The organism is Paenibacillus tundrae (assembly GCF_030812775.1).
Taxonomy (GTDB): domain Bacteria; phylum Bacillota; class Bacilli; order Paenibacillales; family Paenibacillaceae; genus Paenibacillus; species Paenibacillus tundrae_A.
The window spans coordinates 115,344-173,014 of record NZ_JAUSTI010000010.1; the positions used below are offsets into that span (position 1 = coordinate 115,344).

At 46.5% G+C, this 57,671-nt stretch carries 50 protein-coding genes and 2 riboswitches (2 of these 52 cut by a window edge); of the genes, 41 read left to right on the plus strand and 9 right to left on the minus strand.

Features of this window, described 5'->3' with window-relative positions; genetic code table 11:
* The 22 genes from pxpB to sdaAA form a co-directional block, all read left to right on the plus strand.
* Positions 1-295, plus strand: partial view of a 5-oxoprolinase subunit PxpB gene (pxpB, locus tag J2T19_RS18565; RefSeq protein WP_442418857.1) — the 3' end only. 512 nt of this gene lie to the left of the window's left edge; only the last 295 of its 807 coding nucleotides appear in the window; the start codon falls outside the window, past its left edge; its stop codon occupies positions 293-295.
* Entirely contained in the window at positions 292-1,326 is a 1,035-nt protein-coding gene (locus J2T19_RS18570) for a 5-oxoprolinase subunit C family protein (RefSeq protein WP_307218295.1), read from the plus strand. The genes pxpB and J2T19_RS18570 overlap by 4 nt, the downstream gene beginning before the upstream one ends.
* Positions 1,323-2,090, plus strand: a complete 768-nt coding sequence (locus J2T19_RS18575) for a LamB/YcsF family protein (protein ID WP_307218296.1) — start codon at positions 1,323-1,325, stop codon at positions 2,088-2,090. Before J2T19_RS18570 ends, J2T19_RS18575 begins: the two co-directional genes overlap by 4 nt.
* A 15-nt stretch (positions 2,091-2,105) precedes the next feature.
* A complete protein-coding gene (locus J2T19_RS18580) occupies positions 2,106-2,567 on the plus strand; it encodes an NUDIX domain-containing protein (protein ID WP_307218298.1) in 462 nt (153 codons plus the stop codon).
* A gap of 493 nt (positions 2,568-3,060) precedes the next feature.
* Positions 3,061-3,477 (plus strand): pyridoxamine 5'-phosphate oxidase family protein, encoded by a 417-nt coding sequence (locus J2T19_RS18585; protein ID WP_145050166.1) that lies wholly within the window; start codon positions 3,061-3,063, stop codon positions 3,475-3,477.
* A gap of 475 nt (positions 3,478-3,952) precedes the next feature.
* Entirely contained in the window at positions 3,953-6,211 is a 2,259-nt protein-coding gene (locus J2T19_RS18590; protein ID WP_307218300.1) for a bifunctional 2',3'-cyclic-nucleotide 2'-phosphodiesterase/3'-nucleotidase, read from the plus strand.
* A 180-nt stretch (positions 6,212-6,391) separates the two neighbouring features.
* The gene (locus J2T19_RS18595) at positions 6,392-7,420 is read left to right on the plus strand and encodes an EAL domain-containing protein (RefSeq protein ID WP_307218302.1); all 1,029 of its coding nucleotides are present in this window, start codon (positions 6,392-6,394) and stop codon (positions 7,418-7,420) included.
* A 198-nt stretch (positions 7,421-7,618) separates the two neighbouring features.
* Entirely contained in the window at positions 7,619-9,697 is a 2,079-nt protein-coding gene (locus J2T19_RS18600) for a methyl-accepting chemotaxis protein (RefSeq protein WP_307218304.1), read from the plus strand.
* A 151-nt stretch (positions 9,698-9,848) separates the two neighbouring features.
* Positions 9,849-11,141, plus strand: coding sequence for an arsenic transporter (locus J2T19_RS18605; RefSeq protein ID WP_307218306.1), 1,293 nt, complete (start codon positions 9,849-9,851; stop codon positions 11,139-11,141).
* A 724-nt stretch (positions 11,142-11,865) separates the two neighbouring features.
* Entirely contained in the window at positions 11,866-12,801 is a 936-nt protein-coding gene (locus tag J2T19_RS18610; protein ID WP_307218308.1) for a phosphate ABC transporter substrate-binding protein PstS family protein, read from the plus strand.
* Between the two features lie 138 nt (positions 12,802-12,939).
* Complete coding sequence (gene pstC / locus J2T19_RS18615; RefSeq protein ID WP_307218310.1) at positions 12,940-13,848, plus strand: phosphate ABC transporter permease subunit PstC; 909 nt, start codon at positions 12,940-12,942, stop codon at positions 13,846-13,848.
* Between the two features lie 2 nt (positions 13,849-13,850).
* A complete protein-coding gene (gene pstA, locus J2T19_RS18620) occupies positions 13,851-14,738 on the plus strand; it encodes a phosphate ABC transporter permease PstA (protein WP_128104270.1) in 888 nt (295 codons plus the stop codon).
* 13 nt (positions 14,739-14,751) lie between these two features.
* Complete coding sequence (pstB, locus tag J2T19_RS18625; protein WP_056703901.1) at positions 14,752-15,507, plus strand: phosphate ABC transporter ATP-binding protein PstB; 756 nt, start codon at positions 14,752-14,754, stop codon at positions 15,505-15,507.
* Between the two features lie 479 nt (positions 15,508-15,986).
* Complete coding sequence (locus J2T19_RS18630) at positions 15,987-16,697, plus strand: response regulator transcription factor (RefSeq protein WP_239292994.1); 711 nt, start codon at positions 15,987-15,989, stop codon at positions 16,695-16,697.
* Positions 16,694-18,160 (plus strand): sensor histidine kinase, encoded by a 1,467-nt coding sequence (locus tag J2T19_RS18635; protein ID WP_307218314.1) that lies wholly within the window; start codon positions 16,694-16,696, stop codon positions 18,158-18,160. The genes J2T19_RS18630 and J2T19_RS18635 overlap by 4 nt, the downstream gene beginning before the upstream one ends.
* A gap of 34 nt (positions 18,161-18,194) precedes the next feature.
* Positions 18,195-19,280, plus strand: coding sequence for a LolA family protein (locus J2T19_RS18640; protein WP_307218316.1), 1,086 nt, complete (start codon positions 18,195-18,197; stop codon positions 19,278-19,280).
* 24 nt (positions 19,281-19,304) lie between these two features.
* Positions 19,305-19,811 (plus strand): PH domain-containing protein, encoded by a 507-nt coding sequence (locus J2T19_RS18645; protein ID WP_307218318.1) that lies wholly within the window; start codon positions 19,305-19,307, stop codon positions 19,809-19,811.
* Positions 19,804-21,429, plus strand: a complete 1,626-nt coding sequence (locus J2T19_RS18650) for a PH domain-containing protein (RefSeq protein ID WP_307218320.1) — start codon at positions 19,804-19,806, stop codon at positions 21,427-21,429. The genes J2T19_RS18645 and J2T19_RS18650 overlap by 8 nt, the downstream gene beginning before the upstream one ends.
* Positions 21,430-21,436: 7 nt before the next feature.
* The gene (locus tag J2T19_RS18655) at positions 21,437-21,595 is read left to right on the plus strand and encodes a hypothetical protein (protein ID WP_307218322.1); all 159 of its coding nucleotides are present in this window, start codon (positions 21,437-21,439) and stop codon (positions 21,593-21,595) included.
* 34 nt (positions 21,596-21,629) lie between these two features.
* Entirely contained in the window at positions 21,630-22,832 is a 1,203-nt protein-coding gene (locus tag J2T19_RS18660) for an MFS transporter (protein WP_307218324.1), read from the plus strand.
* 357 nt (positions 22,833-23,189) lie between these two features.
* Positions 23,190-23,315, plus strand: a riboswitch (glycine riboswitch).
* Positions 23,316-23,319: 4 nt separating this feature from the next.
* A riboswitch (glycine riboswitch) is annotated at positions 23,320-23,455 on the plus strand.
* Between the two features lie 111 nt (positions 23,456-23,566).
* Positions 23,567-24,256, plus strand: a complete 690-nt coding sequence (gene sdaAB, locus J2T19_RS18665; RefSeq protein WP_307218326.1) for an L-serine ammonia-lyase, iron-sulfur-dependent subunit beta — start codon at positions 23,567-23,569, stop codon at positions 24,254-24,256.
* Positions 24,246-25,184 (plus strand): L-serine ammonia-lyase, iron-sulfur-dependent, subunit alpha, encoded by a 939-nt coding sequence (gene sdaAA / locus J2T19_RS18670; RefSeq protein ID WP_307218328.1) that lies wholly within the window; start codon positions 24,246-24,248, stop codon positions 25,182-25,184. The genes sdaAB and sdaAA overlap by 11 nt, the downstream gene beginning before the upstream one ends.
* 200 nt (positions 25,185-25,384) lie before the next feature.
* On the opposite strand, the gene J2T19_RS18675 is transcribed toward sdaAA, so the two are convergent.
* The gene (locus J2T19_RS18675) at positions 25,385-27,139 is read right to left on the minus strand and encodes an alpha-glycosidase (protein ID WP_307218330.1); all 1,755 of its coding nucleotides are present in this window, start codon (positions 27,137-27,139) and stop codon (positions 25,385-25,387) included.
* Between the two features lie 319 nt (positions 27,140-27,458).
* On the opposite strand from J2T19_RS18675, the gene J2T19_RS18680 reads away from it, so the two are divergent.
* The 5 genes from J2T19_RS18680 to J2T19_RS18700 all read left to right on the plus strand — a co-directional run bounded on the left by J2T19_RS18680 (position 27,459) and on the right by J2T19_RS18700 (position 32,109).
* Positions 27,459-28,142, plus strand: coding sequence for a response regulator transcription factor (locus J2T19_RS18680; RefSeq protein ID WP_307218332.1), 684 nt, complete (start codon positions 27,459-27,461; stop codon positions 28,140-28,142).
* On the plus strand, positions 28,139-29,680 hold the full coding sequence (locus tag J2T19_RS18685) for a HAMP domain-containing sensor histidine kinase (RefSeq protein ID WP_307218334.1): 1,542 nt from the start codon (positions 28,139-28,141) through the stop codon (positions 29,678-29,680). The genes J2T19_RS18680 and J2T19_RS18685 overlap by 4 nt, the downstream gene beginning before the upstream one ends.
* 72 nt (positions 29,681-29,752) lie before the next feature.
* On the plus strand, positions 29,753-30,667 hold the full coding sequence (locus tag J2T19_RS18690) for an ABC transporter ATP-binding protein (RefSeq protein ID WP_307218336.1): 915 nt from the start codon (positions 29,753-29,755) through the stop codon (positions 30,665-30,667).
* Positions 30,664-31,374 carry an ABC transporter permease gene (locus J2T19_RS18695; protein ID WP_307218338.1) on the plus strand — a complete coding sequence of 237 codons (711 nt, stop codon included), beginning with the start codon at positions 30,664-30,666 and terminating at the stop codon, positions 31,372-31,374. The genes J2T19_RS18690 and J2T19_RS18695 overlap by 4 nt, the downstream gene beginning before the upstream one ends.
* Positions 31,375-32,109 (plus strand): ABC transporter permease, encoded by a 735-nt coding sequence (locus tag J2T19_RS18700; RefSeq protein WP_307218340.1) that lies wholly within the window; start codon positions 31,375-31,377, stop codon positions 32,107-32,109. It abuts the gene before it with no gap.
* A 147-nt stretch (positions 32,110-32,256) separates the two neighbouring features.
* On the opposite strand, the gene J2T19_RS18705 is transcribed toward J2T19_RS18700, so the two are convergent.
* Together J2T19_RS18705 and J2T19_RS18710 are read right to left on the minus strand one after the other, a co-directional pair.
* The gene (locus tag J2T19_RS18705) at positions 32,257-32,820 is read right to left on the minus strand and encodes an acyltransferase (protein ID WP_307218342.1); all 564 of its coding nucleotides are present in this window, start codon (positions 32,818-32,820) and stop codon (positions 32,257-32,259) included.
* A gap of 99 nt (positions 32,821-32,919) precedes the next feature.
* Entirely contained in the window at positions 32,920-33,534 is a 615-nt protein-coding gene (locus J2T19_RS18710) for a hypothetical protein (protein ID WP_307218345.1), read from the minus strand.
* A gap of 384 nt (positions 33,535-33,918) precedes the next feature.
* Here J2T19_RS18710 and J2T19_RS18715 point away from each other — a divergent pair, with 384 nt between their 5' ends.
* Complete coding sequence (locus J2T19_RS18715) at positions 33,919-36,621, plus strand: PAS domain S-box protein (protein ID WP_307218347.1); 2,703 nt, start codon at positions 33,919-33,921, stop codon at positions 36,619-36,621.
* A 93-nt stretch (positions 36,622-36,714) separates the two neighbouring features.
* Here the strand turns inward: J2T19_RS18715 and J2T19_RS18720 are convergent, their stop codons facing one another.
* Entirely contained in the window at positions 36,715-37,668 is a 954-nt protein-coding gene (locus J2T19_RS18720) for an L-lactate dehydrogenase (protein ID WP_307218348.1), read from the minus strand.
* 524 nt (positions 37,669-38,192) lie between these two features.
* Between J2T19_RS18720 and J2T19_RS18725 the strand changes: the two genes are divergently transcribed.
* From J2T19_RS18725 to J2T19_RS18740, 4 genes are all read left to right on the plus strand, one after another.
* Positions 38,193-38,846 (plus strand): MerR family transcriptional regulator, encoded by a 654-nt coding sequence (locus J2T19_RS18725; protein ID WP_307218350.1) that lies wholly within the window; start codon positions 38,193-38,195, stop codon positions 38,844-38,846.
* Between the two features lie 168 nt (positions 38,847-39,014).
* Positions 39,015-39,836, plus strand: a complete 822-nt coding sequence (locus tag J2T19_RS18730) for a serine/threonine protein kinase (RefSeq protein ID WP_307218352.1) — start codon at positions 39,015-39,017, stop codon at positions 39,834-39,836.
* 691 nt (positions 39,837-40,527) lie between these two features.
* Positions 40,528-41,274, plus strand: coding sequence for a type I methionyl aminopeptidase (gene map / locus J2T19_RS18735; protein WP_307218354.1), 747 nt, complete (start codon positions 40,528-40,530; stop codon positions 41,272-41,274).
* Between the two features lie 235 nt (positions 41,275-41,509).
* Positions 41,510-42,523 carry an NADP-dependent oxidoreductase gene (locus tag J2T19_RS18740; RefSeq protein WP_307218357.1) on the plus strand — a complete coding sequence of 338 codons (1,014 nt, stop codon included), beginning with the start codon at positions 41,510-41,512 and terminating at the stop codon, positions 42,521-42,523.
* 177 nt (positions 42,524-42,700) lie between these two features.
* On the opposite strand, the gene J2T19_RS18745 is transcribed toward J2T19_RS18740, so the two are convergent.
* Positions 42,701-43,189, minus strand: a complete 489-nt coding sequence (locus J2T19_RS18745) for a CcdC family protein (protein WP_307218359.1) — start codon at positions 43,187-43,189, stop codon at positions 42,701-42,703.
* Between the two features lie 262 nt (positions 43,190-43,451).
* Between J2T19_RS18745 and J2T19_RS18750 the strand changes: the two genes are divergently transcribed.
* Together J2T19_RS18750 and J2T19_RS18755 are read left to right on the plus strand one after the other, a co-directional pair.
* Complete coding sequence (locus J2T19_RS18750; RefSeq protein WP_307218361.1) at positions 43,452-44,606, plus strand: HEAT repeat domain-containing protein; 1,155 nt, start codon at positions 43,452-43,454, stop codon at positions 44,604-44,606.
* Entirely contained in the window at positions 44,587-46,089 is a 1,503-nt protein-coding gene (locus tag J2T19_RS18755; protein ID WP_307218363.1) for a glycosyltransferase family 2 protein, read from the plus strand. The genes J2T19_RS18750 and J2T19_RS18755 overlap by 20 nt, the downstream gene beginning before the upstream one ends.
* Before the next feature lie 133 nt (positions 46,090-46,222).
* Here J2T19_RS18755 and J2T19_RS18760 read toward each other — a convergent pair whose 3' ends face one another.
* Positions 46,223-46,798, minus strand: a complete 576-nt coding sequence (locus J2T19_RS18760) for a TetR/AcrR family transcriptional regulator (RefSeq protein ID WP_307218365.1) — start codon at positions 46,796-46,798, stop codon at positions 46,223-46,225.
* Complete coding sequence (locus J2T19_RS18765; RefSeq protein WP_307218367.1) at positions 46,795-47,520, minus strand: MBL fold metallo-hydrolase; 726 nt, start codon at positions 47,518-47,520, stop codon at positions 46,795-46,797. The genes J2T19_RS18760 and J2T19_RS18765 overlap by 4 nt, the downstream gene beginning before the upstream one ends.
* A gap of 419 nt (positions 47,521-47,939) precedes the next feature.
* Here J2T19_RS18765 and J2T19_RS18770 point away from each other — a divergent pair, with 419 nt between their 5' ends.
* The 4 genes from J2T19_RS18770 to J2T19_RS18785 all read left to right on the plus strand — a co-directional run bounded on the left by J2T19_RS18770 (position 47,940) and on the right by J2T19_RS18785 (position 51,059).
* Positions 47,940-48,404, plus strand: a complete 465-nt coding sequence (locus tag J2T19_RS18770) for an RrF2 family transcriptional regulator (RefSeq protein ID WP_307218370.1) — start codon at positions 47,940-47,942, stop codon at positions 48,402-48,404.
* Positions 48,405-48,671: 267 nt separating this feature from the next.
* Complete coding sequence (locus J2T19_RS18775; protein ID WP_370874900.1) at positions 48,672-49,289, plus strand: nitroreductase family protein; 618 nt, start codon at positions 48,672-48,674, stop codon at positions 49,287-49,289.
* A 227-nt stretch (positions 49,290-49,516) separates the two neighbouring features.
* Positions 49,517-50,227 (plus strand): hypothetical protein, encoded by a 711-nt coding sequence (locus J2T19_RS18780; protein ID WP_307218374.1) that lies wholly within the window; start codon positions 49,517-49,519, stop codon positions 50,225-50,227.
* 73 nt (positions 50,228-50,300) lie between these two features.
* A complete protein-coding gene (locus J2T19_RS18785; RefSeq protein ID WP_307218376.1) occupies positions 50,301-51,059 on the plus strand; it encodes a hypothetical protein in 759 nt (252 codons plus the stop codon).
* Between the two features lie 228 nt (positions 51,060-51,287).
* Here J2T19_RS18785 and J2T19_RS18790 read toward each other — a convergent pair whose 3' ends face one another.
* Positions 51,288-51,971 carry an S-layer homology domain-containing protein gene (locus J2T19_RS18790; protein WP_307218378.1) on the minus strand — a complete coding sequence of 228 codons (684 nt, stop codon included), beginning with the start codon at positions 51,969-51,971 and terminating at the stop codon, positions 51,288-51,290.
* Positions 51,972-52,097: 126 nt separating this feature from the next.
* Positions 52,098-53,000 (minus strand): AraC family transcriptional regulator, encoded by a 903-nt coding sequence (locus J2T19_RS18795; RefSeq protein WP_307218380.1) that lies wholly within the window; start codon positions 52,998-53,000, stop codon positions 52,098-52,100.
* 246 nt (positions 53,001-53,246) lie between these two features.
* Between J2T19_RS18795 and J2T19_RS18800 the strand changes: the two genes are divergently transcribed.
* From J2T19_RS18800 to J2T19_RS18810, 3 genes are all read left to right on the plus strand, one after another.
* Positions 53,247-54,302 (plus strand): lactonase family protein, encoded by a 1,056-nt coding sequence (locus tag J2T19_RS18800; protein WP_307218382.1) that lies wholly within the window; start codon positions 53,247-53,249, stop codon positions 54,300-54,302.
* 296 nt (positions 54,303-54,598) lie between these two features.
* A complete protein-coding gene (locus J2T19_RS18805) occupies positions 54,599-56,473 on the plus strand; it encodes a rhamnogalacturonan lyase (RefSeq protein WP_307218384.1) in 1,875 nt (624 codons plus the stop codon).
* A gap of 498 nt (positions 56,474-56,971) precedes the next feature.
* On the plus strand, positions 56,972-57,671 hold the 5' portion of the coding sequence (locus tag J2T19_RS18810; RefSeq protein WP_239293025.1) for a sulfate ABC transporter substrate-binding protein. The gene runs 380 nt beyond the window's last position; the window shows 700 of its 1,080 coding nt (coding positions 1-700); its start codon is at positions 56,972-56,974; its stop codon lies beyond the right edge, outside the window.

Here is a 57,671-nt window from a genome sequence, read left to right on the forward strand (position 1 = left end):
GCTTGGGTTTGCCCCGGGGTTTCCTTATCTGGGTGGATTATCTGCACGTATTGCCACACCAAGACGGGCAACGCCAAGACTTCGCGTGGAAGCTGGCACAGTTGGAATCGGCGGTGAGCAAACGGGCATATATCCGCTCGCGACTCCTGGGGGCTGGCAGTGTATTGGGCGAACCCCAATCGCATTGTTTCGTCCGAATGACAATCCACCTAGTTTATTGACTGCGGGGGATCGGGTTCGCTTCACACCTATATCCATTCAAGAGTATTTCGAACATCAGGGGGCTAAGTCATGAGCATAGAAGTGGTCCGCTCAGGTCTGTTGTCCACCATTCAGGATGAAGGTAGATTTGGACAGCGCCGATACGGGATTCATCCCGGAGGAGCGATGGATACCTTTGCTGCGAGGATGTCTAACATGTTAGTGGGAAATACTCGGAATGCAGCCGTAATAGAGATGACGATGACGGGGTCAGAGCTTCGGTTTGAGGAAGACCAGTTAATATCCCTATGCGGAGCCGATCTGTCAGCAATGGTAGATGATATGGATATTCCGATGTGGCGCCCCATTGTAATTCCTGCCGGAGCGGTCTTACGATTCGGAAGATGTCGTTCAGGGCTGCGAACATATATGGCGGTTGCAGGTGGCATCGATGTACCTGTGATCATGGGAAGCCGGAGTACAGATCTGAAGACCGGAATTGGTGGTATCGATGGACGCGCATTGCGCGATGGTGACAAGCTGAGTATCGGGAAGCCTTCTACAGAAGCGAGCATGATCTTGGACTTCTGGGGGACGAAACGGAGGAAGTCTGGTGTTCATCGTGTAAAAGCAACGGCATGGTATTTCTCCAGCAATGAGTGGCCTGGCTACCACGCGGAGCCTGTTATCCGCATTGTACCGGGCATAGAGGATCGTGGATTTACGGAAGAAAGCTTACGGAAATTTTACGAAGAGTCTTACCTTGTATCCCCTCAATCGGATCGAATGGGTTATCGTATGCAAGGTGCTGTACTCGAACGGAAGCACGACCAGAATCGATTATCTGAAGCGGTCACCTATGGAACAGTGCAGATTCCTGCGGACGGTCAGCCGATCATTTTGATGGCAGATCATCAGACGATAGGCGGCTATCCTGTACTTGGTCAGGTTGCCAAGGTTGATCTACCTATTTTGGCGCAGGCTAGACCTGGAACAAGGGTTACTTTTAAACGGATTACATCTAGGGAAGCAGAGATATTATGGCTTGAACAGGAGAAGCATCTACGATTGGCTGAGAATTTCATTCGCAGTAGGATGGCAGCGGGAATGGAGGAACTTCGGTGAAACAAGTGGATATGAACTGTGATCTAGGTGAAAGTTACGGAATCTATCAAATGGAATCGGACGAAGGGATACTGCCTTTGATCACTTCTGCCAATATTGCCTGTGGATTTCATGCCGGCGATCCGGGGACGATGAGACGTACTGTAGAGCTTGCCATGGAACATCATGTCGCTATTGGTGCCCATCCGGGTCTACCTGATCTGCAAGGGTTTGGCAGAAGACGTATGGAGATCACGCCACGAGAAGCCTATGATATGGTGGTTTATCAACTGGGTGCTTTGGATGCATTTGTCCGTGCCCATGGGGGGAAGATGCATCATGTGAAGCCGCATGGAGCTCTGTACAATATGGCAGCCGTGGATGCTAGCTTGGCAGAGGCGATTGCCGAGGCTATCTATCAGGTTCAGCCTGAACTGTATCTATACGGTTTGGCAGGCAGCGCTATGATTGAAGCAGCAGATCACATTGGTTTGCGTAGCGTGAGCGAGGTATTTGCAGATCGAACCTATGGAGCAGATGGTATGTTAACCCCGCGTAGTCAGGATGGGGCGCTTATCCAGCATACAGAACAATCACTCGCGCAGGTACTTCGTATGGTGAAGGAAGGACTTGTTGATACTACCGCAGGAACGAGCGTACCTATTAGAGCGGAGACGATATGTATACATGGTGACGGGGCACATGCCCTTACGTTTGCACGCCAGATTCGTGCTATGCTAGAGGCCGAGGGAGTTACCCTGTCTGCGATAGGAACAATTGGATGAGTAGGAGAGATAAACATGACTAAACCGATACGTAATTCAGCGAAAGCTGTGATTGTACAAGATGGACGATTGCTTGTGATTCGTGTGGAGGATCAGTATGGTACAGCGTATATTTTCCCTGGTGGGGGACAAGAGAAATATGAAGAGTTGAAGGACACTGTACTGCGGGAATGTCTCGAAGAGATTGGACAGGCAGTTACGGTCGGGGACTTGATGCACATTCGGGAGTATATCGGTAAAAACCACGAGTTCGCCGAGTGGGATGCGGATTACCACCAGGTCGAATTTTATTTTGCATGCAGTTTAATCGATCCGGCAGCTACGAACTATGAGGGTTCTAATCCGGACAACCATCAGGTTGGTGTGGAGTGGATTGCACTTGAGGACTTGTCTAAAGTCCGTTTATATCCGAAAAAAATCGGAGAGATGCTGCTCGCACAGGACTCCTCCAACATCTATCTTGGAGATCTGAACTAACAGCAGCGAATCGAATAGATGCGCTTACCTTGATATGTAAACATTTTTACAAATAAAATTTCCAGTATTGTCACGTATGCAATCCGGTTCATGGATTCACCAATGATGAGGTGGGTACACTATAAGTACAGGCTTATACAACAATATCGTTATAAGCGGTGATTCAAATGAGGAGAAGATAGAGAATCGAGATGGATACAATCCTTTTTTATTATATGGATGTTGTTCACTTGAACTTTATACTCTAATCCCCAGTTGAAGAACTCTGAAAGTAGTGAAGGGAACGGAATCGATTCTGAAGAAGCGAAGCTAAAAGCTTTCTGTAAGAAAGCTACTTCGGAAGCATAATCTCGCCTTTGTTTCTGAATTTTATACCGTTAGAAATTTAAATGAGAAAATTCAGAAACAACAGCGATCGAAAGAACGATCCGTAACCGTAACGTCACACACAGCTTCTGTCAAAATACCCCCAAACCCGAAAGGAGCAATTCCCATGAACCGGACTGAATTGGAACAGAACATTGTAAAGGCATTAGAGAACAATCCGTTTTGCAGCTTCTCAACAGTGGAAAATGGCAAACCCAAATCTCGTTACATGGCTCTGTTTAACGATGGAATGAACATTCATCTCGCAACGAATCGTCGTACGCATAAGGTAGAGGAACTGGAGAACAATCCGAATGTAAGCCTTCTGCTTGGTTATGAGTCGGGTGGCTCCAAAGAAGTTGTTGAGGTTGAAGGAACGTGTGAAATTACGAAGAATGAAGCTTTGCGTGAGCAGGTGTGGAATGATGAATTGAAGGCATGGTTTGACGGTCCTCAGGATCCGAATTATGTCATTCTGGACATTACACCAACGCGGATTGAATATACAGGGAAAGATCATGAACATCAAGTGTGGGAACAATAAGATTCGTACGTATGAATCACCTTTTGCGAACGATGCGTGAATGCACTGTTTCGGCAGAGGTTTCAACCGCGAGGCCATGTGGCTTCGCGGTTTTTTTGAGGTCAGACATAATCGTTCTAAAATGGATATACATGTAAGCTAGGTGTAATATACGTATTTGGCACGGGAAGTAAACTGTTTTTACATAAAAGCGCGAGAAATTTGTCGAAATTACGCATGATTATGTAAAGTGATGCGGGTATGTGCGGATAACGTAAAAAATAAAGCTTTTCAATGACTTCACATTGCGGTATTATTTGGAATGTAAACGACACGCACAGATATGAATAGATGTTCATGTGAGATAAACTAACCTGAGGTTTTGATGGGTTCATCAGAAGCTCAGCACGCACAACCCATGGAATCTATCTTGGTCTGCGCTTGTTCGTTTGCGTACTAATGCATGATTCAATGTACATAACCGGGAGGGGTTATTTTGAAAAAAAGTAAGAAAGTATTATCAAGCCTGACTGCCGCTTTGATTGCATTTAACGTGCTTGCGGTATTTCCAGTACCTGTATCGGCTGCAGACGCTGCCAAAGTTAAATTGCGGATTATGGAAACGACAGATATTCACGTCAATCTGCACAACTACGACTATTATTCTGACAAAGAAACCGATCAGTATGGACTGGCTAAGACAGCAACCCTGATCAAAAAGGCTCGTGACGAAGCGAAAAACAGCCTGTTATTTGACAATGGTGACTTGATTCAAGGGAACCCACTAGGGGATTATGTTGCCAAGATTGATCCGCTGAAAAAGGGTGAAACTCACCCTGTATATAAAGCAATGAACCTGCTTGATTATGATGCAGGGAACATTGGTAACCACGAGTTTAATTATGGGCTAGATTTCTTGGATATGACGCTGGAAGGCGCTAATTTCCCTTATATCAATGCCAATGTATACATCGATGACGGTGATGATGATGAGACAAATGACAAGAACTACTTCACACCATATGAAATTTTGGACAAAAAAGTAACGGACGAAGATGGCAAAGAGCACACGATCAAAGTGGGTGTAATTGGCTTCGTTCCACCGCAGATTATGCAATGGGATAGCGCTAATCTTGAGGGCAAAGTCATTGCCAAAGATATTATCGCTACTGCGAAAAAATTCGTTCCACAAATGAAAGCTGAGGGTGCCGACATTATTGTGGCTATTCCTCACTCCGGTTTCGAGGATATCCCTCAAACAGATCTGATGGAGAATTCCGTATTATATCTGAGCCAAGTTGAAGGCATTAATGCAATCTTGTTCGGACATGCCCACAAAATTTTCCCGAGTGCTGATTTTGCAGGCAAAAAAGGTGTAGACCTTGAAAAAGGTACAATTAACGGCGTTCCATCTGTTGAGCCAGGTTTCTGGGGAGATCATCTTGGCATTATCGATCTGGATCTGGAGCAAGTAGACGGTAAGTGGAAAGTAGTGGATTCTTCTACAGAAGCACGCCCAATCTATGACACAGTGAACAAAAAACCGTTGGTGGATGCTGACCAAGAGATCATTGATGCTGTTCACGAGGAGCACGAAGGTACGCTTGAGTATGTTCGTGGTCCGGTTGGTGAGACAACTGCACCAATTAACAGCTACTTCGCACTGGTTCAGGACGATCCATCCATTCAGATCGTAACGAATGCACAGAAATGGTATGTTGAGAAACATCTGCAAGGAACAGAGTATGAAAATATTCCTGTATTGTCTGCTGGAGCGCCATTCAAAGCAGGCGGACGTTCAGGTGCTTCGTATTACACGAACATTCCTGCAGGAACGATTGCAATCAAGAACGTAGCGGATCTGTACGTATATCCAAATACAGTACATGCCGTTGAGATCAACGGTGCTGAACTCAAAGAATGGCTCGAATGGTCTGCGGGACAATTCAATCAGATCGACCCTGCCAAAGGTGGACAACAACAATTGATCAATATGGATTTCCCAACATATAACTTTGACGTTATTGATGGGGTGACGTATCAGATCGATGTAACGCAACCGGCGAAATACGATGCCAAAGCAACGGTTGTTAACGCATCCGCAAGTCGAATTAAAGACTTGAGCTTTGAAGGCAAACCGGTTGATCCAGAGCAAAAGTTCATTGTAGCTACCAATAACTATCGTGCTTCTTCATCTAAACTAGCAAATCCAGATGGTAAACGCATCGTTCTGGCTGCACCGGATGAGAACCGTCAAGTGATTATTGATTATATCCGTGAGAACAAAACGATCAACCCAACAGCTGATGGGAACTGGTCATTGGCTCCAATTAAACCGTCAGCAGGTGTAACTGCTGCAGCATTGAATGACCTTGAAGTGGTGTTTGCTTCTTCTCCAGATGCGAAGGCTCTGGTTGAAGCTAATCCAGCGATGTCCTTCATCGGTACGAACGAGGATGGTTTTGCTGAGTATGGTTTGAAATTGACAGGCGACGCTGCAACGACTCCTGGAACAGGAGTTGAGCCTGCTCCAACGCCATCACCGGCACCAACGCCTACTCCGGCTCCAACACCTAAGCCACAACCTGAAAAACCTGCTAAGGACAACGTTGTATATGTGGTAAAAAAAGGAGATAACCTGTACCGTATCGGTTTGAAATATGGTGTGGACTGGCGCAAACTTGTAACGGCAAATGCAATTAAAGATGTGCACAATTTGAAAGTTGGACAGAAAATCATAATTCCTGCTTCCTAAATATGCAGCATTACAACCGACAGTCTTGAGACTGTCGGTCTTTTTGATTACTCGAAAGTTCAATTCCCGTCATAGAGGAAGTCACCAAAACAGTAGAGATTAATTTCGACACCCGTGCTATAATATTTACAAACTTTGGGTATATACTAATAACATTAATGAATGGCAAGGGGGTTCTACATGAATTGCAGTGGCTGCAGTCCAATTTATCCGATTGAGGATCAAGGTACTCTGTATCTGCGTCCGTTTTCCCCCATGTTGCTGGAAGCGCTGCAAACGCAGGGGATGAGTGTCGAGCATTCAGATCACTATATCTGGGTGCATTTTGACAATCTTGACATGCTGCAGAGTGAGCTGGAGAAGATCGGGAGGCTGGATCCATCCGTATTGGAGGCTATCTCGTTTCAAGTGAGAGCGATGCGAGAGCAGGCAGACCAGGAAGACTGGATTAGTCTGGTACTGCTGGAGAATCGGTTCAAGCATGCAGATATGGTTTCCGTTATTTTAGAGAAAAAATTCAGTAGCCATATGCAGCCCATTGTGGATGCTTCACAGCAAATTATTGGATATGAATTTCTCCTTCGTCCTGCTGAGAATGGAAGATCATTTAATGCTTATGAATTGTTTGAGATTGCTCGGGATACGGGCTTGCACTCCTTTCTAGACCGCACAGCACGGATCTCCGCCATCGAGACGAGTTCCGTTTTTTTGCCACAAGGAATTAAGCGCTTTGTTAACTTCTTGCCTTCCTCTATATACAACCCCGAATACTGCTTAACACATACATTTGAAGTGATTGAACGATTAGGACTTGACCCTAAGGACTTTGTCTTTGAAGTTGTCGAAACCGAGCCGATTAAGCATATGGATGCCTTACAACATATTTTTCAGGTATATCGGAATCATGGGATGTCTGTAGCGCTGGATGATGTGGGAGCCGGATTTTCGACGATCGAACTGATGAATCGATTGGAACCGGATTTTGTCAAAATTGATCGGAGTCTCATTGATCATTGTGACGCTGATCCTGTGAAACAGCAGAAGATCATACATATTGTCGAGATGTCTCGTCGATTTGGCGGCCAAGTGCTTGCTGAAGGCGTGGAACGTATCGAAGAGTTTGATTTTTGTCGTTCTGCCGGCATAGAGCTGGCACAGGGATATTATTTTGGGAAACCTTCAGCACAGCCCCCAACCTATTCGAATTGAAAATATGATCAATATCCAGTATGCTCTTAAACCTCGAACGAGTCACTTCGTCTAGAAGCTGGCTTGTTTGGCATGCAACGTCCATTTTTATATCAAATAATTACCCCCATCTAGCCGATATATAATATAGGCCTTTAAGAGTAGTCCATACATAAAAGAGAATGAGGACAATTCAGATATTTGAGGGGGAGAAACGTGATGAGTCAGGATCAAAAGCAAACCAAAGCAGCTAAACCGGTCAAACCAAAAAATAATAAAAAGAAAACTAAAAAGAAAGGCTTTGTCTGGAACATAAGGAACAAACTATTGGTTTCGTTCTTGGCGGTTCTAATTCTGCCTAGTATAGCGATCGGCTTCGTGACGTTACTTATTGCTGAGAACAGCGTGCAAGAACAAATGATGGATAGTGCCGTGCAAAGTGTGAGTACAGCGAATGCCATCGTGGAGAGCCAAGTCAGTTATAAAATCAACGACATTAATTATTTTGCCGATTCTCTTGATTCAAACCTAATTAAGGGAGAAAACGATAGCACTGAGCTTCAGGCGAAGCTGGAGCAGTATCTGGGTTTGCATCCGGATGCAAATAATATTTTTGTAGGTACGACAGAGGGAGTCATGGTTCGGGGAAAACCGACGGAAAGTAGCTTGCGGGGCGATGCCTACGATCCAAGGGAACGGGAATGGTACAAGCTTGCGATGGCGAAGCCAGGCACTGCCGCTGTATCAAATGTATCCCTTAATACGGATGGAAAAGCCGTTGTATTTATTTCCAAAACGTTGAGCGATCAATCCGCTGTAATTGGTCTCTCTATGGATCTGACGGATCTGCGTGAGCAGGCATCCATCAGGGTAGGCAAAGAAGGCTACGTCATTATTATGGATGCCAACAAAAATTATGTCGTTTCTCCAGTAGTGGAAGCTGGAACGCAGGAGAAAAGCGACACCTTAAATGAAATGTTTGAGAAGCAAGAAGGTCAGTTCGATTACGTTTACAATGATCAACCGAAAATGATGATATTCTCAACTAATGAAGAAACAGGCTGGAAAATTGCCGGCACGATGTTTAAAAGTGAAGTAACCGAAGCAAGTAAAGATATTCGCATGGCAACATTTATTGTCATTCTGGCAGCTACCTTCCTTACGCTCATCTTTATTATTTGGTTTACGCGCTCCATGCTGCGTCCAATCAAACGACTGCAAGAATCAGCTAGAGCTGTAAGTAAAGGGGATCTGACTGTCAAAATGGAAACAGGTCGCAAAGATGAAGTGGGTGACTTGGCGAAATACTTTGAACGAATGGTTGATAACCTGCGCATGATGATTCTGGGTGTGCAAGAAACGACAGAGCAAGTATCGGCTTCTTCGCAGGAATTGTCGGCTAGTGCAGAACAAACGACCAAAGCGATTGAGCACTCTACGCTGGCAGTACAGGAGCTTGCCGAAGGGGCAGAACAGCAAGTGAAGAGTGTCAAAGAAGGTTCGAGCCAAATGAGCCGTATGGCGGAAGACGTACGTCTTATGTCTGAACGTGTGCAATCTATTACTACGAATATGCGTCATACTTCGGGTGCGGCTCATTCAGGTAATGAGGCAGCAAGCGAAGCGATGGAGCAGATGAATAGCATTCAGGAAACGGTAGAACAACTGGCGACGGTGGTGCAGTCCTTGAATGCACGTTCCGTAGAGATCGGTAGCATGGTTGATGTCATTGCTTCCATCTCCAAACAAACTAACCTGCTCGCACTCAATGCATCCATTGAAGCGGCAAGAGCGGGTGATGCTGGTCGAGGTTTCGCCGTTGTAGCTGGAGAAGTGCGCAAGCTTGCTGAGGAATCCGGAAGCTCTGCGGCACAGATCGGGGATTTGGTTCATAATATCCGAACGGATATGGATGCAGCCCTTCATGCGATGAATGCAGCCCAGAATCGTGTAGGCGATGGTATTCAAGCGGTGAATACATCGGGGCAATCATTTGCTCAGATTCGCACTGCCGTAGAGGACGTTGTTCATACACTTGATGATCTGTCCGAAACAACAAAACAGATGGAACATGGTGCATCTCAAGTAGCGCAAGCGATGAATGATATTTCCATCGTAACGCAAGAATCGGCGGCGAACACCGAATCCGTCTCGGCTTCGTCTCAAGAACAATTAGCATCTGTTGAAGAGATTGCTTCATCTTCTGCACATTTGAACAGCATGGCTGAACAGCTCCAAGGACTTTTGGGCATGTTCAAAATGGTAGAAGATACGCCGAAGAAGAGCGATAAATCCTAAGTGATAACGGATTAACGATCTAAACCATTTACGGCAAGAAAATAAAGATAGACAATCCTCCTGTTGCCCTGTATAACTAGATCGTCTGGTTATTCCGTACCGGTTGCGGTGTAATCGTATAATAGAAGAATTTAGGGGCGCAGGAGGATTCATGACATATATAGCCATCTTAATATTTATCTTAACCATTACACTGGTCATCTGGCAGCCGCGAGGGCTGGGGATTGGTTGGTCTGCTATGGGTGGAGCGATTCTAGCACTGCTCTGCGGTGTTGTTAGTTTTAACGATGCATCTGATGTCGCTTCCATTGTATGGAATGCAACGCTAGCCTTTGTCGGTATTATCATGATCTCATTAATTCTTGATGAGACGGGGTTCTTCGAGTGGGCAGCGTTACATATGGCTAGACTTGCTGGAGGCGATGGACGCAGGTTATTCATATACGCAATCTTGCTTGGCGCGGCTGTGTCTGCACTCTTTGCCAATGATGGCGCAGCACTTATTTTGACACCAATCGTCTTGGCTATGGTAAGAGCGCTTAAGTTCGATGAATGCATGGTGTTAGCTTTTGTCATGGCTAGTGGCTTTATTGCGGATACAACATCATTGCCTCTCGTCGTAAGTAACTTAGTTAACATCGTATCTGCTGATTATTTTGGCATTACGTTTCTAGAATATGCGGTGAAGATGATTGTGCCCAATATATTTTCCATTGTCGCGAGCACAGTAATGTTATTTTTGTTTTATCGTAAAAGCATACCGCTTCGTTATGATATCACCGCTGCGCGTGATCCGAAGGAAGCTATTCGTGACCCGCGTATGTTCCGCATTGCATGGTTCATGTTAGTGCTACTGCTGGTTGCGTATGCGCTAAGTGAGTTTCTCCCGATTCCAGTTTCAGTTATCGTAGGTGCTGTAGCACTGCTATTTGCCTGGCTTGCGCGTAAGAGCGAAGCCGTTAATTTGAAACGGGTAGTGATGGAAGCACCGTGGTCAATCGTTGTATTTTCCGTTGGGATGTATATCGTCGTATACGGGCTGCGTAACGCAGGCTTGACCGACCACCTGAGTGGCTGGCTTGATGCGATCGCAGAACATGGGGTGCTGGCAGCATCTGTTGGTATGGGTGTCATTGCTGCAGTGTTATCCTCGGTGATGAACAATCTGCCTACCGTGCTGATTAACGCCTTAGCGATCCATAGTTCGAATGCGGAAGGCATTGTGCGTGAAGCGTTAATTTACGGTAATGTAATCGGTTCGGATCTTGGCCCCAAAATGACACCGATCGGTTCACTTGCAACGCTGTTATGGCTGCATGTGTTATCACGTAAAGGTGCAAAAATTACATGGGGATATTATTTCAAGGTTGGCGTGATCTTAACCATACCGACATTGCTAATTACGCTTGCGGGTCTGGCGTTATGGTTGTGGATTCTAGGTTAGTAAACTAAAATAGGTACACTTTCTACTACGATGACAGAATAACTTTTCGATCGCTCCACTTCTCCATGTTATTTCTGTCCTCTCCGTTCTCGTGTAAATGTTTAGGTTATAAAAACAATTTAGTATAAAACTGCTTACAGTTGGTGCTGATGCACTCACTGTGAGCAGTTTTTTTGTGTTGCCGATTGGTTTCTGGGATAGCGCTAATTTTTGTGCGATTTCTCATGTGTTTCTTTTTGCCTTTCTTATATAGAAGAAACAACTCTTACTCCAGCCTCTCCTGAATTCCATCGCTAATTGTTAAACACCGTTAACAATTGGCTGTGGAATAATTCTTTTGTCGGTCTGCTCTTTTCTGCCCTCCTCCTAGGCTGTAGATTGAAAGGTTTTGGGAGTCCTGATGAGCGCTGACATAGCGCAGGGAACGGAACGATTGTGGAAAAGCGGAGCGTTCGCCTTTATCCCTGGATGTTTTCCTTGGAAAAATTAAATCATATATATCCGGGGATAACAGCGATTGAAGCAACGTCCGTTCCCGGAGCGTCCTACTTAGCGCACAATAGAATCCCAAATAATTTCCAATGAACAGCCTATATTTTTAACATTGCGTTTACAAAACAATGATTTTGAGATGACATACCGAAACTACAATGATTAAAGAGTTGATGGTGAACACACAAATTCACAAAACGCCGTCACTAAATTGGGGGAGGAAAACAAAACTATGTTTAAAAAGTTGCCGTTTATTTTGATGACCTTGTCGTTCGTACTCGTGCTTGCAGCATGTGGATCGAACAATAACGCTGGAACAGAGGGTTCTGCAAGTAATGGTTCAGGTACAGCAACAGAAGGAGCTGCTGAGCTTAGCGGTAACATTCTGGCTGTTGGATCTACAGCATTACAACCTTTGGTTGAGCAAGCTGGACAGAAATTTATGGCAGTTGATGAATATAAGAACGTAACAGTACAAGTGCAAGGCGGCGGTAGCGGTACTGGTCTGACACAAGTGTCTGACGGACAAGCTACAATCGGTAACTCTGACGTATTTGCTGAAGAGAAGTTGGAAGACGAAGCAAAAGCAAAAGAATTGGTTGACCACCAAGTAGCAGTTGTCGCTATTGCTCCAGTTAGCAACAAAGATGCAGGTGTTGAAGACCTGACGAAGCAACAATTGATCGACATCTTCTCCGGGAAAATCACGAACTGGAAAGACGTTGGTGGTGCGGATCAAGCAATCGTTATCGTTAACCGTCCTGGTAGTTCCGGAACTCGTGCAACATTCGAGAAATTCGCACTGGGTACAAAAGTAGAAGATATCCAAGGATCTATTCAAGAAGATTCCTCAGGTACAGTTAAGAAGCTGGTTTCCGAAACGCCAGGCGCTATTGGATACCTTGCACTTTCTTACCTGGATGACAGCTTGACAGTTCTGAAATACGAAGGCGTAGAAGCATCCGTTGAGAATGTTGAAGCTGGAACATATCCAGTATGGGCTTACCAACACATGTATACAAAAGGCGAGCCGGATGCAGCTACCAAAGCATTCCTCGATTACATGCTGAGTGACGAAATTCAACTGACAGACGTTAAGGAACTGGGCTACATTCCAGTATCCGGTATGAAAGTTAAACGCGATGCAACTGGCGCAGTGACTCAATAATCTTTGAACTTGCTCATACAGCGAGAGAGGCGGACCTAGGTCCAGCCTCTTTGCGCGGTTTATGAAATAATCCCATATTTTACATTAATTCTACGATGAAGGATGGTTGTTATGGAACAGACCGAAGGGGGAACGGTAATGAACAGCAACATGAAACCTCGCCGGCCCTTGAGAGAGAAACATTACTGGGAAGATTGGACAGGTCGTATTTATACGTCGATTTGTGTCGTTTTTCTGATCGTTGTTATGTTTTCCATTGTGTATTTTGTGGCGTCCAAGGGTCTGACGACCTTTTTCCGGGATGGCGTGAGTTTACGTGAATTCATATTTGGAAGAACGTGGAACCCATCTGCGGAACCATCAGCCTATGGAGCATTACCGTTCATCACGGGTTCCTTTACAACCACCTTGCTGGCGGCTTTGATTGCAAGTCCACTCAGCCTATGTGCAGCACTCTTTATGACGGAGATTGTACCGGGCAAAGGGAAAAAGATCTTACAACCTGCGATTGAGCTGTTGTCTGGGATCCCGTCCGTTGTTTATGGATTTATCGGTCTGAGTGTAATTGTACCTTTGATGCGTACTCTTTTCGGTGGAGCTGGCGTCGGGATTGCAGCTGGATGTTTGGTTTTAGCTGTTATGATCTTACCTACAGTAACGAGTATTATGGCAGATGCTCTCTCCGCTCTTCCTAAAGGGCTTCGTGAGTCTTCTTATGCTCTAGGTGCTACACGTTGGCAAACGATCTATCGTGTCATCATCCCAACGGTTCTACCTGCCTTGTTGACAGGGGTTGTATTGGGTATGGCTCGTGCCTTTGGTGAAGCTCTGGCTGTGCAGATGGTTATCGGTAACGCACCACATGTACCGACTTCCCTGCTTGAATCGGCTTCAACGTTAACAAGTGTTATCACCTTAAGTATGGGTAATACGACAATGGGTTCGGTTCATAATAATGCGCTCTGGAGTATGGCACTGGTATTGCTCGTAATGACCTTTGTATTCGTTATTCTGGTTCGCTTGCTTGAAAGGAGAAACCGGGTATGAGAATGAAGGCCAAAACAGTAGATAAAATTGCTACCTACGTCATCGTTGTGCTCGCACTGTTCATCGTTGCATTGTTGCTTGGGTTACTTGGTTTCATCTTGGCACGAGGAATTGGTCATATTGACTGGAACTTCCTGACCAGTGCACCGCAGATGCTCAAAGGTGGAGGCGGTATTGGACCGCAGCTCTTCAACTCGATCTTCTTGCTCGTATTAACACTCATTATTACGATTCCGCTCGGATGGGGCGGAGGAATTTATATGGCGGAGTATGCCAAGCCAGGACGCATTACAAGCTTCATTCGCTTGGTCGTTGAGGTATTGTCATCCTTCCCGTCAATCGTTATCGGTTTGTTCGGACTCTTACTCATTGTAAATACATTTGGCCTGGGCTTCTCCCTAATCTCAGGTGCGATGGCGCTTGCGATCTTCAACTTGCCACTGATGGTACGGACGACTGAGCAGGCATTCCGTGCAGTTCCTAAAGAGCAGAAGGAAGCTGGATTGGCACTTGGCTTGTCCAAGTGGAAGATCATCACATCCATCTTGCTGCCTGTAGCTCTACCGAGCTTGATTACGGGTACGATTCTGGCTTCTGGTCGGATCTTTGGTGAGGCGGCTGCCCTCATGTTTACAGCAGGGATGAGTAGCCCGCCGCTGGATTTCACAGATTGGAATCCAACGAGCCCTAGATCACCGCTCAATCCATTCCGTCCAGCAGAGACGCTGGCCGTTCATATCTGGAAAGTTAACAGTGAAGGCATTGGCCCAGATTCCAAGGAAGTTGCAGCAGGTGCGTCCGCAGTCCTTGTCATTCTCGTGCTGGCTTTCAATCTAAGTGCACGCTGGATCGGTCGGGTTGTATACCGTCGCATGACAGCTTCGAAATAAGGAGGAATCCCACATGGCCATACCTTTTGGTACGGAACAGTTAAGCATATATTATGGGCATTTCCAGGCGGTTAAACAGATTAGTCTGGCATTCCCTGAAGCGAGCGTGACGGCGCTTATTGGCCCGTCAGGTTGCGGTAAATCGACGTTCCTTCGTTCGTTGAATCGAATGAATGATGAGATCGCCGGATCTCGTACAGAAGGTCATATCTGGATGGACGGTAATGACCTGAACGAGCCGGGTACAGATGTAATCAAGCTTCGCCAGAAGATCGGCATGGTGTGGCAGAAGCCCAATCCATTCCATAAGTCTATTTATAACAATATCGCGTTTGGCCCCCGCTATCGCGGTACGAAGAGTAAAAAGGCATTGGATGAGATTGTGGAAAAAAGCCTGCGCCGTGCAGCCCTTTGGGATGAGGTAAAAGACAGACTTAACGAGTCCGCCTTGTCACTATCTGGTGGACAACAACAGCGTCTGTGTATCGCACGCGCATTGTCGGTTGACCCGCAGATTTTGCTGCTTGATGAGCCAGCATCTGCGCTTGACCCGGTATCTACGGGTAAAGTAGAGGAATTGATCTCCGAACTGAAGAAGGATCTACGGATCGTTATTGTAACGCATAACATGCAGCAAGCAGCACGGATCTCGGACTTTACCGCGTATTTCTATTTGGGTAGCATGATTGAACACGGGAATACAGAGCATATCTTTACCAACCCGGACAATCGCCTGACACAGGAATACATTATGGGACGTTTCGGTTAATCTCAATTGGAGTGGTTGGAGAACATCGGAACTAATGTAAGATAGAGCATATAGAGAAATAAGAGAGCATAAATCTTGGGCGAACGCGCCAGGGTTTATGCTCTTTTTTACATCTAAAAGATAAATACCATCAAAACTGTTTAAAACAAAATATTGGGAAAGTTTGCCACAGCCAAAACAGTCATGATACGATAATAAGCTGGAAGAAGGGGTATCTTTACCAGTCAGGACTTTGGCTTGATTCGGAAGACGTTCGAGAATGGCGGTATCTTCTTGAATTATAATATGTATAGCACAGAGACGAAGACATCACGACAACATGCGTCAACCAATGTAATTGGGGCGTCCTGAACTCAGGGGGCTCTTTTTGCGTACGTATTGTTTCATATATTGAAGAACGCAATTATGAAGAAAGTATAAACTCTGCGGAGATGTATATGGATTTCGCTACAATACAGTCATGAGAGGATGAAACAGCGATGAGAGACAATGTGAACATATTGCTGGTGGAGGATGATCCGGAAATTGCCCGCATTTTGATGGACCATCTTCGGCGTGAGGGATATGGAGTAACTTGGGCTTCGAGCGGTCTGGAGAGCTGGGAAGATTTCAGGGAGGGAACGTATCAAATGGTCTTGCTGGATCTAATGCTGCCGGAGATGGACGGGTTCACGGTATGTAAAAATATCCGCCTGATCAGCGACATTCCGCTGCTTATGATGAGTGCGCGCATCGAAGAAGAGAGTAAGGTCAGGGGTCTCGGTCTGGGCGCTGACGATTATATTACCAAGCCGTTCAGCCTGGCAGAACTTACAGCCCGCATTAAATCCCACCTGAGCAGATATCGCAGATACCAGGGTGTCAAGCCGGAATCGACCCATCAACAATACAACGACGAGTTGTCGATCGACCCATTCAATCAACAGGTCCAGATTCGCGGGGAAGATGTCGTACTGACAGGCAAGGAGTGGGCTTTACTCACGCTACTATCCTCTCATCCAGGCCGTGCATTCACCAAAGCTGAGCTGTATGAACATGTGTGGAATCAGCCAGTTGCGGGAAGCTCAGGTACGGTTACCGTCCATGTAAAGAGCCTGCGGGCCAAGCTGGGTGACGAACCTCATCAACCACGCTGGATTCAGACTGTGTGGGGCAGCGGATACCGATTTATAGGAGAGGTAGTGGAATGAAGCTGAAGTACTGGTTGATGATTGCCTTTCTTATTGTGATGCTGCTTCCTGTCGCTGCAGGATGGGCACTAATTTCCCTGTACAACTACCATAGCGACCAGCGCTCCGTAGCGGAATATATAGAGTTATCCGGACGGCTGGCTCCCATTGAGCAGAAGTTGTCTGACCCGGGTCTGTATCGGCTACAATCTTCAGATGCCTATGCTTCGCTCTCTGGATTGGCTAGCGATCAAGTGAACGTAGACCTCTATTTACCTTCAGGTATCCGGGTGTATACATCCGGCGGGGATGCCTTGTCTGCTGGAGCCTATACCGTCAGGGGTTCGGAGCTATATCGCAATTTGTACGACATGCAGATTCGTCATCGTACGTTTACGCTGAAAAAGCCAGTATGGGAAAAAGGCAAGCTGATTGGGATATACGAGATTACCATGCTTCGCAGAGAGTGGCTGGAAGGCATCTCGATTCGGACAACCTGGGTCATTGGGTTCGCCGGTGTTTTCTTTATCCTATTATATGGCACGGTGCTCTGGCTGCTATCCAGAAAGCTTTTTCGGCCGATGAGACATCTGATGGACCGAATGCATGCATTTGCGCGAGGGGAAATTCCCATGGATGACGTACCGGCGGCACGTCGGGATGAAATGGGTATGCTGCTAGAGCAATTCGATGCGATGCAGGAGAAAGTCAGGCAGACTCAGACCGAGGTGGAGAAGGAACAAAAAGAGAAAGAGCTCATGGTCGCTTCGCTGTCTCATGATCTGAAGACTCCATTAATGTCCATCAGTGCCTATGCGGAGGCACTTAGTGTTGGTACTCCGCTGGAACCTTCAGAGAGACGAGACTACCGGGATGTGTTGTTTGGTAATGTGAACCGGATGAAGCACATGATTGGTGAACTTGAAATGTATACGGCGCTGGGTTCCAGTGAACTGGAGATGGCTATGGTTGAGGTGGAAGGAGAAGAGTTCTTCGATATGCTTCTCGGAAGTTATGGGGGACTCGTCGAGCATGGACAGATTGATGTGAAAACGGTTGTCCGCACAGACCGCCTCTACCGGCTTCATCCCGAGCAACTGATGCGTCTGACAGATAATTTGATTAACAATGCACTGCGTCACACAAGCACAAACGGTGTAGTGGGCCTGGGTGTTATTGCTTCAGATCAGCAGCTTCCAGAATGGATCATATCAACACTGGTGTTGGAGCTAGATAACTTCAGAACGGGATCAACATTAATTCTGGTGCAAAATGAAGGGCCTGCTATTCCCGAAGAACAGCTGAATCGTATTTTTGAACCTTATGTTCAACATCAGAACCAGGAAGAGAAGGTGTACGCGGGCAGTTCGGGTTTGGGATTAAGCATAGCCAAACGGATTGCCATCAAGCATGGAGGTGAGATGCGCATGTGGTCGGCAGAAGGATTAGGTACGCTGGCTGCATGCCGATTGCCTGAGATGTAAAGCCCTTAAACGAAATGAGAGAGGATGAATGACAATGATCAAAAAAGGATGGATGATGCTCGGTACAGCCCTACTTGCAGGGTCACTGCTCGGAGGTTGCGCGGAGAAGGATCTGGTTGGCCTTTCAGGAGATGAGATGATTGAGAAAGTTGTCCATGCAGAAACGAAACCCGCTTCATACTATGCCGAAGGTGTAATGAAAATGTGGTCGGATGACAAATTGAGTCATACCATGCACATTAAGGAATGGGTCGATGGAGAGACAGGGCGTAAGCGCACAGAAACAGAGGAGAATGGCAATATCAGCTACGCGGTCAATGACGGAACGAACATTACCATTTACGAAAAAGAGACGGGCACGGCGTATTCAATGAACGTATCTGCCATGGGACAACAGCCTGAACAGACTCAAAAACAGATGCTGGTGAATCAGCTGGAAAGGTTGCGGGATTCCCATGATGTGGATATGATGGGACAGAAAGAACTTCATGAACAGGAAGTCATTCACATTAAGCTGACGCCGAAAGAAGAGGGCACCTTATCCATTTCCTCCGAGTATTGGGTAGACCCTAAAACATGGATGATTGTTAAAGTCATCAGCACATATGGTGATGAAAAGTCAGAAATGGTCTATGATCCGATACAATATGATCCGGAATTTTCTGAGGATACATTCGTGATTGACATCCCCAAGGAAGTCGATGTGAAGGATCTGAACGATCTGGCCCAGCGTTCGGAAGTGAGTCTGGAAGAAGCCGAACAAGCTTTGGGACAACCCTTTTTGCAGGATATGAACGGTGAGTTGGAGCTATCACGGATTGAGATGTATTCATCAAGCGGAGCGGTTGGCAGGAATGAAGTGACCTTGTATTACATTAACAACGACAAGGTTGAAGTGAGTCTAACGGTATTCAATGCGCCGGATGAAAATGTTGATAATACACTGCTGCCCGATGAATCCAAGGTGGAAGTTCGGGGTACCGAGGGTTCGTATATGAAGAGCATACGAAACATATCATGGACTGAGAATGGATTGCGTTACTCCATTATGGGTGAGAACGAAGAATGGACGATGGAGAGGCTTCAGGCTTGGGCGAAGGAACTGAAGCTTTCAAATTAGTTTTAATTTGAATTGTAGGAGAGTGTGAGTCACGCAATGGATAACACAGAGCTTAATAACAGAGAACTGCGGCGTCTCCACCCAAAAGTCAAACAAGCTACAGCCCTGACGACCCTTATGGTCAATGGGCTGTTGACTCTTTTGGCCATTGGATATCTGATTGTCGCATGGGCTAGAGATTGGACGTTGTGGCCAGGCTGGGCTGCACTAGGGCTGTTCATCGTGTCTTTCATGTGGTTTGGCTGGGCTCTGCCAGCTCTTCAATATCGTTATTTCAGTTTCCGAGTTGCTGAGGATGAGCTTGAAATTCATTCCGGCTGGCTGTGGATCACCGATACGATTGTGCCTATGACACGTGTGCAGCAGGTAGAGTTGGAGAGCGGTCCGTTGCTGCGTAAATATGGATTAGCTAAGGTCAGTATCGTTACTGCGGCAGCGACACTTGTTATCGCTGGTCTGGAGCGTGAGGAAGCGGAGCAACTCAAACGAAATATCGGGCATCTAGCCAAGGTGGAAGATCGAGATGAATGAACTGAATGAAACAAGGCGTCTACACAAAAGTTATATTTTATTTCCCTTATTCAGTGTCCTGAAATCGTTACTGCCGTTTTTCATTCTAGTAGTACTCAAAGGACTTAATTGGAGTGCAATCCCTTGGTATCTCTACGCAGGAGGAATTGCGGTTGTATTGCTGCCCTCTCTTCTATATGGCTGGTTGAAATGGCGGAAATTCAGCTATACCTTGCAAGAGGATCGCATCGTGCTACGGCGGGGGATGTTTGTAAGGGAAGAGATATCTATCTATTTCAGCCGGATCCATGCTGTACAGACACAACAGCCTCTAATTCAGCGAATCCTTCGAATCGCACAACTTAAGATTGAGACACCCGGTGGCAGTAAAGAGGCGGATGGTGTGTTACCGGCGCTACGTGTTGATGAAGCGAAGCGAGTGGAGCGGTGGTTGTATCAGAAGCGGAGTGAGGCCGTGGTGAAAGACCCTGCTGCCATCACGCCCGAACAACAGATGGAGACTTCTAGTGAAGAGACAGGAATCCATGGTGAGTATGCCGGAATTGAAGGTGAGCCGGGAACTGAATCCGGTTTAGGATCGGCTCATGAGCGGGGTGTAGATTCTAGACTGAGCAGGGTGGATGGCTTAGAAGTTCCAGCGCCTGTTGAAACGGAAGTGCCTGTGCAGCAGGAGCCGCTACTGCGATTGTCGGCGGGTAGACTGTTCGTGGGGGCATTAACAACCATGAATCTGCCGCTTCTTCTCGTTTTTGCCACAGGGACCTATTCCTTCGCAGATGATCTGTTACCAGATCACTTTTATCGACGTCTAGTGGAGGAAGCGGGGAGTTTGCCTGCCATTTGGTGGCTAGGTCTTATTCCTCTCATGTTTCTACTCGCTTGGATTCTATCAGCGGTGTTATTTACGATTAAGTATGCTGGGTTCACGGTAGAACGCGAGGGTGGGAATATCTCCATTGTCTCGGGTCTGTTAGAACGCAAAAAGCATGTGTTTTCACCTACCAAGGTGCAGGCAGTAGCTATTCGAGAAGGACTGCTGCGTCAACCGTTCGGGTATGCGGAGGTTGAGATTTATGTACTGACTTCCGAGAAGGAGAAAAAAATGATGCTTCACCCACTGCTACCTATGCGTGAGGTGAATGAGCTGCTTGCAAGCATCGTGCCACAATATGAATTACAAGCAGATATAGCGAAGCCGCCGCCACGGGCGCTCTGGTTGTTTCTCCGTTGGAAACTGCTGATTGCCATGCTAGTTGGAATCGCAGGAACGATATATTTTGGCATGGTGGGTATAGGGTTGTTCGTACTGCTGCCTGTGTTCGGTTTGTGGGGATATGCACGCTACAAGGATGAAGGGCTGAACATATACGGGAAGCAATTGTTAATCCGCCATCGGCAGATCTCCCGTTTAACCGTGTTAATGCGCCGCCCCCATGTGGTTACGGTGAATGCCATAGCAACATCCCGTCAACGTGCTAGGTCATTACTAACTGTAGAGGCAACATTGATGGTAAACCGTGGCGGCTGGAAGGCGACCTTCTTGGATCAAGCCCATGCAGTTGCCGTCCAGAATTGGATGCATCAAGCTGCTCGGCATGCTGTGCCTAGTAAGATATGAACCGGTAGTGGAGCCTTCCTTGGGATTCCGTTTGCCATGCCGAGTCAAGCAGTTATACCTGTTCCGCCATCTAGCGTGTGGGTATAAGCACAAGTTCTTTCTATTAAAAGTCGAGGGGGAAACGACAGATGGAGAACAGCCAGGGGCGGGTAGAGTAGCCTGGTAACAAGCCTGGTGGTTGGAAGCATGCTGGACTGTTATTGGGTGGAGTTGGCATATCCAATCTGGGTGATTTCATATACATTGTGGCGATCAACCTGATGGTGTTGAACATGACGCAATCTCCAGCGGCTGTAGCGGGGTTATGGATCATCTCGCCAATCGCCTCAGTATGCACCAAGTTCTGGTCAGGCAGTGTTATTGACCGCTACGATCAACGTCAGTTGATGATTGGTGCGGATATCGTGCGGGCATTGCTGGTAGCCACACTTCCCTTATTTTCAAGTCTGTGGATGATGTATGCTGTGATGTTTCTAATTAGTATGTCATCCTCAATATTTGTACCTTCTTCCCAGGTGTACATTACTCGGCTTGTACCGGCTGAGCGGCGCAAACGATTCAATTCGTTGCAGGCACTCATTAGCTCAGGAGCTTTTATTACGGGGCCTGCTGTGGCTGGTGTGTTATTGTTTTATTTATCCCCTGCAGCAGCAATCTACGTGAATAGTGTTTCGTTTGCCGTATCGGCACTGATTCTTATGCTGTTGCCTAAACTAGGTATAGGTGAGCAGAGTGGTGGGAAGTCAAGATTGTCACCACGGATCATCGCTCAGGACTGGCAAGCCGTACTGAGGTTTAGTCGCAAGAGCGGTTACGTTGTCGGGATATACGTCATATTTCAGATTGTTCTCGTCATTGGCATGTCGCTGGATGCACAGGAAGTTGTGTTTATTCGTCAGGTGATGAACTTGTCCGAATCTCAATATGGGGCATTGATGAGCGTTACCGGCATCGGTTATCTAGTCGGTTCGTTGCTTGTCACCCTGCTCGCCAAACATATTCCGATCCGTCATATGATGGGGATTGGCGTGTTTATGGTCTCGCTTGGTTATTTCCTATTTGCACGCTCGTTTTCCTTCGAGCTGGCAGCGTTCGCCTTTATCCTACTTGGGTTGTGTTCGGCACTTGCCAACACAGGTCTGGTCACCTTTTACCAAAATAATATTCCAGTAGATCTCATGGGCAGGATGAGCAGTGTCATTGGACTGATGCTGAGCGCGCTTCAGGTGGCTTCTATTTTGATTGCAGGGGTAGTGGCAGAATATTTATCCCTTCGTCTGGTGTATACGGTTGTTTCGGCGGCGATGATGTTAGTGGCACTTATCTTATGGATTACTAGTTTGCTTCCTTCAAGAAGTTCATATTATCAAGAGGCTGTAACAAAGAGTGCGACGATGAAGTAGGTTAGACCGAAGCTGGGAACGAAATGCATAAGTGAGGTAGATCGACAAAAAAGTAAGTAAGTAAGTAAGTAAGTTGGAGCAGGGGTGTGTCGTAAGGGTGTTTCGGAGAGAAGCTTGCCTGAATACCCGAACCATAGGACACACCTGAACATACATAGAATTAACAACAGAGATGTAGATAAATGAGTAAATTGAATACCGATGTGACAAAAGTTCACAGTAGTTAACGCTTACATGTAGTGGATAACCAACAAATCGTTAAGTTTATTGACATGAAACTTCCGGTCGATTAATCTTAAAGAGTAAGATTATGTTTTCGTCAAATGACTAAATGTTTTATGATTTTAATACAGCGAATGATAACGAGCGGGAGAGACCTGTGCGAGCTGAGTAAGATGGCCTGCGATCAGGCACCGAAGGAGCAAGCTGCCTGCGCACCCGGCGCGGCGGTTAATCTCTCAGGTAAATGTACCATCGTTGGACGCAACTCTGGAGAGTGCGCATGATGCGCCACCCAAGGGGTATATGATTAAACAGCCTGGTACAGTATGTGGAAGAACAAGGCATGCACTGTATCGACTGAACGCTGTTGATCATGAAACTCTCAGGTATCGAGGACAGAGAGAGGGCTTAAGGCCTTCTTCTGTCCTTTTTTGATGTCATCATTCAGTAATAATGGAACATTATGGTTGAGTATCTGGATGAACATGACGAATACAAATGGAGGGTTTTGGATGCGTTTTAAAGATGTTTTCTCAATTATAGGGCCGTCGATGACGGGGCCTTCAAGTTCACATACGGCTGGAGCGGCGAGGCTCGGCAGAATAGCTCGTCAGTGGTTGGGTTGCACGCCAGAGCGCGCCCGGCTGACATTATACGGATCGTTTGCCGATACGTATCAAGGACATGGTACAGATCTTGCTCTAATTGGTGGATTACTTGATTATGCGACAGATGATCCGCGAATACCGGATGCTGAAGAGTATGCAGAACAGGCGGGTATGGAGGTTGAGTTTTTCACAAGTGGCCTGCCTGCGCCCCATCCCAATACGGTCAAAATTGAGCTGTGGCACGGTGACCGTGAATGTTCATTGATCGGTGCCTCCATTGGCGGCGGCAGTGTATCGGTGCACGCCTTGAATGATTTTCGCGTCCAGATCAGTGGGGAGTTTCCAACATTGGTGCTGCGTCATGCTGATAAAGCAGGGGTGCTTGCATCTGTCACGTCTACGATTAGCTCCTCCGGCGTGAACATTGGCTATATGCAGGTAGACCGGAAAGCTCGGGATGGTGAAGCCTTGACTGCAATGGAGATGGATGGAGCACCAGACCCGGATATGTTAAGCCGTTTGAAGTCGCTGGATCATGTGCTGGATATTCGTGTAATAGATTTGAAGAAGGGAGTGAGTTCAGATGCGATTTAAGCATTTGCATGAACTGAATGCGATCTGTACGGCTGAATCCAAGACCATTGCTCAGTTGATGATTGAAGAACAAGTCCAAGAGACGAATACACCCGAAGCAGATGTTGTGCAGCAGATGTCGGAATATTATCAGGTGATGAAGGAAGCGGTTCATAAAGGGCTGAATGAAGATACGGTGTCCCGTAGTGGTCTGACTGGTGGAGACGGCAAGAGGATGGCGGAATACATTCGTAAAGGGGAGACTTGCTCAGGTGATGCTTCAGCACTTGCGATGGCGTATGCCCTGTGTGTCTCTGAAGTTAATGCATCCATGGGGCGAATTGTTGCTACCCCTACAGCGGGTTCATGTGGCATTATCCCTGGTGTGTTCATCAGTTCCCAAGAGCGTTTTGGCTGGAGTGACGAGCACCTGGTTAATGGATTGTTCTGCGCTGGAGCGATCGGTTATGTAATTGCGAACAATTCGTTTATCTCCGGTGCGGAGGGTGGCTGTCAGGCTGAAGTGGGCTCCGCGATTGGTATGGCAGCGGGTGCTATGGTGGAGCTGCGTGGAGGTACGCCAGAGCAGGTCGTTCATGCGGTTGGTTTGGCGTTAAAAAATACACTCGGTCTCATCTGCGATCCAGTCGCAGGTCTCGTCGAAATTCCTTGCATCGTCCGCAACGGACTGGGAGCCGTAACCGCTCTAGCGGCTGCTGATATGGCGCTTGCCGGAGTACGTAGCGCCATTCCGTCAGATGAAGTCATTGATGTCATGCTTGAAGTGGGCAGTGCTATGCCGAGTAGGCATCGGGAGACGGCTCAGGGGGGGCTGGCTCAGACCCCAACAGGGCGGAAAATGATGGAGAAGCTTGCTAAACCGAAGGCAAAACGTGCACCGGAACCAGAGCTAGAAACAGACGGGGCAGCAGGTTCTGCTTCGGAATAACATAGGAAGAGGCGCCTAGCAGTGTAGTAATCTTCTGCTGGCGCCTCTTTGGCGTACATGGGTTCGAAACGAAAAGCTGGCATAAGGGTAGTATTTGTACTGTGTCAAATTCGTACCGTGTGCCAATTGTAGCATCCGCCCCGTGCCGAGTGCTGACATCAATGCAAGGCTTCTGGATGAAGCTTCACACGAACTTCATATTATGCCAGAGCGATGCTTAACACCGCATATCCGTAGGCAGGAAGCTCGATCGCAAGTATGCCATCCTCTAACGCGATCCGGTGCTTCTCGCCAAACAGCTCATTCCAATCATCTGTATCCGTCTCCAGCTCAACGATGGCCGTTTCTTCTGAGCGATTGAACAAGATTAGAATGCGTTCTTCTTCATTCTGACGTTCCATGACAAGCTGGCTACCGCCTTCGCGTGCTTGTAGGAATCGAATGGTACCGTCTGCGCGTAGAGCGGGATGAGCGTGACGAAGTGCAATAAGTCTTTGATAAAAGTCGAACAGTTCGCGGTCTTGCTTCGCCTCGTCCCATTCCATACATTTGCGACAACCAGGGTCATGATCACCGTCTAGTCCAATCTCGTCTCCGTAATAGATACATGGTGCACCCATAAAACTGAATTGGAATAACGCAGCCAACTTCATCTTGCGTTGATCCCCTTCACAGAGGGTGAGCAAGCGGGGCGTGTCATGACTGTCTAACAAGTTAAAAGCGACCTCGCTCGCCTGATGAGGATAGCGTGATAATTGACGACCAATGGAATTGGCAAATTGCTCGGCATGCATTGTATTTTTGACAAAGAAATGATTGACCGCTTCGGTAAACGGATAATTCATCGATGCATCGAACTGATCGCCCTGTAGCCAAGCAGACGATTCGTTCCACACTTCGCCCAGGATGTAGGCTTCCGGATTGGCAGCCTTCACGACACGGCGGAAATCTCGCCAGAAGGCATCATCTACTTCATCAGCGACATCGAGCCGCCAGCCATCGGTACCCACCTCTTTGATCCAATATTCGGCAACCTCCAGCAAGTAGGCTTTCACCTCAGGATTCTCTGTATTCAGTTTCGGCATGTGGGCTTCGAAGCCAAAGGTCTCATAGGTGGGGATGCCGTCCTTCACATCCAGCGGAAACTCATGGACGTGGAACCAGTCCTTATACTTGGATTCTGCTCCGTTCTGCTGTACATCGACGAATGGTGCAAATGTCTTCCCAGCATGATTGAATACTGCATCTAGAACGACACGGATCTCACGTTCATGGCAGAGCTTCACAAGCCGTTTAATCGTTTCTGCATCTCCAAAATGCCGATCTACACGCATATAGTCCTCGGTGTCGTATTTATGGTTTGTTGTAGCCTCAAAGATAGGCGTAAAATAAATCGCATTAATGCCAAGCTCACTGAGATAATCGAGATGATCGATGACACCTTGCAGATCACCGCCGAAGAAATTAAACGGTGTCGGTTCGCCTCCCCAAGGCTCCACCTTCTCTGGATTAAGCTCAGGATTGCCGTTCGCGAACCGTTCGGGGAAGATCTGATAAAAGACAGCATCTTTCACCCAAGCAGGTGGCGCAAATACAGCACCTTCATGAATGTAGGGGAATTGAAACATTCGCCCCGGCTCATCCGGCTCTTCCTCTTGGAAGTCGGTTTCGGTCATCCAGATTTGTTCCGTTCCACTCTTGAGTAGGAAAGCGTATTTCAGACGGTGATAAGGAGGGCGTACTTGCCCTTCATAATAATCAAACATCGAGTCCGATGTATACTTCGTTAGGGGAATCAATTCTTTGGTTTGTTCCCAAGCGTATTTGTCCCCAGTCAAGGCATGTACCTCGGTGAGATCATTCTTTTTGGCGCGTAGACGCAGGCGAACAGTATCCTTGTCATAGGCGTAGGCCCAATTGCGTTTCGGTTGATGATAGATGGCTTCTCGCAGCATAGTAAGTATCCTCCCGTCGTAACACACAGCGTATGTTGGCATGTTGGATCGTAATCCCTCGAATGTGGCGGACTACTCTAGATGACGCAGAGCACCACTTGCTTATGTAGCATTTCCCAGGTGAGTGATTAGGTTATAATGGAATGTAGAGGGGGCGCAGTACCCCGATGTCATGAATTTGTATCCATTTTATATACTAAGCCTGCCCTAATCGTGCAGGTTCAAGAAGCAGGCATGTTGAACAATCTCTAGACACGCCTTAATGTACTTCAGATATATATTTAACCCAAAGGGTAAAGAAGGGAAACGAATCAAGCGTATGAAGCCGAAACTATTATACATTGAAGATGAAGTTGAAATTGCGACATGGGTTAGAGCAGACTTGGAAGAACGTGATTATGAGGTAATCTGGCTTGGAAGTGGTGAGGGTGCAACAGAAGCGGCAAAAGGCTGTTCTCTAATTATTCTCGATGTTATGCTTCCGGGGCTAGATGGATTTACGGTAGGACAAAGGCTTAAAAAAGAACATCCTACTATTCCGATTGTGATGCTCTCGGCCAGAACGTCGATTGATGATAAGCTGCATGGGCTTGATTTTGCCGATGATTATGTCACGAAGCCTTTTCACCCGGATGAACTAGCCGCGAGAATTGAAGTCCAACTGCGAAAGGCTGGAACGAGTATTGCTGCGGATGAAGTTGTGAAACTGGACCATCTGTCCATCTATGAGAAGGATAACCGAATTGTGAATGAGCTTACGCAGGAAGAAGTCATTCTATCCGGGAAACAGTTTCATATCTTCGCGTATCTACTCCGACACATGGGCATGATTCGAACGAAGGAGCAGATTTACGAAGCTGTCTGGAATGAACCGTATCTAGATGGGGACAAAACGTTAATGGTACATATTCGTCATCTGCGTGAGAAATTGGAGCGTGATCCAGCGAATCCGACCATCATTCAGACGATCCGTGGTGTCGGTTACCGCGTGAAGAAGCCATGACGTGGCGATTAGGCTCACGTAAGGTCAACAAGCAACAAGAGCAGAAGTCTGTGAAAAAGAAAAAGCTCCGTTTCGGACGTTCTTTAATGTCCCGGTATATGTTTCTTATTCTGGCAGCCGTGTTATTCGTGCCTGTTGTTCTTCCGATCATATCAATTGTTTACGTAGTTGTGGTAAACAGCGGCTATACCAAGGATGCACCGTATGGTGATGTTAATCATATTAGTAATCTCTGGTCTAAAGAAGCGATACAACTAGGCGAATCCACTTCAAATGAGATTGATCAACGGATGAAGCAATTACACAACAGGTACCCGAAGTCTTCCATGTATCGTGTGGATGAACGTGGGGATACGGTTTTTATGTTAGTAGGTGAGGGAGTAACGCTGTCAGAAGTGTCGTCGGGCAATGTGGTCATGAAGACGCTGAGATGGACGATGGATGACGAGAAGACCATCGTGACGCAAGTGCCAACGATGTGGGATGCGGCGAGTACGTTGCAATTTATGAAAGAAGCGACATATCGAGATCCGCTCACGGTGGTTTCTTTTATCGAAGGCGGCGATCAGGATAAGGGGAAGGGCTTCATGGTGATTGAGGTTCCTCGGTACTTGATGCAAAAACAACAAAATAACTGGCCGATGGAGCTCCTGTACTTAGGGTTATTCATGGGCATCATCTTTCTGTTCTTCATTCTGATGTCGATTCTCTTCTTCGCCCGCATTCGCAAACGGTTAGTCCGTTTACAGACGGCAATGATGGCACCGGGGAAGGAAGGCATTCCGCTACCAGTCGATATCCGAAGAGAGGATGAGATTGGTCATCTGGAAGAGTCATTCAATGATATGGTGCGTCAGCTTACGGACAGTCGGCAGCGGGAGAGAGAGGAAGAGCAGCTGCGTAAACGTCTCATTGCGGGACTTTCCCATGATCTTCGCACACCGCTGACGGTTATTCGAGGACATATGCATGCTCTGCACAAAGAGGAGCTAAGTCATAAGGGCAATAGTTCATTACTGCGAATGGAAGCCAAGATGGAGGATCTTGGTGGACTTATCGACAACATGTTATCTTACAACCTGCTGACGAGTGGAAAGTATACGTTGAAGCTGGCGGAGAAGGATATGCTGCGAATCGTAAGAGAGGCGGCTGCGGCATGGTATCCCGTATGGGAAAAGGAGCAGTTCGATATCGACATCGATCTACCGGAGGAGCCTCTACTCTGGCAGGTGGATGAACAGGGCATGCGCCGTATCCTCGATAATTTGTTCCAGAACATTGTTCGTTATGCGGCAACCGGCAAATATATAGGCATAACGACAGAACAGATTCAAGGGGTGACGGCAATACTCATTCACGACCACGGTCCAGGTATGTTGGAGGATATAGGTGCGAAGGGAACGGGGCTTGGTCTTTCCATTGTTGATCTGCTGGTTCGTGAGATGGGTCTTCGCAAGAAGGTGGAAAGTTCAGCCGAAGGGGTTCGAATCTATCTCTATAGCGGTGCAGGAATAAAAGGCGACAAGACTCATTTTTAAACTAAACTTAAACTTCAGATAACGTTGATCTTAACCTTGGCGGGTTACGATGTTATCCGAGGTGATTAAACAGTGAGTGATAACATTATTCAAACGGCTAATCTATGGAAAACATATCGGAATCGTGCAGCAGTACGTGAGCTTGACCTGAATATCAAAAAAGGGGATATCTACGGCTTCTTAGGCCCCAATGGTGCGGGCAAAACTACAACGATTCGTATGTTACTAGGCTTAATTAAGCCAACAAAAGGTGTTATTCGCATATTCGACCAAGATATTCGGAAAGATCGGATGGACATTTTACGGCGTATAGGATCACTCGTCGAGTATCCTTCGTACTATGGTCATTTAAATGCAGTAGAGAATCTGGAAGCATTGCGTCGGATTATCAATGTACCGAAGTCCAGAATTGCGGAGGTGCTCTCGATTGTAGATCTGACCCGGGATGCCAAGCGTCCAGTCAAAGGCTATTCCTTGGGGATGAAGCAACGTCTAGGTATTGCGAGTGCTCTATTGGGTGAGCCTGAGTTGCTGATCCTGGATGAGCCTACGAATGGGCTTGACCCAGCCGGTATTCAGGAGATCCGCGAGCTGATCAAACGCATGCCACTGGAGCATGGTATCACGGTTCTTGTATCCAGCCACTTGCTCAGTGAAGTGGAGCAGATGGCGAGCCGAGTCGGTATTATTCGCGAGGGTAAGATGGTGCTACAGGATACAATCGCTAATCTGCATAGTCAAACGGGTAGCTCTATTCAATTAACGGTGTCCGAGCCAGAAGATGCGATTAAGATCGCTAGAGAGCAAGGGCAGTTCGGTCAACGACAAGGTTCCGTGCTGACATTCCCGTACATGGACAATAGCGCCATCGCACTATTAGTCAGACGACTGGTTGAACAGGATCATGCCATCTATCGTGTGGAGGAACATCGCCAGTCGTTGGAACATCTGTTTATGCGGGTGATTGGTGAGGGGGCGACAGTATGACGGGGCGTGCTTTATCATCGGACTGGCTTAAGATTCGAGGCAAGGGTATCTGGTTTCTTGTATTTCTAGCTCCAATTGGTCTTACGCTCATGCAGGCGCTGAATTTTGGATTGCGATTGGATTATCTAAAGGGTATTTATGGTGGGAACCTATGGGAAGGGCTTCTAGAGAATGTGATTGTCTTTGTCCCGCTTGCGCTTATGTTAGGTGCAACCATCATCAGTTCTATGATGGCGAATGTGGAGCATGAACAGGGTTCGTGGAAGCAACTACTGGCATTACCTATATCAAGACCAGCAGTGTATTTAGCCAAGTTTATCATGACATGTGTGTTGCTTATTATTTCTTGTCTGCTGTTATCGGTTGGTATTGTCGGCCTGGGGCTGATCTTTGGGTTTGATGCAAGTGTAATTCCGTGGTTATCCGTTGTTAAATTGGGTATTCTGCCGCTGGCAGGTGCACTGCCTGTATTAGCGGTAGAATTATGGCTCACCATGGTTTCCAAGAATCAAGCGTTACCCGTAACGTTTGGTATTGTTCTTGCAGTAACAGGAATGTTTGCACTGACCATCTCACCACATTTTCCACTTGCTTGGTCGATGATGGCATGGAAAGGCTCCTGGATCTATCCCGTGTTGGGCATTGGTGTAGGTGTTGTAATTATGCTGATGGGCATGGTGCATTTCAGTCGGAAGGATGTGGCGTAGATGGGCTTTGCAACAACCTATTTCCGAATCCTATCTTCTGAACGGTTGAAAATGGGTAAATCACCCATCTGGCTTCTAATTCTGCTGAGCCCGTTAATCGCGCTGCTCATCGGTCTGCTGGCAACGCCTTCGGGGCAATGGAAAGTGCTTATGAATACGATGGTACTCCTGCACGGACTGCTGCTACTCCCGATTCTGACCGGTGTATTTACTTCCTTCGTCTGTCGATTCGAACATGCGGGCGGAGGGTGGAAGCAGATGTTGGTCCTGCCACTCACGCGTACTGGTGTGTATGCTGCCAAACTTACGATTGTGCTGTTACTTCTTGCAGGTACACAAGTGTTGCTATTTGCCGCCATTATGTTAGCGGGTATGGTTCATGGCATTACTGAACCAATCCCTTGGGAGTTGATTGGGGGTAAGTTATCCCTTGGACTGTTCGCCTGTATACCACTGGCTGCGCTACAACTGCTGGTTTCCTTGATCTGGAGTAGCTTCGCCGCACCACTAGCGTTGAACTTTGCTCTGACAGTACCCAATATTCTGATCGTGAACTCGGTGACATTTGGGCCATATTATCCCTGGGCACAGCCGGTCATCCTTATGGCACCGATGGAGGGTGGGGGATTTGGAGTTTACAACGTTCCGCTGGAAACGATGCTGACGGTTGTTGGTGGAAGTGCCGTTCTTTTTATTCTCGCAGGTATTCTCTATTTCAAGAAAAAAGAGATCTGATGGAGTGTGCTCTCTTGCTCCTTCTTGGTATATATAATGAAAAAAAAGCGATATCAATTCAAATCCCCTTCAAGCACAGCATGCAGACATGATCTGCGTGATGCTTGAAGGGGATCTTTTTTTCATTTTATAGCACGAGTTTATTTTCTATCTTCTAATCCATCCGTCATGGATGGTGAGTTCCCGAATGACTTTGGCGGGTGCTCCGGCCACAAGGGTGTTATCAGGCACATCTTTGGTGACGGTGCTTCCGGCAGCAACCACGGCATTTTTACCAATGGTTACGCCAGGAAGAATGAGAGCCCCTGTTCCAATCCAGGCATTATCCTGAATTGTAATCCGCTGTGCCATTTCGCTCCCATCATCCAGAGAATCAATTCGGTGATATGCACTATCGAATATACTTGTGCGTGGCCCAATCATTACATTGTTACCAATGACAACCTCAATATTGGCCGCTATTCCTACACCTGCGTTAATTAGCACATCGTCACCAATCGTTAGACGTGCTCCTTTGACGACCGTGAGCTGGGTTCCCCAAGGTTTCCCGATAATGTTAAGTCGTTTGCCTACCTGTAGTTCTCCCGATCTGTTTAAATACACTTTGCCTCTTATTCTCGGCAGTAATCCAAGTGTAGGTTGTATTTTTCCGAACACAGCCCATCCCCGCATCTTACCATACGCAATCTTCACCCTGTTCGGAAATACCATGTTGATTTTCATCCCTTCTGGAGGTTTATCAAAAAGTCTACTTTGGATTACGAAATATGCCTAATGGCATGATTGTCAGACCTAAATTGAATTCTAAGCTTAGGCAGGTACTTCTCCTGTTGTGCTGCGCTCCACCTGAACAGGAGTAGCACTTCGTCCCTTCCTAATCTGACCGACCACGTATTTTCCAACGCGAACGGGATTGAGTAAATACACAGGGATGATGGAGAAAGTGAGAGCGCCAAGGAACAGAACAGGAATCGTGAAATAACCTAATGATAAGGAAGCAGCTTGTAGCAACTGTGCCATCAGATGAAGATTGAACCAGTGAACAAGATAGATCCCGAAGGAGTAATCACTGATGAGCAGTAAGCTTCGTGGAACGCGTTGAAGCCGGCTTGCGAATTGATATAGTCCGAAGAAGAAAAAGGTCGTGAGCAAGAGCATATCAATCCGTTTGGAATCAGAGACAGGAAGGACTTCGCTATGGTACAAGAATAAAGCGATATTAATGATGAATGAGACTGTAATTACAGTTAGGGGGTTCCATTGGCCGAGATGTCTTTTGAATAGGTGGAACAGTATGTAGAATTGAAAGATAATCACTACGAAGTATCCGTGGAATCCTGCTAGGAAGATATGTTGGAACAGTACGCTAGGTAGGCTCGCGAAGCTCCGATTCTCGGCATCAATGTGAGTACGATGGCTAGACATGAGATACTTCGGAGAAAGTAAATTTCAAATAATTTCTCTTTTTTCACTGACATATGCACATCCTTTTTTTGTATCCATTATAACTTGTTTGATACAAAATGTATCGTTAATTTTGTATAAGTTTGGAACAATCTTTTCTTGAGCAATGAACGTCTGTATATAAAATGATACTGCATTGAATGAGTTTCCATTTTTTACAGAGAGAGATTTTGAGAATTTAAGACGAGATATTAATTCAAAAAATACTGGAATCTGTTAAAATATAAAAAGTTGTTTCTAGTCGTGTTCACATGGTTATTCGAGGGTAAGCCTAGTTATAACCAAATTGTTGTTAGTCGTTGTTATAAGAAGCTTTAGCTAAGAAAAGAGGGGTAAGCCTTGGGAATGAATAAAACGGAAACCCTAAAACGAATTATTTCTGAGGGAAGTTCACACCAATCCTTGTTTTTTAACCACCCGGATGCCATCTATGTTATGGATATCCATGGAAACTATATTGATGCTAATCCCTCTGTTGAGCGGATTTCAGGGCACACACTTGAAGACTTAATTCGGATGAACCGGGAACATCTCTGTCCACCGGATAGCGAGAAATCACGTCAAAAATGTATTGATGAAGTGGTGGCTGGACATTCAGTCAGTAACTCTCTCAAGTTCTATCATAGAGATGGCTCACTGAGACAGGCGAATATTACCTATGTGCCGATCACGGCAGAAGGGGAAGTCGTGGGCATATATGGCATTGCCAAGGATGTGACCGAGATTATTGAAGTGGAGCGTAAGCTTCAAGAGACACAAGAAAAGTATCAGATTCTGGCTGAACATGCACAGGATCTTATCACGAAATGTTCGCTAGATGGAGAGTTGTTGTATGTGTCTCCCTCGGTGTATCCTTTGCTGGGTTATCGACCAGAAGAGGTGACGGGTAAGTCCTTCAAAGACTACTGTTATCCAGGTGATTACCCTGATCCATTAGATGTATCCGTAATCGGCAATGGATGTAAGATGCGTGTTATGCATAAAAATGGGCACTACATCTGGATGGAAACGTTGGCGAAGCCTGTATCAGGCAGAGAAGGTGAAGATACGCAGGTTGTGAGTATCAGCCGAGATATCACACAGCATAAGGATGCAGATCGACGCTTAAGAGAGAGTCGTCAGCGGTACAAATCATTATTTGAGCATACCCCGGCGGCTGTATATTCGCTGGATCTGGAAGGTAGATATAGTTCGGTTAACCGTAATCTTGTTCAATTACTCAATATTCCGCGTAGTGAATTGATTGGGCGCTCCTTTCTGAACAATCTAGATAAAAGTGAAGTGCAGAGTGGTAAGACCTACTTTGAACAAGTAAAGCAGGGGAAACCACAGCACTATGAGACCTGTGTCGTAAATGCTAGGGGCAGGAAGATTGATGTATCAATCATGAATGTGCCTATTATTGTGGATCAGGAATTGGTCGGAGTATACGGTATATTATCTGACATTACAGAGCGGAAGGATTATACGGAACGAATTCAAGAGCTCAGCAAGCAGCATACGCTGATTCTGAATTCGGTTACCGAAGGTATCTATGGTCTAGATGCAGACGGGATTACAATGTTCATGAATCCCGCAGCAGCATCCATGTTCGGTTATGAAGTCAAGGAGCTTGTGGGTAAAAGCTCGCACCCGATCATGCACCATTCTCGTGCAGATGGAAGTTATTTCCCGGTAGAAGAGTGTCCTATCCATATGACTGTAATGGATGGACAGAGGCGCTTGATCAAAGAGGATGTGTTCTGGCGTAAGGATGGCAGTAGTTTCTTGGTGGAATACCAGGTGACGCCGATTATAGATCAAGGTCAAATTCAAGGAGCTGTTGTTGTATTCAACGATGTCACTGGTGAACGTGAAATTGTACGTGCCAAGGAGACAGCTGAATTAGCGGCGCAGGCTAAGTCTGAATTCCTCTCTATGGTGAGCCATGAGATTCGTACACCGATGAACGGGATCGTTGGTATGACAGAGCTTCTCATCGGAACAGATCTGTCTGAGGAACAACGTGAGTATGCCCAGATTATTCAAGAGAGCGGCGACGCATTGCTGAATATTCTTAATGATATATTGGATTTCAGTAAGCTGGAATCGGGCAAGATGGCGCTAGCCTACGAACCTTTCTCGCTACGCAAAATGTTAGAACAGGTGGCGGAGCTGTTCAAGTCTCGAGCCGATGAGAAGCAACTGAAAATCAGATATCGCCTCAATCCTAGCATCCCGGAATTCATGGTTGGTGATGCGATGCGGATTAGACAGATTCTCGTGAACCTTGTTAGTAATGCACTCAAGTTCACGGATCAGGGAAGTATTGATGTCACGGTAGACATTATTAAGGGTCGCAGACCTGAATCCAGCGTGCTTGATTTTGCTGTAAAGGATACAGGTATCGGTATTCCGGCAGATAAGCTGGATCAGTTGTTCCAGTCGTTCTCCCAATTGCATCCGGTCATTAACCGGAAGTATGGAGGTACGGGGCTTGGACTCGTTATCTCGAAACGCCTTGTCGAGATTATGGGTGGTAGCATCAGTGTAGAGAGTGAGGAAGCAGAAGGTTCCACATTCCGGTTCGCCGTCCCTGCTACAAGTATCGATGTACCGCAAGAGGAAGCTGCCCGACAATTCTCACATGATCGTACACGTCAAGGTGATAAGATACCGATCAGTATACTGGTTGCTGAGGATCATCCGGTGAATCGGAAGATTCTAACTGAATATCTAGAGAAGCTTGGATACACACCGGATGTATGTACCAATGGTGTTGAAGCGATCGAGGCTATATCTCAGAAAACTTACGATATTGTACTCATGGACATTCAAATGCCTGTTATGGATGGGCTTAAGGCGACAGACCTTGTACACCGATTGATTCCACAAGATCGCATTCCAACGATTATTGCGGTCACGGGCAATTCGAAACGGGAGGATAAGGAGGCTTGCCTAGAGATGGGTATGCGCGACTTCATCAGCAAGCCCGTTATGCTTAGTGAGTTGAAAAGGGTGCTCCAGCAATGGGGGCCGGCCGATCAGCCGCAGCTTGCACCTAATTAATTGAGATCAATAGATATGTATGCAAATAAAGACGCCAGTAATCATCCCTCTCGGGAATGGTCACTGGCGTCTTTGAGTTCGTTATACACCAAGTTACACCATGGTAAGGCGATCTATACTTCCGGATAACACTGCGCAGGAGCGTTCGAATTTCTCGCGTTCAGTTGCATCCAGATTCAATTCAATGATCTCTTGGATGCCATTGCCACCGATAATCGCGGGAACGCCCGCACAGACATTGTTCTGTCCATACTCTCCTTCTAGGATCGCGGAGACGGCGATGATCTTATGCTCGTCATTGAGGATGGAGCGTGTAATATAAGCAAGGGCATTACCGATGCCAAACTGGGTGGAGCCTTTACGAGTGAATATCTCCCAGCCAGCGTCCTTCGTTTTACGAGCGATATCTTCCAGATCAAGATGTTTGAACCGATCCTTGTGCTGCTCCATGATGTGCAGGATCGGCTTGCCACCAATGGTAACGTGAGACCAAGCGACAAACTGGGATTCTCCATGCTCACCCAGAGCATAGCCGTGCACACTGCGAGGATCAATGGAGAAGACTTCGGACAATAGTGTTTTGAGTCTGGAGGAATCAATGGAAGTTCCTGTGCCGATGACGCGTTCACGCGGAAGACCGGACAGCTTCCACACCATATAAGTTACTATGTCAACTGGATTCGCTGCGACGACAAAAATCCCGCTAAAACCACTTTCCATGATCGGCACAACAATATCTTTGGCAATGGATTCTGCTTCTTCTAGAATATCAAGACGTGTCTGACCAGGCTTAGGGTTCGCCCCAGCCGTAAGCACGATTACGTCCATACTGCCACAGTCAGCATAAGTACCTGCGTATACTTTGGTGCGATTATGTGTGAAGTCCATACAATGGGAAAAATCTAAAGCCTGCGCTACAGCGCGATCGTATGTCCGATCGACCATCATAATTTCCCTACAGATCGACTGATTAATCATGGAATATGCACAACTAGAACCAACAAGACCTGCCCCGATCACCGCTACTTTACCTGATTTGCCTAACACAGCCGTTCATCCCCCGTATCCTTTTGATTTTTCCGATTATTTTTAGTCCTATGTTAAGTATTGTCCTATAATTTATGCTGAGAATGACTCCTACGTTACATAAGATAACACATAAAAAAGCGAGACAGCAATGATATCCGTTATCGCGGGAGCGTATTGGAGCAATGGAGTTAACAAAATTGACATGAATAGTAGTGCCTCCAAAATTTTGACGGCATTTGCATGGATCGCATTCGACACGACACCATTCTTGTAGGTTGTCGGATCATCAGGGATTTATGCGAAAAGGTGGTCTGACAAAAGTTCTTATGAATCCACAGAAACAGAACTAAAGCGTCAAAGGGATCACAAGCAGAACTGACGAATACATAAGGGCAAGCGAATCATAATGCAGTACATGTGTAGGTATTGTGCATGTATATGCAGCGTAGACAAGTTGCCCCGATCCGATGGTTGTTACACAAGGTAGATGCTGAAGTCACGACCTTGAATTACAAAAGACTTCATTCCGGGAGGGAATAATGATGATTGAAGAAGTAGGAGCAACGACGGAAACGGCTAAGAGTCTGGGCATTGGAGCCAGTACACTTCGAAAATATGCAGCAGCACTTGAGGAGCAGGGCTACCGGTTTGAACGCTCTGCCAACAAATCTAGACTGTTTCGATCCGAGGATGTGGAATGCATCGAGCGGCTGATGACGGAGCTTAGAGAACATAATTTGCCCTTGGTGGATGCTGTGGTCACCGTTCTATCTCCAGAAGCATCCACAGTTGAAATAGGTGATACGTCAGAAAGCGAATGCGCGGCAACGATTATGCCTGCGTTATTCCCGGAAGAAGCTGAGCTGCCGAATAGCTTGAGATCATATGAGGGATTAGGACAATTAGTGACTGAAGTGACAGCTGGTGCAGTGACGCCGCAGGATGATCGAGTACAGCAGCTACAGCACCGAGTGGATGAATTAGAATTAACCCTGAAGCATCTTGCCGATACGCATCAGGCTCTGGAAGAGCAGATGGAGAAGCAGCGTGTATGGATGAATGAAAAGTTGGAGGAAGAGCGCGACCGTGAATTGGTGACCAATTTACGCAGTTACCAGGGAAGAAAGCGCAAGCCAAAGGGAACAACCCTCCGTATGTTATTTGGTCTGTTGCCGAAGAAGCATAAAGAGGCGTAAAGAGGAATAAGAGTGCATAAAGCATCTGTCCACTGCTGTTCGTGCTATGATTGCCCATCGCCCTACTGTTATAATAAGTTCCATAACAACAAGAAAATCAGCAAACGAATCTTGCTCTACATGATCATGATGGAGTGGTAGCAGTCGTATGCTAGTGGGGGAGAACGAGTGGAGCTGCAACGAAGCTGGCAAAGACTGTTGGGACTGTGGACAGATCGACCCTTGCCAAAGGGGGCAATAATAGCAGAAAGATACACGATTTGTGAATTGCTTGGTATGGGAAGTTACGGACTGACATACCTCTGTATAGATGAACAAACAGGAGATGAGGTTGCGTTAAAAGGTTCGAAGCCCAGCAAAGGTAAGTTATCCGCCCGACTGCTGAGTAGAGAAGCAGATGTGATGAGCCGGCTGCGGCACCCGGCGATTCCTAGGATTTTGAATGCATTTATATATAAGGGAAGAAGTTACATCGCCATAGAATATATTCGGGGTGAGACGCTGGAGACGTATATCTTCGAACAGAGCCAGCGATATAGCGAACGAGAATGTATTGAACTGGCGAGCCAATTATTATCTCCAATCGCTCATGTTCATCAGCAAGGCTATATCCATGGGGATGTACGGATTCCCAACGTGATTATGAAGGATGGGCACTTGCATCTCATTGATTTTGGCCTGGCGCGGCAAATGGGGGAGCCGTTGTTGCCGGAGCTGAAACGGCGTATGCGCGAACTGCCCGCACCTGAAGATGAACCTGCAACGGCTGATCAGGATTTGCAGGATCTCGGTCATTTTCTTCTGTTTATGCTGTACTCCGCCTATGAACCGGAGAAAGGGAAAGCACCTGCAAGTTGGCAGGAGGAACTGGATCTTCAGCCGGATCTGGTCATTATGCTGGAGAGATTGCTGGGGCTTAGACCTGGGTATGAGGCGGGGGCATCCGAGTTGCAAGCTGAGATGCAGCGAATTCTGCCCAAGCTACATTGATGAGCATAACATCGCATATAGGCGAAGATGGTGATGAATGACCTCTGTAAACATCATGGCGGAGGTCATTTTTGTTGTCTATTTCTATGAATACATAACGCAATATACAAAGGGTATCATGCTGGCATGATAATATCACCAGCATGATACCCTTTTATTCGTTAGCACAACATTCCAAATTAGTTTTACGACCCCGACGTGGAGTTCTATTGTGTATATTGCTATAGTCTTATGGAGTGCTGCTTGATTAGCTAGAGCTGTACTTTCTGCTCTTATAGTAACCAGAGCCATGACGGCTATCCCGGTATTTCATATCTGATGAGGAGTGGCGTCTATAGGAACGTTTCCCTGATGAACTGCTGTAACGTTTATAGGAGCGTCGTTTGTCAGAAGAGCTGTAGCGCCTTCGGTGTGATGAAGATTTGGAGTCGAGAAGTTTGCCAAGAATCTTTTTGAGCATGAGTTTTCATCCTTTCGTCTTCCATCGTTTTTAGCATATACGCACAGCCGAGGAAGAGGGTTTCGGGTTTCTTCAGAAAAATGTATTCATACAGATTGAGCCAGGCGTATAATAGATTGTTGGTGTTTTCACGGTTATGTACAGGGTTACTTATACGGAATTTTTTATTTTGAGTGTTTCGCGTTACAATAGAAGACAAGGGAAGATCTTAACGGACAAGGAGAAGTCGGAATGATTACATTGAAAACAAAAGAGCAGATTGAACAGATGAAAAAAGCAGGTGAGATTCTTGCCGCATGCCATAGAGAAATAGCGAAAATGATCCGTCCAGGGATCACAACGCAGGAGATTGACCAATTTGCAGAAGCTTTTATGAAGAAAAATGGCGCAACACCGGAGCAAAAAGGGTATAACGGATACCAATTTGCGACATGTGCTTCAGTAAACGACGTAATCTGCCATGGTTTTCCCGGGAAATATGTGTTGCAGGACGGCGATATCGTAACGATTGATATGGTCGTGAATTTGAACGGCTGGCTCGCTGATTCAGCATGGTCTTATGCAGTAGGGCAAGTTACGCCAGAAGCACAACATCTGTTAGAGGTGACCAAGAACTCGCTCTATAAAGGCATTGAACTCGCTGTAGTCGGCAACCGAATCGGTGATATCTCACATGCGATCCAAACGTATGCTGAAGGCGAAGGGCTGTCGGTTGTTCGTGAGTTTATCGGGCATGGCATTGGCGAGAAAATGCATGAAGAGCCGCAGGTGCCTCATTATGGTCCGCCTCATCGTGGACCACGACTCAAAGAAGGTATGGTCATTACCATTGAGCCTATGTTGAACATCGGTACGTTCCGTAGTAAGCTTGATTCAGATGGTTGGACGGCGCGTACAATGGATGGAAGCTTGTCTGCTCAATATGAGCACACCATTGCGATTACAGCAGATGGTCCAGTGATTCTGACGGCTCAATAAGGTAGTATGGCTGAGACTCAATCACTATAATTTTAGTCATTTCAAGGCGGCCCACGTTTGTGATCCGCCTGTTTCGGTTTAAAATATAAGAGTGTGTTCAAAAAGTCCTGTTTTCAGTACTGTGGACGATTTGAACCAATTTCTATGAAGTGGCAATAACATATCGTGCTGGTGGTAGAGTATGAGCGTAAGCGAGAGTTCATTCTGATCCACTGGTTACAAGGAGGTCATTAAGATGTCTGAAAATGAACAGATCGTACTTGCATCTCGTCCGGAAGGTGCACCATCCCGTGACAATTTTCAATTTATAAATACACCACTTCCTGAACCGGAAGCAGGACAGGTTCTGGTTCGTACATTATATTTGTCGGTTGATCCGTATATGCGAGGCCGGATGAAGGATACGAAGTCCTATTCGCCACCGTATGCGCTGAACGAAGTGATTAAAGGTGGAGCCATTGGTCAAGTGGTGGAATCCTCGGAGCCTAATCTGCGCAAGGGTGACCTTGTGACGGGAATGTGGGGCTGGCAACGTTACGCGGCAGTTAATACGGGAGATCTTTCACTGATCGATACCGAAGAAGCTCCATTGACTGCATATTTGGGCGCGGTTGGTCTTACGGGGCTAACAGCATATTTCGGAATGGAGGATATCGGTAAACCTAAGGAAGGCGAGACTGTCGTTGTATCCGGCGCAGCAGGTGCTGTAGGAATGATCGCAGGACAGATTGCCAAGATCGTAGGCGCTCGTGTTGTAGGTATTGCTGGTTCTGATGAGAAATGTGCATACCTCAAAGACAAATTGGGATTCGACGTGGTATTGAATTACAAACAAGAGAGCGATATGTCTGCTGCCATCGAACGGGTATGTCCGGATGGCGTAGATGTATATTTTGATAATGTCGGCGGCGAAATTTCCGATGCGGTGTTACGCCACATTAACCGAAATGCACGTATTCCATTGTGTGGGCAGATCTCTTCCTATAACTTGGAAAAGCCAGATATCGGTATGCGTCCGCAGACCCTGCTGTTAACCAATACAGCACTGATGAAGGGATTCCTTTTGGGAGACTACGCCAAGTCCTTTAAGGAAGGTCGTGTGAAGTTAGCCAAATGGATCAAAGCAGGTCATATTCAATATGAGGAAAATATTGTGGAAGGTTTCGAACAGACACCTGAAGCATTCATGGGTCTCTTCTCAGGGGATAACCTAGGTAAACAACTGGTGAAGGTTGCCGATCCGGAGTAAAGATAGATGAAATGATGAAATAAAGTGTACTATTATATGGGTTCTATGGCTGAATTCCACTGGAACGCAGCCCTATAGAATGCCTACCTCAAAAAAAGACACGTTCTTCCGCATAGCCATGCAGAAAACGTGTCTTTGGTGTGTTTGTATGCGTGAATAGAGCGGAGCAGAGAGAGTCTAGGCTTCCTCTGCACTAATCACTTCTTTATAGTGCTTGTACATGTACACACGCCAGCGGACGATCATACCGAAGGCGAGCAGGAAGAAGAGTCCACCTGTCTGTGGAATGGATACATAACGCTGGATGACTTCATGCAATATGAGCCGCACAGCGAGCAGTCCAAGCAGGATAAAAGCGAAACTGCGCGAACGCGTTGCGAATATTTCACCGTTAATCCGCTCAAAGCGAGTACTGCGAATAAGCGGATACGAGAAGATAAACCAACCAACAAGCAGTGCAATGGCTGCCCACAGCAACGGAACATGCGTTTCAGGAACGACAAACATGAGGAACCCTGTACTCATTCCGAGTGGAGGGATCAGAATTTTACGAATAGTGACTGGGCGATGACTGGCTTTCATTCGAATGAAAATGGCAAGCAGCGCCATGATGAGCATCCCTACAGTTGCACCGATCTGAAGGTAAAATGGACTAATTTGAGCCACGAAGATATCCCTCTTTCTGGAATAATATATTGCTGAATCCATTCAAATCATGATGTGAAGTCTCAGAATTTTCTTTCCCTATTATATCATAAACGTAGTTTGCCGATAGAATGCTTAGTAAGCATTTTCACCGTATCTAAGGACGGCTAATAATCAGCAGGTCATACGTATATCGCACCGGTTGTAAGACGAACATTGTGCGTTGGAAATGGTTACTAGTGTAACCAAAGGTGGGCGGTTTATTCGATTGAGGGGATAAGTCATGAGTGAATATATGAGAGACAAAATGCAGGGGTTTGGGAGATCCATGTCCGGGTGGACGGAAACGGGAAGTAACTATTTGGTTCAGGTGACCGGTGTAATCTGTGGAGGCGTGTTCGTGACGCTTCTCATTATCTATCTCATCTTGTTGTGGAGAAATCAGCTGAAGAAGCGAACGCTAAAACTCCAAAAAAGAGCATTCCGTGACCTAATCGCTGATGATTCTGCACTTCGTCATTATTTTGCAGGAGGAGAGATCACACCTAAGCTGCTGGATATGAGGAAAGTTCAGCATGAAGCGTTACAGGAAGTGTTATTGCAACAACTAGAGGACAGTGCGGATGATCTCCAAAGGGAAAAGATTCGCTTCCTCGCAGGTCAAGTATTTGGAACGTTGTACCGGACTAAGCTTCGTTCAATAAGATGGAGTCAACGTATTAATACATTGCTCTATATAGAGCAATTTCAGATGACGGAACTTCTGCCTAGACTGGAAGAGATGATGCGTTCTTCGTTATGCACGAATCAGGAACGATTTATTATTCTGAGAATGTACGCTAGGACAGGCTATGTACGCTTAGTGAAAGAGTTGCTCAGGAAAAACACAGCCATGTCGGATTCGCAATATTTGCAGATTATGCTATTACTTACGGATGAGATCTGGGAGAAGGTCATTGATCACTATGAGGAGCTTCCCATGCAGGCAAAGTATAACGTCGTGGATGCGATGCGCATTCGAAATGTGCAGTCGACGAGAGAGCTGGCATTATTAGAACGACTGCTATTCGAAGACCATGTGGAGCAGCGCATCTTTTCGCTTCGTGCTTTAGCCCAGATTGGTAAGCTGAGTGATGGGACTAAGGAAAAGCTACTGCTGGCTTGGGAAGAAGAGAGAGGTATTCGATCACGTCTAGAACGACTCATGTACGCTAGGTTGTTGGGACGTGTTCATACAGAGGGATTTATTGAGCATCTGAATGGACTTATGGGTGATCCTGCTTACGAAATAAGGCAGGAAGCTGCGAACTCTCTCGCTCAATATGATCAAGGAATCGAGAAATTACGCTGCGTAGCAAGGGTACATCCGGACAAATACGCGAGGCAGATAGCGGAAGAAACGCTGGAAAGGAAGCAGTATGAACGAAAGATGGCTTGAGCTGCTGCAGAGTTTAATTCTGTTATGTTATAAAGGCATATGGATCTACCTTGTTGTGGTGATCATCGCATGTATTTGGTTATTTCTAGCTGCGGTTCGTACAATGGTGCGAAAAAAGGATCTGGATCTGCTTCACTATGATGAAGTGCTTAATGAAGCACTCGCTCCCCCGGTGTCTGTACTTTATCCGGTACATAATCGAGAGAACACCATTATTGCGGATGTAAATCATCTCCTTGATATCCATTATGGCTGCTACGAAGTGATTGTTATTAATGATGGATCAATAGACGGTACGATGGAACGCTTAATGGAAGTGTATGAGCTGTCTACGGTGAAGAGCAAGACCCATTATTCCAGTATTGGGCAGGCAGTTGGAGAGATTAGAGGTACATATCGTTCAATGCGATATGACAATCTTGTCGTGGTCGACAAGCAATATGGAGGACACTCCGATGCATTGAATGCGGGAATACGTGTGTCTCAGTATCCGTATTTTGCATCCATTGGCCCTACGACCATGCTGGACAAATATGCATTTGTGAAAATGATGAAGCCCGTTATGGCCGCATTACCGGGTGAAGAGATTATCGCGTGTGGCGGAAGGTTAGAGCTTGCGGACTCGCAGAGGGTGTCCTGCTCCAGATTTCATATTCAAGGAGAGAAGCCCGCCGCAGCTCTTCCAAGGAGTCCACTACTTATGATGCAGAGGATTGAATATATCCGTGTATTTCTCATCAGTGGATTGGGCTTGGTTAGATACAATATCAATACGTTATTGTTTACGTCAGAAGCGTTTGGGTTGTTCAAAAAAAGTTATGTTATGGAAATCGGAGGATTCAATCCTGATCCAAGAATGGCTCATCTAGAGCTGATCATGCGTCTTCACAGGCACATGAAACAGATCAAGGGCAGGGGACGCATCGTGTATATTGATGACCCTGTAAGCAGTATGAAGGTACCTGAGTCATGTGCTGGGCTGCACCAGCAGCGAATACGCTGGCATCGTCAGTTGACCAACACCATGTGGGAGCAACGGGAGATGGCAGGCAATCCGAAGTATGGTTGGATGGGCATGGTGACGATCCCTTATTTTATCATGGTCGAATTGATTGGGCCTGTTTTGGAAATAGGGACGCTATTGCTATTATTCGTAGGTCTGCTGCTGCCGTTTGTGGAGAATAGTCTATTAGTTGTGCTGGGTATGCTCTTACTGCTCTATGGCTCACTCCTATCTGCGGCAGTCATTCTATTTGAGGTTTGGCTGGCACGTAGAAGGTATAAGGCACGTGAAGTCACGCGTCTGTTCTTATACGCGTTATCCGAATCGTTCTGGTTCAGACCAATGAACAACATCTTTCGTATTCATGGACTTATTAAGGCAATTTGGAGTCTGAGAGGGCATGGCAGCTCAAGAGGTTCGGCTTATTCGGAGCTTCCGGCAGATAAGTACACGGGTCATGCAGTGAAACAATATAATTGAGTTGAACTTGCAGGTGGATCGTATAGGACAGGGTCATGTGCCTAGAGCCTAGGAGGCCACGATCATATAGAAGAGGAGGGTTGCAGGGATTAGCTGCAGCCCTCTTGCGCGTTATGAGGTTACGGGCGGAACGTTAACTGTCTTTACTGCGTTGTTTTAGTCCGTCTAGGAAGGATGAAATGGTGAAATGCAGGCTCGCGCTAGGTTCAAAATTCATGGCAAATCCACCTTGTGCACCGATGGAGGCAAAGCCATGGCACAAACTACGTAGTCCACGTACCGCATGTAGTGCATCGGCTTCGGACAGTCCATACGGCTGTAAGGAGTCCAGCAACAACTGTAGCGCTACAGTGCTGGCCGCGGCGAGCTGTGGCTCATCCCGATCAGGGGCATGGAAGGAAGCCTCGTAAAGCCCGGGATGTTGGCGTACAAAATCAATGTAGGCGGTAGCGATATCCTGAATGGCTTCGCTACCGACACGTCCTGCGGCGGCCACGGTTAGTGCCTGGCCGAGCTGCTCTACGGACATCAGCGCAAGCTCCTGGCGAAGCCCGGGTAGGCCGCTGATGTGGTTATATAGCGACGGGGAGCGCACATCGAGTCGCTGGGCCAATGCGGCCAGCGTCAGCGCATGGAATCCGTCGCTATCAGCAAGCTGGGCCGCGGCATTCAGCAGCATGCCGCGATCCAGCCCTTGCCGCGGGCTCATTGAAGCCCTCCGGCAAGGCGCAGCCGTTGCGCTGCGTCAGCCGTTGCCGCGCGCATCGCCGCTGCTGGCTGACGTAACATTCGTCCGTGGCCTACAGCCAGCACGGACGGCTCTAGCTCAGCCAAGCGCTTAGCGCTGGCAAGAGCAGTCTCGCGGTGCCATGTGGCTAGCGCGGGAAATGGAAAGAGGGGGCGCAGCTGGCCAGCAACGGCCAAGCCGCCTTGCAGTTGATAGGCATCGCCAGCGATGAGGACACCGCTGCGCGTATCCATAAATGCCATGTGCCCTGGTGTATGACCAGGGGTAGCAATCGCCAGTAACGATCCAATGCGATCCCCATCTTCCAGTAGGTAATCTGGGCGGGTGTGAATGTTCTTGGGTACACTGCCACGTACGGGAGTCTGCGGTTCATCAGGTGATAGCGAAGCATCTCCAGTGAGTAGTACCGCGTCCCGTCTTGAGATTAGCACCTCTACATTGGGGAGTGCGTTCTTGAGACCGTCTAAGGCACCAACATGATCGCCATGGGCATGAGTTAGAATGACCTTGGTGATAGGTTTGTTAAGAGATTGAGCAGTGGCGAGAATACCCTTAAGACTGAACGGCATTCCTGCGTCGATCAGAGTTAATTCAGTGTCCTCTTCAACAAGATAAACGTTCACAGGAAAGAGTCGAGGTAGGAATGAAACTTGAATGACATGATATTCACGCGTAATACGCATCGTAATTCCTCCTTAAAACTAATGGTATTAGTAATATAACTAATGGCATTAGTTTTTGCAATACCCTTTGCAAAAATAACAGAAGATAAGAAAAGTTTATTTTAACAAAAAAAGCGTTTTCAAAATAAAGATTACCGATTATAATGATCAAGTAAGCCCTTTCATATGTCTATCTTATTGGAGCCTTTCGCGAAGCGGAGGGCTCACTTTTTTGTTTTCTTATATAGGTTAAGTACATGGTGACCAAGCAAAGGGTGGCTTGGGTGGGAGGCTGTATATATAGACACATCAAGGGATATCCTGTGTTCAGGCACTACCGCAGAAGAAGTTGACAAACATAACTGTCATTCATATAATAACAGTTGTACTTACCTTGGATTGAAGTCCATCGGTGTTTTTTGCCGGGAAGGGAGTAAGTCATGAACAGCGAATTTACCATTGCCGTCCATTGTCTTGTGTTTCTATCCATGAAGGAAGACTGTATGGCCAATAGTGAAGATTTGTCTCATAGTGTGGGTACACACCCTGCCAGAGTTCGTAAGGTGCTAAGTGTGCTGCGGAAGCATGGGTATTTGACCACTAAAGAAGGCGCTCACGGAGGGTACCTGCTTAACCGTCCAAGTGATGAGATCAAGCTTGGGGAATTGTACAGACTGGTTGCTGGAGGTTCACTTGGGCCCAATTGGTGTTCTGGCGAATCTGGTTCGCCATGCGTTGTGTCCTCTAACATGAGGGATGTCATGGGAGGCATATATGACGGAGGCGAGGAAGCGCTGAGCATTTATTTTGATCGCATTTCCATTGAGGATGTGAAGCATCGGATCGGGAAATGTGAAGGGATCTCCAAGTCCATGAATGAGTTATTGAGACAAGATAAGGATTAATTCTGGCTACAGTTTACCTGGAGACTGTGGACTGATTATATAACATAACAAGCGTTGCCCCGGTTTTACGATTCATGAAGGCTTCAAGATTATTCCGGGCATAACGTGAACACAGATAGAGTCTATCTTCTGGGCTGATGTTATTTTCGGAAGGTGGTTATGTCACTACACCATTTATCATGATTGTTGGATTAGAGCCTTGCGAAATTAAAGCGAAATAAACAGCAATGATATTTACAATAATTAATAGAATTAGGAGTGGAGAACATGTCTAACAATGAAACACTTCGCGTAATTAGCGAACGTCACGCTGTCAAAAAATACGAAAAAGGTTTTGTAATGCCTGAGGCTGACTTGAATGCAATCTTGACTGCAGCTTCCGAAGCACCGTCTTCTTGGAACCTGCAACACTGGAAATTCCTCGTGATTGAGTCCGAAGCGGACAAAGCTAAGTTGCTGCCAATCGCTTATGGCCAAAGTCAAATCGTAGACAGCTCAGTTACAATTGCTGTTCTAGGTGACTTGGAAGCTAACCGCAACACCTTTATCTATGATCAGGCTGTTGAAGCTGGCGCATTGCCTGCTGAGGTTCGCGATGCATTGGTTGGTCAAATCAACGGTGCTTACCAAAGCGCGCAAACTGCACGTGATGAAGCGATCCGTAACGCATCGTTTGCTTCGCAAAACATTATGCTCGCTGCACGTTCTTTGGGTTATGATACTTGCCCAATGGGTGGTTACAATCCACAACAATTGGTCGAAACGTTCAACATTCCTGCACGTTACATCCCAACATTGTTGATCACTGTAGGTAAAGCTGCAGAACCAGCTCGTCCAGCAGGTCGTTTCCCATTGTCCGAAACTGTAGTTAAAGGTTCTTTCTAAGATAGAGCCACAATAAGCATCGCCATATGGTGTGTAATAAAACAGCCGCATGATCCTCCAATGAGAGGACATGCGGCTGTTTTGCGTTTTAAAGGAGTTGAATCGGGCAGGTACAGCTAGGCGGTTCAATTGTCTCTATTTTTTAAATAATATAATACAATTTATAAACTTATTGGGTATCGTGCATGTGTATAGTTAGAACAAATGATTCAAATGGAGGATATATCTTGAAGAAGATCATGATGGTAATGGTGGGAGCATTGTTGTTGTCTGGGTGTAGTGATAATCAAGTCATACTTCCTAAGGGGAACTCAGTGGAAAATAGCTTGGAATCGGCGACAACCATCCCAGATTTGCTTTTGGCTGAAAATAAGAATGATCAAGTTGCAATCTATGGTAGGGCACAGGGAGATGTATTTTCTTTGCTCACTGTCCAAATAGATCAAGCGTCCCAAACGTATTCTTGGAGTAATGTGAGCAATCCATCGTTTTATCCAGTCATTTATCGTGGTTCTCTTGGTACAGAAGGCGAGGATCTGATTGTGGTTGTATTAACGAAGGGTACAGGCACAGGTATACATGAATCAGAGGTACATGTTCTAAGACCTGATTTTACGGAAATTCCAGTCGTAGATCCGAGGGAGTTTGTGTTGAAGGAGGTACAACTTGAGCTCCATAGGGAACAGGCACTTCGCCACTATACGCTGAAAGTGAATGAACACGAGTATTCTTATGATATCCATGACCGTGATTCAAGTGACTGGTTTGAGCAACCTTCTGTTCAAAATATAATTAGGTATGATGTGCAAGACCAAGGGCTCGTTGCCGAATTGCCCATTCAGATTGCTATAGGTCAGTACTTAGGAAATGCCATAGTGAAGTATAGGCTTGTTAACGGAGAACTGCGGCCTAGCATGGTAGAATTGTCCGTGGAATAATCGAAATGAATTGATGTGATGATGTACTGTAGAACAGGTAGCTATTAGCTTCGAGATGAAAGGGAGATATGAGTTGAAGAAAGTACTGGCCTTATTGATGTTGGTAAGTGCAGTTTGTTTATCGGGGTGCGCATCCAATCAACTAACAACCGATCTGAAGCAGGCGGACGAGTCTTCGAATGAACTGGAGGTGGTGCAGCAACAACTTCAGGTGCATCCCAAGTTCATTGCCGCTTCCGAAGATGAGCGTGTGAAGCTATATGCGATACAAGAATCCAGAGGTGAGATTGAAGGTGTGACGGTCGATATCGAGGGCAGGCAGCAAGATTTTGATTGGAGTGTCCCGAATACGGGAACCGATATGAACCCCCAGGTTTTTTATACAGATATTACGGGTGACGGTAGAGAAGAAGCGGTAATTATCATTCAGACGGGGAAAGGTACAGGGCTGGATCACTTCGAACTGCATGTCATTCGAGCGGAAGACTTCTCTGTAATTAAAGTACAACCATATGAAGAGATTGTGGCAGATCAGATCGAATCTCACGTGGCGGCCAACGAAGACGGTACTTCAGCAATTACGGTCAAAGTGCAAGGCCAAGAACATCAGTTTAATTCTAATGTTGAGCTAGCACCGGACTCCAATCATAACGAGCTGGCTTTTGGCGGGGTAGTCATCTATGCCTTAGAGAATCAACGAATTATCTCTAGATTAGGTGCGAGTATTGGAACATCTCCGCAATATGTGTGTGATTTCAAAGTAACCTACACCTTCGATCGTGTTAAAAATGAATTTGTTGCCGATCAGATTGAGATTGGTACGTATGAATAACATTTACTTTCTATCCAGCCAACATATGAGCCAACTAGCTAAGCATTCGTCAATCCATCCAACCAAGAAACCCCCTTACCGTACAGACAACGATTAGACTAAGTGCATCTTGCTCGCCGAAGTCTTCTCGTGATCTGTGATAAGGGGGCTTTTTAATATCTGAATAGACTTGAAAGTATAACGAGAATTGCCTGTTAGCTCATGAAAGTTACAGAAATAAGGATTGAGTTATTTTTCAGGTGTCTCTGGTACGACCGGTGCGTGAAAATTATCCATATGTTCAATCGCATTGAACATCATTACGGCAGCTTCTGCACGAGTAATAACCTCTTTAGGATGGAAATTACCTTCTGCATCCAATGTGTTAATCTTGAACGCTAACGAACGCTGAACTGCTCCTTGATACTCAGGCGTAAGCTCTTGCTCATCTGTAATATCTACAGGTTGTAGCTTGATCATCGGTAGGCCGCCTTTGGCTTCGATGCCTTGCATGATGAATAGTGTAAATTGCTCACGAGTCATCGGTTTGGATGGATCGATATCATCAGCCATCTGGATGCCATTATATTTCGCACGAATGAAGGCATTGCTGTACCACACATGATCAAGCACCTTGGAGAAGGAATCACTTGGGAGAGGTTCTTTGACGAAACGGATCGTATCCAAATTCAGATCTAGTCCATCGGCAAGCAACTGTATACCTTGTGCCGTGTTTAATTGTTGTTCTGGTTTGAACAGGTTGTCGCTAACGCCTTTAATCAAACCATCGTGATGCAATGCTTCGATTTTATCTGCTCCCGCAACTCCCTGAAGATCTGTGAATCCGCCTTGCGCAGCATGAATAGGTGTAGTACCAAGAGATAAGGTTAGTAATGCTCCCGCAGTCATCAAAGCAATTATATTTTTTTTCATATCAAGTCGCCTCACTTTTCTAGGAAGGGTATCCCTTTGTATTAAAGTTATTTGCCCCTATAGACGACCCTTCCATGCAAAAGGTTGCTGCTATTTTCCAATCTCATATATATTTTTTGATATAAACTACCCTTTGGACTTGTTTCGATAATCGGTAGGTGATTGACCCATCATTTTACGGAACAAACGTGAGAAATAATAAGGATCTTTGAAGCCAAGCTTCGAGCTAATCTGCTTCACCGTCCAATCGGTAAAATCAAGGTAGCGACAGGAATGTTGAATTTTAAGCCTCAGAAAATAATCAATGGGAGAATGTCCTGTAGCTTGCTTGAACAATTGTGAATAATGCGGGGCAGACAGGCTGGCTTGTGCAGCCAACTCTTTCAGTGTTACTCCGCTCTCCAGATGCTGTAGCATGTATTGCACAGACTGTTCGGCAGCTCGTTTGCTACTAATCATATGACCCTCTGTACCATGTCCGTAAGCGAGCATGCCTAACATATATCCAACAATCTGTGAGGTGTACGTCATCGTCTGTATGGAATAACCTGTCTCTAGTGTTCCATAGCACTCATGATATAGCTCCAGCCACTTCTGAGCTTTCGCCGGAGCCATGGTCAATACACCTCCAGTGAGCAGTGGCTCCATATAGGCGGAGGCATGTTCACCACGTAAGTGAATCCAGTAGATACTCCAGGGATCAGCTGAGTATGCACCATAGGTATGTGCAACATGGGCAGGAAGAACAACGAGACTGCCTGCCTTAACATCTTGCCTTTTACCTCCGTCGGTGGTGTACCATCCAGTACCTTCAACACAGTACATTAAAATATGGGAAGGGCAGCCCTCTGGCCGATCCCGATAATGGTGCTCCGCTTCGTGAAAATAACCAATGTCAGTCACGTACAAAGCGGACGTTACAGGAGAAGCTGCGGCCTCCTCTAGTAGCGGGTCAGGTAATACGATTAGTTTTTGCATACGGAATCCGTCGGATTTGCGTAACGTAGATAAGCTGTTATATGGTTTCATACTTGTATTATGGTGAGGTAAAATATATGAGTCAATGATATTTGCGCAAGCGTTATCAAGATGAGCTTTGGAAGAATAACTTGTGCATAGAAACTGAAGGAAAACAAAGAGAATTGGTTAAGTACATAACAGAGAAGCAATATGAATTTTAGTTTTGAAGTTAGACATTAACGTTGAAGTTAGGGATTTTTCAGGCACGACCTAGCATGTAGGCACCTATTTGAACATATAAGGAGCGATGGAGGAATGGAGCAAGCTGTGAGCAAGGATACGTTTTTCTATATTGGAACTTATGCATCAGCGGATCAACCCGGTATTTATGTAGGTGCGCTGGATTCGGATACAGGCGAGATGCGGATTGCACATGATATTGCAGGGGTAGATAACCCATCTTACTTGGCTTTGAGTCCAGATCAAAATTCTCTATATGTTGCAAGTGAAACGGATGAGGGAGAGGTATTGGTCTACCGCCGGGGCAAGTCCACGGGTGAGCTGCACCTCATGGATCGCAAAAGCACCAAAGGAGCTTCACCTTGTTATGTATCAGTCACAGAGGATGGCAAGTGGGTACTCACCTCCAATTATAGCAGTGGGAGTGTCAACGTATTTCCCGTAGGTGATCAAGATACGTTAGGTGAGATGAGCGCATTAATTGAGCATACGGGAAGAGGTTTGAATGACGACCGTCAGGAAGGGCCGCATGCACACTCCATTCAGCCAGATCCATCAGGGCAATATGCGGTTGTATGCGATCTGGGCTTAGATCAGATCATTGTCTACCGCCTGGAAGAAGGTCGATTGGTCACACACCGTGAGACGAGCCAGCCCCCAGGTTCAGGGCCAAGACATCTCGTATTTCACAAGAATGGGAAGTGGGCATATGTCGTTAATGAGCTCAATAATACGGTGACGGCATTCATGTACGATGCGCGCAGGGGAGAGTTTAGCACCGTACAACATATATCCACTCTTCCTGAAGGACATACGGGAGAAGGCACAGCTGCCGATATCCGAATCTCCCCTTGTGGACGTTTCCTATACGCCTCCAACCGTGGAGACGATAGTATTGTGCTCTATCATATTGATCAAGAGTCCGGTGAGCTTGAAGCGGTGGATTGGACTTCTACACTGGGACAGACTCCGCGTAACTTCAATGTACTGCCAGAGGGAATATTGCTCGTAGCTAACCAGGACAGCAACAATATCGTGGCATTCCAGGTGGATCGCGAGGATGGAAGACTGACACACACTGGCTTCAAACTGGAAGTTCCCCGTCCGGTATGCATTGTGCCTGTAGATTAAGATTATTCTCTGCTGTAATCAAAGAATACTGTACAACACATATAAGCTGTAAGATCATGTGTACGCACGTGATTTTACAGCTTTATTATGTATATGGTTGCCTATCTACCGTTCAACGATGGTGTCATTAGTGGGAGCGAAAAGAAGTTATTTTACGCAAAATAATCGAAAATTACTAATTAAGACCTATAGATGGAATTAAATGTTTAATTTAAAATGATATATATTAAAGCGCTTACAATACAGATGCGCTACAGAGCATCGGGCTTACCAACACATTTGGGGAGGCTAGTCGTATGGTCAATCGATCGTCATGGAAGCGCACGTTGCGAACGGCAGGCATTACATTATTAAGTTCAGCATTGCTTGTTACATCTCTAAGTCTAAGCGCTCCGTCGGTGACTCATGCAGCAGGAGCACGTCAGATGGAATTCCTAGACCGCGGAGTTGTGGCAGTGAAGACAGGGAATGGGGTATTTGTAAGCTGGCGGTTACTCGGTACGGAAGGTTCGAATGTTTCTTTTAACGTATATCGAGATGGTACAAAGGTGAACGCTTCACCGATCACGAACAGCACCAATCTTCAGGATGCAAGTGGAACGAACAACTCCAAGTATACGGTTCGAGCAGTCGTAGGTGGGACAGAACAGGCGGCTTCCAAGGTAGCAAGTGTGTGGGGAAATAATTATCTGACAGTGCCTCTCAGTGTTCCCGCTGGTGGGACAACCCCGGACGGAGTTGCATATACCTATAGCGCCAATGATGCCAGTGCTGGTGATCTGGATGGGGACGGCGAGTATGAGCTTATCGTGAAGTGGGATCCATCCAACTCTAAAGATAATGCGCATAGTGGTTACACAGGGGAAGTATTTATTGACGCCTACAAATTGAATGGAACTCGACTGTGGCGTATTAGTCTTGGCAAAAACATTCGCGCAGGTGCGCATTACACGCAGTTCATGGTCTATGACCTGGATGGAGACGGCAAGGCTGAGGTAGCTATGAAAACGGCCGATGGCACCAGAGATGGTGTGGGTACGGTCATCGGAGACGGCAGTAAGGATTATCGGAATAGCAGCGGATATGTGTTGTCAGGGCCAGAGTTCCTAACGGTCTTCAATGGACAGACAGGTAAAGCTCTCTCCACGGTCAATTATGAGCCTGCACGAGGGAGTGTATCGAGCTGGGGGGATAATTACGGTAACCGCGTGGATCGTTTTCTAGCTACGATTGCTTATTTGGATGGAGAGCGACCGAGTCTGGTCATGGCACGGGGCTACTACACCCGGACAGTGCTTGTGGCCTACAATTGGCGGAATGGACAATTGACGAAGCAATGGACGTTTGATTCGAACACGCCAGGCAATTCAGGTTACGCTGGACAAGGGAATCATAATTTAAGTGTGGCGGATGTGGATAACGACGGAAAAGATGAGATTATCTATGGTGCGATGGCCGTCGATCATGATGGCAAAGGGTTATACACCACAGGGCTGCATCATGGCGATGCCATGCATCTGAGTGATCTCGATCCAGATCGGCCGGGGATGGAGGTATTCCAGGTTCATGAGACACCATCCAATGCAGGCATTGAATTCCGTGATGCTAGAACAGGTCAGTTGATCTGGGGTATACCAACAACGAAGGATATCGGACGCGGCATGGCTGCGGATATCGATCCAAGATATAGAGGGGCTGAGGTATGGGCGAATGGCGCGCTGTATACAGCAAAAGGCCAAAGAATCGGGACAACCGTACCTTCGTCCACGAATTTTGGCATCTGGTGGGATGGAGATCTGCTCCGCGAACTGTTAGACAGTAACCGTATCGACAAATGGGACTATGTGAATGGGCGAACGGTGAATCTGCTAACTGCCTCTGGAGCTTCCTCCAACAACGGAACGAAGTCTACACCGAATCTTCAGGCTGATCTGCTGGGCGACTGGAGAGAGGAAGTGGTATGGCGAACCAACGATAGCTCGGCACTCCGTATTTATACGACAACAGCACTCACGGACAAACGAATCTACACGTTGATGCATGATCCGGTGTACCGGTTGGGCGTAGCTTGGCAAAATGTAGCCTATAATCAGCCGCCGCATACCAGCTTTTATCTGGGAGAAGGCATGAATCCACCTCCAGTACCGAATATCCGCATTGCTGGACAATAACGGACAAGTATCTCGGCGCATTGCATTCTGCCTGAGATTCTCATGATTCAGTCACATCAGTAACATGACGAATATGGGTCAGAGAGTAGGCGAAGGAACAGGGTATACATGCTCTGTTCCTTTTTTGCCTTTTTCCAGTTGTAAAATGAATTGGGCAAAAATCGGAAAAAACGTTTGACAGGTAAAAGGGCTGCCCTTATGATACATATAACTTACTAAACAGGTAGGAATAATTAAAAAGACTGTATAACATGATGAACTTCATGATTCAGTCCAGCAGCAGAGAATGTCATCTGAACAGAATAACGTTCTTACCGTATCGACGGAGGAACACCGCAGCACATCGAACGCGATAAAGCATACACGGCAGCGAGCCGGCATGACTTTAGGAGGGAGAGGTGTGTACAGGTGTCCCTCCGTTATTTGTTTTTCGGTGGCGTTCCAAGCTGTTCAGCCTGTTCATGTAGTCACGCAGATCCAACAGGGGGAGTGTTATTGATGAAAAAGAGAGTTCAAAAAGGTATTCTATTTGGTCTGGCACTGGTGTTGACAGGCGTGCTGGCAGGTTGTGGAGCAAATGGCGGCGATTCTAATGCAACTGGAGCATCTGGAGGGCAGGATAGTGGTGGAGATAGCCCGAAGGCCATTGAATTGTTGAATGTATCGTATGATCCGACTCGTGAGCTCTACGAGCAATACAACAAGGCGTTTGCGGCGTATTGGCAGAAGGAAAAGGGTCAAGACGTAACTATTAAACAGTCTCATGGTGGTTCGGGTAAACAGAGCCGCTCCGTCATTGATGGCTTGGATGCAGACGTGGTTACACTGGCACTGGGATATGACATTGATGCGATTGAAGACAAAGGCCTCATTAACGAAGGTTGGCAAGATAAATATGAGCATAACAGCTCCCCATATACATCAACGATTGTATTTCTGGTTCGGAAAGGCAACCCAAAAGGCATCAAAGACTGGGATGATCTAATTAAGGGTGATACTCAGGTCATTACACCGAATCCAAAAACATCTGGTGGAGCCCGCTGGAACTATCTCGCAGCTTGGGGGTATGCGCTCAAGAAGAATAACAATGACGAGGAGGCTGCAAAAGCCTTTGTAGGTGAGCTGTTCAAGCACGCACCTGTACTGGATTCCGGTGCACGCGGAGCCACAACAACGTTTGTAGAACGTGGACTTGGCG

Coding starts and splice junctions, on each gene's coding strand:
- J2T19_RS18705 (WP_307218342.1), bottom strand. CDS start 32,820: ATGGTATTTCCGAACAGGGTGAAGATTGCGTATGGTAAGATGCGGGGA.
- J2T19_RS18580 (WP_307218298.1), top strand. CDS start 2,106: ATGACTAAACCGATACGTAATTCAGCGAAAGCTGTGATTGTACAAGAT.
- J2T19_RS18790 (WP_307218378.1), bottom strand. CDS start 51,971: ATGAAAAAAAATATAATTGCTTTGATGACTGCGGGAGCATTACTAACC.
- J2T19_RS18800 (WP_307218382.1), top strand. CDS start 53,247: ATGGAGCAAGCTGTGAGCAAGGATACGTTTTTCTATATTGGAACTTAT.
- J2T19_RS18635 (WP_307218314.1), top strand. CDS start 16,694: ATGAAGCTGAAGTACTGGTTGATGATTGCCTTTCTTATTGTGATGCTG.
- pstB (WP_056703901.1), top strand. CDS start 14,752: ATGGCCATACCTTTTGGTACGGAACAGTTAAGCATATATTATGGGCAT.
- J2T19_RS18725 (WP_307218350.1), top strand. CDS start 38,193: ATGATTGAAGAAGTAGGAGCAACGACGGAAACGGCTAAGAGTCTGGGC.
- J2T19_RS18770 (WP_307218370.1), top strand. CDS start 47,940: ATGAACAGCGAATTTACCATTGCCGTCCATTGTCTTGTGTTTCTATCC.
- J2T19_RS18680 (WP_307218332.1), top strand. CDS start 27,459: ATGAAGCCGAAACTATTATACATTGAAGATGAAGTTGAAATTGCGACA.
- pstA (WP_128104270.1), top strand. CDS start 13,851: ATGAAGGCCAAAACAGTAGATAAAATTGCTACCTACGTCATCGTTGTG.
- J2T19_RS18695 (WP_307218338.1), top strand. CDS start 30,664: ATGACGGGGCGTGCTTTATCATCGGACTGGCTTAAGATTCGAGGCAAG.
- J2T19_RS18650 (WP_307218320.1), top strand. CDS start 19,804: ATGAATGAACTGAATGAAACAAGGCGTCTACACAAAAGTTATATTTTA.
- J2T19_RS18710 (WP_307218345.1), bottom strand. CDS start 33,534: ATGTCTAGCCATCGTACTCACATTGATGCCGAGAATCGGAGCTTCGCG.
- J2T19_RS18755 (WP_307218363.1), top strand. CDS start 44,587: ATGAACGAAAGATGGCTTGAGCTGCTGCAGAGTTTAATTCTGTTATGT.
- J2T19_RS18715 (WP_307218347.1), top strand. CDS start 33,919: ATGAATAAAACGGAAACCCTAAAACGAATTATTTCTGAGGGAAGTTCA.
- J2T19_RS18775 (WP_370874900.1), top strand. CDS start 48,672: ATGTCTAACAATGAAACACTTCGCGTAATTAGCGAACGTCACGCTGTC.
- J2T19_RS18685 (WP_307218334.1), top strand. CDS start 28,139: ATGACGTGGCGATTAGGCTCACGTAAGGTCAACAAGCAACAAGAGCAG.
- J2T19_RS18750 (WP_307218361.1), top strand. CDS start 43,452: ATGAGTGAATATATGAGAGACAAAATGCAGGGGTTTGGGAGATCCATG.
- J2T19_RS18640 (WP_307218316.1), top strand. CDS start 18,195: ATGATCAAAAAAGGATGGATGATGCTCGGTACAGCCCTACTTGCAGGG.
- J2T19_RS18595 (WP_307218302.1), top strand. CDS start 6,392: ATGAATTGCAGTGGCTGCAGTCCAATTTATCCGATTGAGGATCAAGGT.
- J2T19_RS18605 (WP_307218306.1), top strand. CDS start 9,849: ATGACATATATAGCCATCTTAATATTTATCTTAACCATTACACTGGTC.
- sdaAB (WP_307218326.1), top strand. CDS start 23,567: ATGCGTTTTAAAGATGTTTTCTCAATTATAGGGCCGTCGATGACGGGG.
- J2T19_RS18675 (WP_307218330.1), bottom strand. CDS start 27,139: ATGCTGCGAGAAGCCATCTATCATCAACCGAAACGCAATTGGGCCTAC.
- map (WP_307218354.1), top strand. CDS start 40,528: ATGATTACATTGAAAACAAAAGAGCAGATTGAACAGATGAAAAAAGCA.
- J2T19_RS18795 (WP_307218380.1), bottom strand. CDS start 53,000: ATGAAACCATATAACAGCTTATCTACGTTACGCAAATCCGACGGATTC.
- J2T19_RS18600 (WP_307218304.1), top strand. CDS start 7,619: ATGAGTCAGGATCAAAAGCAAACCAAAGCAGCTAAACCGGTCAAACCA.
- J2T19_RS18610 (WP_307218308.1), top strand. CDS start 11,866: ATGTTTAAAAAGTTGCCGTTTATTTTGATGACCTTGTCGTTCGTACTC.
- J2T19_RS18760 (WP_307218365.1), bottom strand. CDS start 46,798: ATGAGCCCGCGGCAAGGGCTGGATCGCGGCATGCTGCTGAATGCCGCG.
- J2T19_RS18570 (WP_307218295.1), top strand. CDS start 292: ATGAGCATAGAAGTGGTCCGCTCAGGTCTGTTGTCCACCATTCAGGAT.
- pstC (WP_307218310.1), top strand. CDS start 12,940: ATGAACAGCAACATGAAACCTCGCCGGCCCTTGAGAGAGAAACATTAC.
- J2T19_RS18740 (WP_307218357.1), top strand. CDS start 41,510: ATGTCTGAAAATGAACAGATCGTACTTGCATCTCGTCCGGAAGGTGCA.
- J2T19_RS18765 (WP_307218367.1), bottom strand. CDS start 47,520: ATGCGTATTACGCGTGAATATCATGTCATTCAAGTTTCATTCCTACCT.
- J2T19_RS18805 (WP_307218384.1), top strand. CDS start 54,599: ATGGTCAATCGATCGTCATGGAAGCGCACGTTGCGAACGGCAGGCATT.
- J2T19_RS18700 (WP_307218340.1), top strand. CDS start 31,375: ATGGGCTTTGCAACAACCTATTTCCGAATCCTATCTTCTGAACGGTTG.
- sdaAA (WP_307218328.1), top strand. CDS start 24,246: ATGCGATTTAAGCATTTGCATGAACTGAATGCGATCTGTACGGCTGAA.
- J2T19_RS18585 (WP_145050166.1), top strand. CDS start 3,061: ATGAACCGGACTGAATTGGAACAGAACATTGTAAAGGCATTAGAGAAC.
- J2T19_RS18630 (WP_239292994.1), top strand. CDS start 15,987: ATGAGAGACAATGTGAACATATTGCTGGTGGAGGATGATCCGGAAATT.